This window comes from Marinobacter sp. R17 (assembly GCF_003789045.1).
Lineage (GTDB): Bacteria > Pseudomonadota > Gammaproteobacteria > Pseudomonadales > Oleiphilaceae > Marinobacter_A > Marinobacter_A mangrovi.
This window is the reverse complement of the sequence record NZ_RHGZ01000005.1, coordinates 112,707-170,377: the sequence shown is the minus strand read 5'-3', so window position 1 is coordinate 170,377 and position 57,671 is coordinate 112,707. Positions and strand designations below refer to the sequence as shown.

General features: G+C 61.2%; 46 protein-coding genes, 1 tRNA gene and 1 riboswitch (2 of these 48 cut by a window edge). Of the genes, 38 read left to right on the top strand and 9 right to left on the bottom strand.

The features are described from left to right. From fmt to EB809_RS05875, 9 genes are all read left to right on the top strand, one after another. A protein-coding gene (gene fmt / locus EB809_RS05915; protein WP_123633891.1) for a methionyl-tRNA formyltransferase crosses the window boundary here: on the top strand, positions 1–819 show its 3' portion. Its footprint begins 117 nt before the window's first position; the window shows 819 of its 936 coding nt (coding positions 118–936); its start codon lies beyond the left edge, outside the window; the stop codon is at positions 817–819. 1 nt (position 820) lies between these two features. Next, complete coding sequence (gene rsmB, locus EB809_RS05910) at positions 821–2,149, top strand: 16S rRNA (cytosine(967)-C(5))-methyltransferase RsmB (protein ID WP_123633890.1); 1,329 nt, start codon at positions 821–823, stop codon at positions 2,147–2,149. After that, positions 2,146–3,519 (top strand): Trk system potassium transporter TrkA, encoded by a 1,374-nt coding sequence (gene trkA, locus EB809_RS05905; protein WP_123633889.1) that lies wholly within the window; start codon positions 2,146–2,148, stop codon positions 3,517–3,519. Before rsmB ends, trkA begins: the two co-directional genes overlap by 4 nt. A 19-nt stretch (positions 3,520–3,538) precedes the next feature. Further along, complete coding sequence (locus tag EB809_RS05900) at positions 3,539–4,987, top strand: TrkH family potassium uptake protein (RefSeq protein ID WP_123633888.1); 1,449 nt, start codon at positions 3,539–3,541, stop codon at positions 4,985–4,987. Positions 4,988–5,174: 187 nt separating this feature from the next. Next, a complete protein-coding gene (gene glyQ, locus EB809_RS05895; RefSeq protein ID WP_123633921.1) occupies positions 5,175–6,119 on the top strand; it encodes a glycine--tRNA ligase subunit alpha in 945 nt (314 codons plus the stop codon). Positions 6,120–6,121: 2 nt separating this feature from the next. After that, positions 6,122–8,200 (top strand): glycine--tRNA ligase subunit beta, encoded by a 2,079-nt coding sequence (gene glyS, locus EB809_RS05890; protein ID WP_123633887.1) that lies wholly within the window; start codon positions 6,122–6,124, stop codon positions 8,198–8,200. A 9-nt stretch (positions 8,201–8,209) separates the two neighbouring features. Continuing rightward, positions 8,210–8,764 (top strand): D-glycero-beta-D-manno-heptose 1,7-bisphosphate 7-phosphatase, encoded by a 555-nt coding sequence (gmhB, locus tag EB809_RS05885; protein ID WP_123633886.1) that lies wholly within the window; start codon positions 8,210–8,212, stop codon positions 8,762–8,764. Positions 8,765–8,844: 80 nt separating this feature from the next. Then, a tRNA-Pro gene (locus tag EB809_RS05880) sits at positions 8,845–8,921 on the top strand. 178 nt (positions 8,922–9,099) lie between these two features. Then, positions 9,100–9,861, top strand: coding sequence for a VC0807 family protein (locus EB809_RS05875; RefSeq protein WP_123633885.1), 762 nt, complete (start codon positions 9,100–9,102; stop codon positions 9,859–9,861). Between the two features lie 119 nt (positions 9,862–9,980). On the opposite strand, the gene gyrB is transcribed toward EB809_RS05875, so the two are convergent. The 5 genes from gyrB to dnaA all read right to left on the bottom strand — a co-directional run bounded on the left by gyrB (position 9,981) and on the right by dnaA (position 18,164). After that, a complete protein-coding gene (gyrB, locus tag EB809_RS05870) occupies positions 9,981–12,395 on the bottom strand; it encodes a DNA topoisomerase (ATP-hydrolyzing) subunit B (protein WP_123633884.1) in 2,415 nt (804 codons plus the stop codon). 24 nt (positions 12,396–12,419) lie between these two features. Beyond that, positions 12,420–13,541 (bottom strand): DNA replication/repair protein RecF, encoded by a 1,122-nt coding sequence (recF, locus tag EB809_RS05865; RefSeq protein ID WP_123633920.1) that lies wholly within the window; start codon positions 13,539–13,541, stop codon positions 12,420–12,422. 643 nt (positions 13,542–14,184) lie between these two features. Further along, positions 14,185–15,447, bottom strand: coding sequence for an ABC1 kinase family protein (locus tag EB809_RS05860; RefSeq protein ID WP_123633883.1), 1,263 nt, complete (start codon positions 15,445–15,447; stop codon positions 14,185–14,187). 69 nt (positions 15,448–15,516) lie between these two features. Next, on the bottom strand, positions 15,517–16,620 hold the full coding sequence (gene dnaN, locus EB809_RS05855) for a DNA polymerase III subunit beta (protein ID WP_123633882.1): 1,104 nt from the start codon (positions 16,618–16,620) through the stop codon (positions 15,517–15,519). Positions 16,621–16,670: 50 nt separating this feature from the next. Then, entirely contained in the window at positions 16,671–18,164 is a 1,494-nt protein-coding gene (gene dnaA, locus EB809_RS05850; protein WP_123633881.1) for a chromosomal replication initiator protein DnaA, read from the bottom strand. Between the two features lie 880 nt (positions 18,165–19,044). Between dnaA and rpmH the strand changes: the two genes are divergently transcribed. The 7 genes from rpmH (at position 19,045) to EB809_RS05815 (ending at position 24,954) form a co-directional block, all read left to right on the top strand. After that, positions 19,045–19,179 (top strand): 50S ribosomal protein L34, encoded by a 135-nt coding sequence (rpmH, locus tag EB809_RS05845; protein ID WP_004579611.1) that lies wholly within the window; start codon positions 19,045–19,047, stop codon positions 19,177–19,179. A 19-nt stretch (positions 19,180–19,198) separates the two neighbouring features. Then, positions 19,199–19,573 (top strand): ribonuclease P protein component, encoded by a 375-nt coding sequence (gene rnpA, locus EB809_RS05840; RefSeq protein WP_123633880.1) that lies wholly within the window; start codon positions 19,199–19,201, stop codon positions 19,571–19,573. A gap of 21 nt (positions 19,574–19,594) precedes the next feature. Beyond that, entirely contained in the window at positions 19,595–19,879 is a 285-nt protein-coding gene (gene yidD, locus EB809_RS05835; RefSeq protein WP_123633919.1) for a membrane protein insertion efficiency factor YidD, read from the top strand. A 3-nt stretch (positions 19,880–19,882) separates the two neighbouring features. Further along, the gene (yidC, locus tag EB809_RS05830) at positions 19,883–21,592 is read left to right on the top strand and encodes a membrane protein insertase YidC (RefSeq protein ID WP_123633879.1); all 1,710 of its coding nucleotides are present in this window, start codon (positions 19,883–19,885) and stop codon (positions 21,590–21,592) included. A gap of 96 nt (positions 21,593–21,688) precedes the next feature. Beyond that, positions 21,689–23,050 carry a tRNA uridine-5-carboxymethylaminomethyl(34) synthesis GTPase MnmE gene (mnmE, locus tag EB809_RS05825; protein WP_123633878.1) on the top strand — a complete coding sequence of 454 codons (1,362 nt, stop codon included), beginning with the start codon at positions 21,689–21,691 and terminating at the stop codon, positions 23,048–23,050. Between the two features lie 189 nt (positions 23,051–23,239). Further along, positions 23,240–24,001 carry a substrate-binding periplasmic protein gene (locus EB809_RS05820; protein WP_123633877.1) on the top strand — a complete coding sequence of 254 codons (762 nt, stop codon included), beginning with the start codon at positions 23,240–23,242 and terminating at the stop codon, positions 23,999–24,001. 200 nt (positions 24,002–24,201) lie between these two features. Then, positions 24,202–24,954 (top strand): substrate-binding periplasmic protein, encoded by a 753-nt coding sequence (locus EB809_RS05815; RefSeq protein ID WP_123633876.1) that lies wholly within the window; start codon positions 24,202–24,204, stop codon positions 24,952–24,954. A 183-nt stretch (positions 24,955–25,137) separates the two neighbouring features. Here the strand turns inward: EB809_RS05815 and EB809_RS05810 are convergent, their stop codons facing one another. The 3 genes from EB809_RS05810 to EB809_RS05800 form a co-directional block, all read right to left on the bottom strand. Continuing rightward, complete coding sequence (locus tag EB809_RS05810) at positions 25,138–25,674, bottom strand: hypothetical protein (protein WP_223807831.1); 537 nt, start codon at positions 25,672–25,674, stop codon at positions 25,138–25,140. A gap of 4 nt (positions 25,675–25,678) precedes the next feature. Beyond that, on the bottom strand, positions 25,679–26,323 hold the full coding sequence (locus EB809_RS05805; protein WP_123633875.1) for a hypothetical protein: 645 nt from the start codon (positions 26,321–26,323) through the stop codon (positions 25,679–25,681). Positions 26,324–26,765: 442 nt separating this feature from the next. Further along, positions 26,766–28,586 carry an acyl-CoA dehydrogenase C-terminal domain-containing protein gene (locus EB809_RS05800; protein ID WP_123633874.1) on the bottom strand — a complete coding sequence of 607 codons (1,821 nt, stop codon included), beginning with the start codon at positions 28,584–28,586 and terminating at the stop codon, positions 26,766–26,768. A 377-nt stretch (positions 28,587–28,963) separates the two neighbouring features. Here EB809_RS05800 and EB809_RS05795 point away from each other — a divergent pair, with 377 nt between their 5' ends. From EB809_RS05795 to EB809_RS05785, 3 genes are read left to right on the top strand one after another with little or no spacing between them, the layout of a single operon-like run. Beyond that, positions 28,964–29,476, top strand: a complete 513-nt coding sequence (locus EB809_RS05795) for a DUF3833 domain-containing protein (protein WP_223807830.1) — start codon at positions 28,964–28,966, stop codon at positions 29,474–29,476. 54 nt (positions 29,477–29,530) lie between these two features. After that, positions 29,531–30,628: an efflux RND transporter periplasmic adaptor subunit gene (locus EB809_RS05790; protein ID WP_123633872.1), complete on the top strand. Its 1,098-nt coding sequence runs from the start codon at positions 29,531–29,533 to the stop codon at positions 30,626–30,628. 10 nt (positions 30,629–30,638) lie between these two features. Further along, the gene (locus tag EB809_RS05785) at positions 30,639–33,788 is read left to right on the top strand and encodes an efflux RND transporter permease subunit (protein WP_123633871.1); all 3,150 of its coding nucleotides are present in this window, start codon (positions 30,639–30,641) and stop codon (positions 33,786–33,788) included. 5 nt (positions 33,789–33,793) lie between these two features. Here the strand turns inward: EB809_RS05785 and EB809_RS05780 are convergent, their stop codons facing one another. Then, the gene (locus EB809_RS05780; RefSeq protein WP_123633870.1) at positions 33,794–35,050 is read right to left on the bottom strand and encodes an EAL domain-containing protein; all 1,257 of its coding nucleotides are present in this window, start codon (positions 35,048–35,050) and stop codon (positions 33,794–33,796) included. 441 nt (positions 35,051–35,491) lie between these two features. Between EB809_RS05780 and EB809_RS05775 the strand changes: the two genes are divergently transcribed. The 19 genes from EB809_RS05775 to EB809_RS05685 all read left to right on the top strand — a co-directional run. Then, entirely contained in the window at positions 35,492–37,372 is a 1,881-nt protein-coding gene (locus EB809_RS05775; protein WP_123633869.1) for an MFS transporter, read from the top strand. Between the two features lie 340 nt (positions 37,373–37,712). Continuing rightward, on the top strand, positions 37,713–39,596 hold the full coding sequence (gene mnmG / locus EB809_RS05770) for a tRNA uridine-5-carboxymethylaminomethyl(34) synthesis enzyme MnmG (protein WP_123633868.1): 1,884 nt from the start codon (positions 37,713–37,715) through the stop codon (positions 39,594–39,596). After that, positions 39,593–40,249: a 16S rRNA (guanine(527)-N(7))-methyltransferase RsmG gene (rsmG, locus tag EB809_RS05765; protein WP_123633867.1), complete on the top strand. Its 657-nt coding sequence runs from the start codon at positions 39,593–39,595 to the stop codon at positions 40,247–40,249. The genes mnmG and rsmG overlap by 4 nt, the downstream gene beginning before the upstream one ends. Positions 40,250–40,251: 2 nt before the next feature. Beyond that, a complete protein-coding gene (locus EB809_RS05760) occupies positions 40,252–41,046 on the top strand; it encodes a ParA family protein (protein ID WP_123633866.1) in 795 nt (264 codons plus the stop codon). Between the two features lie 50 nt (positions 41,047–41,096). After that, the gene (locus EB809_RS05755) at positions 41,097–41,975 is read left to right on the top strand and encodes a ParB/RepB/Spo0J family partition protein (protein WP_123633865.1); all 879 of its coding nucleotides are present in this window, start codon (positions 41,097–41,099) and stop codon (positions 41,973–41,975) included. Between the two features lie 325 nt (positions 41,976–42,300). After that, positions 42,301–42,726 (top strand): ATP synthase subunit I, encoded by a 426-nt coding sequence (locus EB809_RS05750; RefSeq protein ID WP_123633864.1) that lies wholly within the window; start codon positions 42,301–42,303, stop codon positions 42,724–42,726. A 10-nt stretch (positions 42,727–42,736) separates the two neighbouring features. Beyond that, complete coding sequence (atpB, locus tag EB809_RS05745; protein ID WP_123633863.1) at positions 42,737–43,663, top strand: F0F1 ATP synthase subunit A; 927 nt, start codon at positions 42,737–42,739, stop codon at positions 43,661–43,663. 46 nt (positions 43,664–43,709) lie between these two features. Then, positions 43,710–43,949, top strand: coding sequence for a F0F1 ATP synthase subunit C (gene atpE / locus EB809_RS05740; protein WP_008940031.1), 240 nt, complete (start codon positions 43,710–43,712; stop codon positions 43,947–43,949). A gap of 47 nt (positions 43,950–43,996) precedes the next feature. Further along, complete coding sequence (locus tag EB809_RS05735; protein ID WP_123633862.1) at positions 43,997–44,467, top strand: F0F1 ATP synthase subunit B; 471 nt, start codon at positions 43,997–43,999, stop codon at positions 44,465–44,467. 12 nt (positions 44,468–44,479) lie between these two features. Beyond that, complete coding sequence (locus EB809_RS05730; protein ID WP_123633861.1) at positions 44,480–45,016, top strand: F0F1 ATP synthase subunit delta; 537 nt, start codon at positions 44,480–44,482, stop codon at positions 45,014–45,016. A 28-nt stretch (positions 45,017–45,044) separates the two neighbouring features. Further along, entirely contained in the window at positions 45,045–46,589 is a 1,545-nt protein-coding gene (gene atpA, locus EB809_RS05725; protein WP_123633860.1) for a F0F1 ATP synthase subunit alpha, read from the top strand. 75 nt (positions 46,590–46,664) lie between these two features. Next, a complete protein-coding gene (atpG, locus tag EB809_RS05720) occupies positions 46,665–47,531 on the top strand; it encodes a F0F1 ATP synthase subunit gamma (RefSeq protein ID WP_123633859.1) in 867 nt (288 codons plus the stop codon). A gap of 54 nt (positions 47,532–47,585) precedes the next feature. Continuing rightward, on the top strand, positions 47,586–48,977 hold the full coding sequence (atpD, locus tag EB809_RS05715; RefSeq protein ID WP_123633858.1) for a F0F1 ATP synthase subunit beta: 1,392 nt from the start codon (positions 47,586–47,588) through the stop codon (positions 48,975–48,977). A gap of 38 nt (positions 48,978–49,015) precedes the next feature. Further along, positions 49,016–49,435 carry a F0F1 ATP synthase subunit epsilon gene (locus tag EB809_RS05710; protein WP_123633857.1) on the top strand — a complete coding sequence of 140 codons (420 nt, stop codon included), beginning with the start codon at positions 49,016–49,018 and terminating at the stop codon, positions 49,433–49,435. Positions 49,436–49,592: 157 nt separating this feature from the next. Continuing rightward, a complete protein-coding gene (gene glmU / locus EB809_RS05705) occupies positions 49,593–50,960 on the top strand; it encodes a bifunctional UDP-N-acetylglucosamine diphosphorylase/glucosamine-1-phosphate N-acetyltransferase GlmU (protein WP_123633856.1) in 1,368 nt (455 codons plus the stop codon). A gap of 24 nt (positions 50,961–50,984) precedes the next feature. Then, positions 50,985–52,817: a glutamine--fructose-6-phosphate transaminase (isomerizing) gene (gene glmS / locus EB809_RS05700; RefSeq protein WP_123633855.1), complete on the top strand. Its 1,833-nt coding sequence runs from the start codon at positions 50,985–50,987 to the stop codon at positions 52,815–52,817. Positions 52,818–52,912: 95 nt separating this feature from the next. Further along, positions 52,913–53,006: riboswitch (glycine riboswitch) on the top strand. A 169-nt stretch (positions 53,007–53,175) separates the two neighbouring features. Beyond that, entirely contained in the window at positions 53,176–54,420 is a 1,245-nt protein-coding gene (locus tag EB809_RS05695) for a D-amino acid dehydrogenase (protein WP_123633854.1), read from the top strand. A gap of 483 nt (positions 54,421–54,903) precedes the next feature. Next, positions 54,904–56,409, top strand: a complete 1,506-nt coding sequence (gene nhaB, locus EB809_RS05690) for a sodium/proton antiporter NhaB (RefSeq protein WP_123633853.1) — start codon at positions 54,904–54,906, stop codon at positions 56,407–56,409. 103 nt (positions 56,410–56,512) lie between these two features. After that, positions 56,513–57,671 carry the 5' portion of a SulP family inorganic anion transporter gene (locus tag EB809_RS05685; protein ID WP_123633852.1) on the top strand. 329 nt of this gene lie beyond the right edge of the window, so the window shows 1,159 of its 1,488 coding nt (coding positions 1–1,159); its start codon is at positions 56,513–56,515; its stop codon lies off the right edge, out of view.

Below are 57,671 nucleotides of genomic sequence, written 5' to 3'. Positions count from 1 at the left end.
GGTCGCAAGCTCACACCCAGCCCGGTCAAACAGGTGGCCCTGGACGCGGATCTGCCCGTAAGCCAGCCCGAATCCCTGAAATCCGCCGACGCCCAGGCCGAGCTGGCCGCCTTCCAGCCGGACGTCATGATCGTCGCCGCCTATGGCCTGATCCTACCCCAGGCGGTGCTGGATATCCCGGCCCGCGGCTGCCTCAACATCCACGCCTCCCTGCTGCCGCGCTGGCGCGGTGCGGCACCGATCCAGCGGGCCATCGCCGCCGGCGATGAGGAAACCGGCATCACCATCATGCAGATGGACGCGGGCCTCGACACCGGTGCCATGCTGCTCAAGTTGAGCACCCCGATTACCGGCGACGACACCGGTGGCAGCCTGCACGACCGGCTGGCCGATCTAGGCGGCCAGGCGATCCTGACCGCACTGAAGGAACTGGCCGACGGTGGGTTACAGGCCGAGACGCAGGACGACAGCCAGGCCTGTTACGCCCATAAACTGAACAAGCAGGAAGGACACCTGGATTGGCAACAGCCGGCCATCGCACTGGAACGGCTGGTCCGGGCCTTCAATCCCTGGCCGGGCACGTTCGTCGATACCGACAGCGACCGGGTGCGCATCCACGCGGCCGAAGCATTGGCCGAAATCAGCGACCAGGCCCCCGGCACCCTCATCGCCCGGGGACGGGACGGCATCGATGTGGCCTGCGCCGAGGGTGTGCTGCGTCTGCATCGCGTACAGCTGCCCGGCAGCCGCGCCCAGTCCATCTCTGATCTGATCAACGGCGGCCGCGACGTGCTGGCCCTCGGCGAGGTCCTGCACTGACATGGCGCGACAGCATCTTCCCCTTCGCGCCGTCGTCGCCCGCGTCATCCATGCGGTGAGCGAGGGCCAGTCCTTGTCCGATGCGCTGCCGCCGGCGCTGGCCCAGGTCAGCGATGAGGAACGCAGCCAACTGCAGGCGTTCTGCTTTGGCACCTGCCGCTGGTATCACCGACTCCAGGCCGAGCTACAGACCCGGCTGCACAAACCGCTGCGCAAAGGCGACCGCATCGTGGTGCCGTTATTGCTGGTGGCGCTGTTCCAGCTGCGTCACAGCGGTCAGGCGGATTACGCCATCGTCAACGAAACCGTCGAGGCCTGCCGCTCACTCGGCAAACCCCATCTTGCAGGACTGGTGAACGCCATCCTGCGCGCGGCCCAGCGGGACGGGGAGCCAGAACCCGCGTCGGCCGCCGCGGCCCTGAGCCACCCGGAATGGATGGTGGAAAAGCTGCGCCACAACTGGCCGGACCACTGGCAGGCGGCGCTGGAAGCCAATAACGTGCAGGGGCCGATGACCCTGCGGGTGAACCGGCGCCAGATCAGCCGGGACGACTATCTGCAACAGCTCGCCGAAGCCGGTATCCAGGCTCAAGCCACTCGCTTTGCGACACAGGGCATCCAGCTGGAAAAGCCCTGCGGCGTCGACCAGTTGCCCGGGTTTGCCGAGGGCCGGGTGAGCGTTCAGGACGAAGCCGCCCAGCTGTGTACCCAGTTGCTGGATCTCGCCCCCGGACAGCGGGTGCTGGACGCCTGTGCCGCACCGGGCGGTAAGACCTGCGCAATGCTGGAAGCGGTCGAGGGCCTGGAGATGGTCGCGCTGGATCAATCCGATCACCGGCTGAATCGCGTGCGGGAAAACCTCGACCGTCTGGGCCTGAACGCCCAGTTGGCCGCCGCCGACGCGGCCGATCTCGACAACTGGTGGGACGGCCAGCCGTTCGATCACATCCTGCTGGATGTGCCCTGCAGCGGCAGCGGCGTGATCCGACGGCATCCCGACATCAAGCTGTTGCGCCGCGAACAGGACATTGCCGGGCTGGCACAGGTCCAGCTCAACCTGCTGGAGCGCCTGTGGTCTACGCTGAAACCGGGCGGGCGGTTGGTATACGCCACCTGTTCCGTGTTCCCGCAGGAAAATCACCGTATAATCCAGCGTTTTATGAAAGCGCATGAGGAAGCCGCCCTGACCCTGCCGGAAGACCTGGCCTGGGGACTGGATACCGGGGCGGGGCGTCAGTTATTCCCGGAGACCGGATCACACGACGGGTTTTTCTATGCCTGCCTGACCCGGATGGACGACCAAGCAGCCAATCGGACTCCTACGTCATGAAGATCATTATCCTGGGCGCCGGTCAGGTCGGTGGCACACTCGCCGAAAACCTGGCCAACGAAGCCAACGATATCACCATCATCGACGCCGACGGCTCCCGCCTGCGGGAACTCCAGGACCGGCTCGACATCCGCACGGTCCAGGGGCATGGTTCCTATCCCAGCGTCCTGCGCCAGGCCGGTGCCGAGGATGCGGACATGCTGATCGCCGTCACCAACAGCGACGAGACCAACATGGTGGCCTGTCAGGTGGCTTACTCGCTGTTCAAGACGCCCACCAAGATCAGCCGGGTGCGCGCCAACGCCTATCTCGCCCGCAAGGAACTGTTCAGCGCCGAAGGCTTTCCCATCGACGTGCTGATCAGTCCGGAGCAGGTGGTCACCCGCCACATCACGCGGCTGATCGAATATCCCGGCGCCCTGCAGGTGCTGGAATTCTCCAAGGGCCTGGCGCGACTGGTGGCGATCCAGGCCACCGCCGGCGGGCCGCTGGTGGGGCATGAGCTGTCCTACCTGCGTACCCACATGCCCAAGATCGATACCCGCGTGGCCGCCATTTTCCGCAAGGACCGGCCCATCATCCCGCAGGGGGATACGGTGATCGAGGACGGCGACGAGGTGTTCTTCATCGCCGGCACCGACCACATCCGTTCGGTCATGAGCGAGCTCCAGCCGCTGGAAAAACCCTACAAGCGCATCTTCATCTGCGGCGGCGGTAACATCGGCCAACGCCTGGCCCACAACCTGGAAAACCGCTATCAGGTGAAGCTGATCGAGCGCAACCGGGACCGCTGCGTGATGCTGTCGGAAAACCTGCGCAAGACCATCGTGCTGCAGGGCAACGCCGCCAACAAGGACCTGCTGCTGGAAGAGAACATCGAGAGCACCGACGTGTTCTGTGCGGTGACCAACGACGACGAAGCCAACATCATGGCCTCGCTGCTGGCCAAACGGCTGGGCGTGCGCAAAGTGCTGACCCTGATCAACAACCCGGACTACGTGGACCTGATCCAGGGCGGTGAAATTGACGTGGCGATTTCGCCACAGCAGACCACCATCGGCAGCCTGCTGACGCACGTTCGCCGGGGTGACGTCGTCAACGTTCACTCACTGCGCCGGGGCGCTGCTGAGGCGATCGAGGCGATCGCGCACGGAGATCACCGCTCCTCCAAGGTGGTCGGCAAACGCCTCGATGAAATCACGCTGCCCGAAGGCACCACCATCGGCGCCATCGTGCGCCACAACGAGGTCCTGATCGCCCACGACCACCTGCGGGTGCAGCCGGACGACCACGTGATCCTGTTCCTGGTGGACAAGTCGCGCATCCGCGACGTGGAACGCCTGTTCCAGGTGGGTCTGACCTTCTTCTGAATCGGACGGATCCGATCCTATGCGACTGCCGGTCATCCTGAAGATCCTCGGCATCCTGATGATGCTGTTCAGCTTCACCATGCTGCCGCCACTGGCGATTTCCCTGGCCTACGACGACGGGCAGTGGAACCGCTTTGCGGATGCCATGGCCATCGTGTTTGTGGGCGGCCTGTTCGTCTGGGCCCCGTTTCATTCCGAGCATGGCGACCTGCGGGTGCGCGACGGCTTCCTGGTGACCACGCTGTTCTGGGTGGTGCTGAGCGTCGCCGGTTCCATCCCGTTCTACCTCAGTAACGACGCCCCGCACACCTACATCGATGCGCTCTTTGAAGCCGTCTCCGGCCTGACCACCACCGGCGCCACGGTCATCACCGGCATTGACCAGCTGCCGCATTCGATCCTCTGGTATCGCCAGCAGCTGCAGTGGCTGGGCGGTATGGGGATCATCGTCCTGGCGGTGGCCATCCTGCCCATGCTGGGCATCGGGGGCATGCAGCTGTATCGGGCGGAAGTGCCCGGACCGGTGAAAGACAACAAACTGACCCCCCGCATCGCCGAGACGGCCAAGGCGCTCTGGTACATCTACGTGTCGCTGACCATCGCCTGTGCGGTGGCCTACTGGATCGCCGGCATGAACTGGTTCGACGCCATCGGACACAGCTTCTCCACCGTCGCCATCGGCGGGTTTTCCACCCACGATGCCAGCATCGGCTATTTCAACAGCCCGGCCATCGAACTGATCGCCGTGGTCTTCATGGTGCTCTCCGGCGCCAACTTTGCGCTGCACTTCATGGCCTGGCGCCAGCGCAATGTGTTGCTCTACTGGGGCGACTCTGAATTCAAGCTCTATATCGGCGCCCTGGCGGGGGTGAGCCTGGTAACCATCCTGGTGCTGATTTTCACCAACACGCTGCCGCCGCTGGAAGCCGTAACGCAGGGCATGTTCCAGGTCGTCTCGATGGCCACCACCACCGGCTTTGCCACGGCCGACTTCTCCGTCTGGCCGCTGATGCTGCCGTTCCTGTTGTTCGTGATGTCCTTCATGGGGGGCTGCGCGGCATCCACCGGCGGCGGTATCAAGGTGGTGCGGATGCTGCTGATTTTTCGTCAGGGCTCGCGGGAGATGAAACGTCTGCTGCACCCTAACGCCGTCATGCCGGTAAAGCTGGGCAACCGACCGGTCTCTGATCGTGTCCTGCAAGCCGTCTGGGGTTTCTTCTCGGTTTACATGTTCATGTTCCTGGTGCTGCTGGTCATTCTCCAGGCCACCGGATTGGACCAGGTCACCGCCTGGACTGCCGTGGGCGCCACCATGAACAACCTCGGCCCCGGACTGGGCGAGGTCACCTACCATTACGGCACCCTCAACGATGTGGCCAAGTGGGTGCTGTGCTTCGCCATGCTTTTGGGGCGCCTCGAAGTGTTCACCTTGCTGGTGTTGTTTACTCCCGCGTTTTGGCGTCGCTAGGCCGCCGCACCAGGCACCTGTCAGTAATTTGTACAATCCGCGAACAGGTTTCGAAATAGCGTGACGAGAAGCGTATAATGCCGGTCTTCGTGCGCCAGCCCGGGTTGTTTCCCCACCGGAAAACCCCATTTTTCGAACGCAGTGGCGCCACACCCAAACGGATCAACAGGCAATTGTCGTGACTGAAATGGCAAACACGGACATCAAGACTTTCCAGGGCCTTATCCTGGCCCTGCAGCAATTCTGGGCACGGCACGGCTGTGTCGTTCAGCAGCCGCTGGATATGGAAGTCGGGGCCGGTACTTTCCACCCGTCCACCTTCCTGCGGGCAATCGGCCCCGAAACCTGGAACGCGGCTTACGTACAGCCCAGCCGACGCCCCACCGATGGCCGTTACGGCGAAAACCCCAACCGCCTGCAGCATTACTACCAGTTCCAGGTGGTGCTCAAACCATCGCCGGACAACATCCAGGAACTCTACCTCGATTCCCTGCGGGCCTTGGGCCTGGATCCGCTGGTCCACGATATCCGTTTCGTTGAAGACAACTGGGAATCGCCGACGCTGGGTGCCTGGGGCCTGGGTTGGGAAATCTGGCTCAATGGCATGGAAGTGACCCAGTTCACCTACTTCCAGCAGGTGGGTGGCCTGGAATGCTATCCGGTCACCGGTGAGCTGACTTACGGTCTGGAACGCATCGCCATGTACCTGCAGGGCGTGGACAGCGTCTACGACCTGGTCTGGACCAACGGCCCGGATGGCGTCGTCACCTACGGCGACGTGTTCCACCAGAACGAGGTGGAGATGTCCACCTACAACTTCGAGCACGCCGATACCGAGTTCCTGTTCCACTGCTTCGACGTCCACGAGCGTGAGAGCCAGCGACTGATTGAAGTGGGTCTGGCCCTGCCGGCCTACGAGCAGGTCCTCAAGGCCTCGCACACGTTTAACCTGCTGGATGCCCGTCACGCAATTTCCGTTACCGAGCGCCAGCGCTACATCCTTCGCGTCCGGACCCTGGCCCGGGCCGTGGCCAAGGCCTATTTCGACAGCCGCCAGGCCCTGGGCTTCCCCATGGCACCGGAATCGCTGCGTAACGAAATGCTGGGCAACGCGGAAAAAGGGGACGCATGATCATGGCAAAACAGGATTTTCTGGTCGAAATCGGCACCGAGGAGCTGCCGCCCAAGGCCCTCAAGACACTGTCCGACGCGTTCACGTCCGGCTTCTGCAAGGGGCTGGATGATGCCGGCCTGAGCTACGGCAAGGTGGAGTCGTTTGCCGCTCCCCGGCGCCTGGCCATTCGCGTCCACGGGCTGGCCGATGCGCAGCCGGACAAAGCGGTGGAAAAACGCGGTCCTGCCGTCAAGGCCGCTTTTGACGACGCCGGCAACCCGACCCGTGCGCTCACCGGTTTTGCCAACTCCGCAGGCGTCACCCCGGACCAGTTGGACAGGCTGGAAACCGAGAAGGGTGCCTGGGTGGTGTATCGTACGGTTGAACAGGGCCGTGCTACCGCCGAGCTGATCCCGGAGTTGGTGGAGCAATCGCTGGCCGGCCTGCCCATTCCCAAGCGGATGCGCTGGGGTGCCCACAAGGCGGAATTCGTGCGCCCGGTACACTGGATCGTACTGCTGCTGGGCAACAAGATCATCGACGCCAACATCATGGGTCTGCCCACCGGCAACGAAACCCGCGGGCACCGTTTCCACTGCCCGAAAGAGCTGATCATTCCTACACCGGACGCCTACGAGGTGGTCCTGTGTGAGGAAGGCTACGTGCTGGCCAGCTTCGAAGAGCGCCGTGACAAGATCCGCGCCGGCGTCGAAGCCCTGGCCCGTGAGCAGGGCGACGCCCAGGCCGTGATCGACGACGATCTGCTGGACGAGGTCACCGCCCTCAACGAATGGCCGGTCCCGTTGCTGGGCCATTTTGAGGAACGCTTCCTGGATGTGCCCGCCGAGGCGCTGATTTCCTCCATGAAGGAACACCAGAAGTATTTCCACGTGGTCAACAAGGACGGCCGCATGCTGCCGCTGTTCATTACCGTGGCCAATCTGGAGAGCAAGGATCCGTCGCAGGTCGTCTCCGGTAACGAGAAGGTGATCCGGCCGCGCCTGGCGGACGCCGCCTTCTTCTACGACACCGACCGCAAGCACACGCTGGAAAGCCGCATCGACGCGCTCAAGCCAATCGTGTTCCAGGAAAAACTGGGCAGTCTGCACGACAAGTCCGTGCGGGTGGCGGCGCTGGCCAAAAAGATTGCCGAAGCCATCGACGGCAAACCGGAGAACGCCGAACGCGCCGCCATGCTGGCCAAGACCGACCTGGTCAGCGAGATGGTGCTTGAGTTCACCGACCTGCAGGGCATCATGGGTGAGTACTACGCTCGCAACGACGGCGAACCGGGCGATGTCGCCGCCGCCCTGAACGAGCAGTACATGCCGCGCTTCGCCGGCGACGACCTGCCGCAGACGCTGACCGGCTGTGCCGTGGCCCTGGCGGATCGTCTGGATTCCCTGGTGGGTCTGTTCGGCATCGACCAGCCGCCCTCAGGCACGCGTGATCCGTTCGGCCTGCGCCGTTCAGCCCTGGGTGTGCTGCGCATCATTGTCGAGCGGGAACTGCCGCTGGACCTGCAGACCTGCTGCGAGTGGGCCGCCGCGAACTTCACCAGCCTGACCGTGGCCGATCCGGTCACGCCGGTGGTGGATTACATGCTCGACCGGTTCCGCGCGCATTACGAAGAGCAGGGCATCGGGGCCGAAGTCTACCTGGCTGTGCATGCCCGTCGCCCGACCCGGCCACTGGACTTTGAACAGCGTATCCGCGCGGTAGAAGCCTTCCGTCAGTTGCCGGCCGCCCAGGCCCTGGCTGCCGCCAACAAGCGGGTGTCCAACATCCTGGTGAAGCAGGGTGGTGAAGGCATCTCCGAGCAGGTGGACAGCAGCCTGCTGCAGGACGCTGCGGAAAAAGCCCTGGCCGAGGCCGTTGACGCCCAGGCGGACAAGGTCACGCCGCTGTTTGCCCGCGGTGACTACGGCGCGGCGCTTACGTCCCTGGCGGACCTGCGGGAAACCGTCGACCGCTTCTTCGACGACGTGATGGTCATGGCCGACGATACCGCCATCCGCAACAACCGCCTGGCGCTGCTCAACCGTCTGCGCAACCTGTTCCTGCAGGTGGCGGACATTTCATTGCTGCCCACAGGCTAGGCACGCACGGTGCTGATCATCCTCGACCGTGACGGTGTAATAAACCGTTACCACGGAGAATACATCTGCTCGGTCGAGGAGTGGTTGCCCATTGCCAGCAGTATCGACGCCATCGCGCGACTGACCCGGGCAGGGCATCAGGTGGCGGTGGCCACCAACCAGTCCGGCATCGCCCGGGGTTTCTACGATCACCTCATTCTCGAGGCCATGCACGCACAGCTGGAACGGTTGGTGGAAGCGCTCGGGGGCCGGGTGGACTGCATCGTCTACTGCCCCCATCACCCCGACGAAGACTGCCGCTGCCGCAAACCCCGTACCGGTCTGCTGGAGGATATCCGCGATCAACTGGGCCTGGCCGACCTTCACGACGCCATCATGGTCGGGGACAGCCGCAAGGACCTGGAGGCGGGCCTGGCAGCCGGTTGTCAGGCTGCGGCGCTGGTTCGTACGGGTAACGGGCGGCGTACCGAAAAAGAGCTCCAGACGGCGCCTCTGGGGCCGGTAACGGTCTGGAAGAATCTGTCCGCGTTTGTGGATCATTTCCTGGAAGGGGCGGGTCACTGACCTTCGGGAAACCGAAAGACGAAAAGTCATCCCAGGGGGCTGGCAATCCTCCGAATCATCAGTATAATACCGCCCAAATTCGGCGTGTGGCGCAGTCTGGTAGCGCACTTCGTTCGGGACGAAGGGGTCGCAGGTTCAAGTCCTGCCACGCCGACCATTTTCCCGCTTTTCCCTTCCTGATCAATCAGTTAGCTCGTTCATACGATAACCTCACCCGTATCACCTTACGGCTTGCATGCGTGCGCCTCTCGGGCCATTCTTCGTTATACTGCTTATAGCCAAACCGGGTTCCAACGACCTGTCGATTCCCTTCCAGAAATCAGGCCCGAAGCACTATGAACCAGAAGTCCACGTCGACCGCCGCACCAGCGCCCCAGCAACAACAGCGCCCCTGGGCCGACCTGCTGATCAGTATTGTCATTCCCTCCGTCATCCTGATGAAGTTCAGCGGTGAGCAGGATCTGGGATCCGCCAACGCACTCCTGGTCGCGCTGGCGTTTCCACTGGGTTGGGGGTTGTATGAACTGATCCGGTTCGGCAAGAAGAACTTTATCGCGGTGCTGGGTTTGATCAGCATCCTGCTGACCGGTGGTATCGGTCTGCTGCACCTGGATGCCCAGTGGCTCGCCATCAAGGAAGCTGCTGTGCCTCTGATCATCGGCCTGGCGGTACTGATATCCACCAAGACACGCTACCCCCTGGTTCGCACCCTGCTCTATAACCGCACCGTCCTGGATGTGGACAAGATCCACGATGCCCTGGTGGAGAAGGGCAACGAAGGCGTCTTCGAATCCCGACTGATGCGGGCCAGCTACTACTTTGCCGGCACGTTCCTGTTTTCCTCGATCATGAACTACGTACTGGCCAAATGGATCGTCACCAGTCCGTCCGGCACCCCCGCCTTCAACGAAGAGCTGGGCCAGATGACGCTGGTCAGCTATCCGATGATCGCCATCCCCTCCATGCTGATGATGATCGCCATCTTCTATTACCTCTGGCGAGTGATCCGCAATCTTACGGGATTCAAGCTGGACGAGGTGCTGTCACCGGCGCTGGTGGCGGCCCATGAGGAAAAGGAATCGAAAAACCGCCAGTAGCCCCACAGTGATCGGGTGAGTGGCAGCAGCCCAGACCGATCGCCAGACACAAAAAAGCCCGGGACAACCCGGGCTTTTTTATGGGACCGAAAAGCAGGTCCGCGTGGCGCGGTGACGAATCAGACGTCGAGGTTGGTCACCGCCAGGGCGTTGGTCTGGATGAAATCGCGACGCGGTTCCACTTCGTCGCCCATCAGGGTCGTGAAGATCTGGTCTGCCGCGATGGCGTCCTCAATGGTGACCTTCATCATCCGACGGGTTTCCGGATCCATGGTGGTTTCCCACAGCTGTTCCGGGTTCATCTCGCCCAGTCCCTTATAGCGCTGGATGCTCAGGCCCCGCTGCGCTTCCTTCATCAGCCACTGCAGGCCGCCTTCGAAGCTCAACACCGCCTGTTTGCGCTCACCCCGCTGGATGTAGGCCCCATCCTCAATCAGACCGTCCAGCTTCTCGCCCAGCTTGGCAATCGCCGCGTAGGAGGCCGACTCAAAGAACTCGTGATTGAACACGTGGCTTTGAGGAATGCCGTGGACGTACACATCCACCTTGGGCAGGAACAGTTTGCGCTCGGTGTCCTCATGCACGGAGAACACGTACTTGGTGCCGGTGCGGGTATCCAGCTCCAGGCTCGCGCCCAGGCGACCGACCCATTGGGTGACCGCGTCCTGGCTGTGCAGGTCGTCGGCTGTCAGGGTGCTGTTGTAGATCATCTGCTCCAGAACCTTGGCCGGGTAGGCGCGGGCCAGACGGTCGACCATGGTCATCACGGTCTGGTATTCCTTGACCAGGGATTCGAGCGCGGACTCGGCTATCGGCGGCGCATCCGGGTTCACATAGAACTGGGCGCCTTCCAGAGCGGTCTGCGTGAGGTAGGCTTCCTTCGCCTTCTCGTCCTTGATGTACTGCTCCTGTTTGCCCCGTTTGATCTTGTACAGTGGCGGCATGGCGATGAAGACGTGGCCACGCTCGATGATTTCCCGCATCTGACGGAACAGGAAGGTCAGCAGCAGCGTGCGGATGTGCGAGCCGTCAACGTCGGCGTCCGTCATGATGATGATCGAGTGATAGCGCAGCTTGTCCGGATCGAACTCCTCGCGACCGATACCACAGCCCAGCGCGGTGATCAGCGTGCCGACTTCGGCTGAGGACAGCATCTTGTCGAAACGGGCTTTCTCCACGTTCAGGATCTTACCTTTCAGCGGCAGGATGGCCTGGGTCTTCCGGTCGCGACCCTGCTTGGCGCTGCCACCCGCAGAATCACCCTCCACAATGTAGAGTTCAGACAGGGCAGGGTCCTTTTCCTGGCAGTCCGCCAGTTTGCCCGGCAGGCCAGCGATATCCAACGCGCCTTTGCGGCGGGTCATTTCCCGCGCCTTGCGCGCGGCTTCACGGGCCCGGGCCGCTTCGAGCATCTTATTGACGATCATCTTGGCTTCGTTGGGCTGCTCGACCAGATACGCTGCCAGATTCTGGTACATCTCCTGTTCCACCGCGGTCTTCACTTCGGAGGAAACCAGCTTGTCTTTGGTCTGGGAGGAGAATTTGGGATCCGGCACCTTCACCGAAATAATCGCCGTCAGGCCTTCACGGGCGTCGTCGCCGGAGGTGGAGACCTTGGCTTTCTTACCCAGGCCTTCCTGCTCGATGTAGTTGTTCAGGGAGCGGGTCAGCGCGGCGCGGAAGCCCGCCAGGTGGGTACCGCCATCGCGCTGGGGAATGTTGTTGGTGAAGCAGAAGATGTTTTCCTGGAAGGCGTCGTTCCACTGCATCGCCACTTCCACCGCGATGCCGTCTTCACGCTCGTGGAGGAAATGGAAGACCCGGTTGATCGGGGTCTTGTTGTTGTTCAGATGCTCCACAAAGGCCCGCAGACCACCCTCGTATTCGAACAGGTCTTCCTTGCCGGTACGCTCGTCCTGCAGGCGGATACGGACGCCGCTGTTCAGGAAGGCCAGCTCGCGCAGGCGCTTGGCCAGGATATCGTAATGGAAAACGATGTTGGTAAAGGTCTCGGGCGAGGGGATGAAATGGACCTCGGTGCCGCTCTTGTCGGTTTCGCCCTTGGCTGACAGCGGCGCGTCGGGGACGCCGTCATGGTAGGTCTGCTCCCAGACGGTACCGTCCCGACGGATCGTCAGGCGCAGCTGGGAGGAGAGGGCGTTAACCACAGAAACCCCGACGCCGTGAAGACCACCGGAGACCTTGTAGGTGTTGTCGTCGAACTTACCGCCGGCGTGAAGGACGGTCATGATGACCTCGGCGGCAGATACCCCTTCTTCCTCGTGCATGTCGACCGGGATACCCCGGCCGTTATCCCGGACGGTCACGGACTCGTCGGCGTGGATGACAATACCGATTTCACTGCAGAAACCGGCCAGGGCCTCATCGATGGAGTTATCCACGATCTCGAAGACCATGTGATGCAGGCCCGTGCCGTCGTCCGTGTCGCCGATGTACATACCGGGACGCTTGCGGACGGCATCCAGCCCTTTGAGGACCTTGATGCTGGAGGAATTATAAGTCGACGTAGTCATTCGGACGCTCCTAAAGCGCAGATCTTATTCTTCCGTAAAGTCGCCATGTTCCACGTGGAACACTTTGAAATCGGGCATGGGATCCCGCCACAGTAAATCCGGGCGGGGCGGCTCGATCGAGGTGATGAACACCTGGCTGCCGAGGTCGCGGAGCTTGCCGGCCAGCATCTGTCGATGGGCCTCGTCGAGCTCCGCGTTGATATCGTCCAGTAAAAAAGTGCACTGCCGGGCGTGCTCTCTAAGGAGCTGGCCCTGCGCGATCTTCATCAAAATAACCAGGGTTTTTTGCTGGCCTCGAGACAGGGTTTCCGCCACCGGGCGGCCCTGAAACTTCACTCGCACATCCGCCCGGTTTGGCCCGTACAGGGTATGGCCCATCTTGGCTTCCTGCTCGCGATGGTTGATCAGCACTTCCGCGAGATCCGCCTTCCGGTCCCAACCGGGGAAAAACTCAAACTTGAGCTCGTCGCTCCAGGCCACCTCCACATCGCTGATGACCGCTTGCAGCAATGGCTGGAACTGCTCAAACACTCGGCGCCGGGCTTCAGTCACCTGGTTCGCCAACGCAACGTATTGGCTGTCCCAGATCCTGAGCAGCGATTCGTCAATTCTACCATTTCTGAGAATTTTATTCCGATGGGAAACCGCTCTCTGGAACTGCTGCCACAGCGACGCAAAGCCATGTTCCACGTGGAACACCGACCAGTCCAAAAACTGGCGCCGCTTACCGGGTCCGCCGGTCACAATGTCAAATGTGCCCGGATCGATCACCGATACCGGGAGGTGACGGGCAATGGCGGATAGATTCCTCACCCTCTCTCCATCGACCTTAAGCCGGGTCTCCTTGGTGGTCAGATCCCGGGACAGACCAATCCGGTGGATGTCCGACGAGCCCCCAGGCAACGTACTGGTCGGCGTTTCGAGAATTTCCCCGAATACGGTCAAGCTCTCCGATCCATGGTGTACAACGGCCTCGTGCCGGTTCACCCGAAACGATCGGCCTAAGCCGAGGTACGCGATCGCCTCCAAAAGACTGCTCTTACCGCTGCCGTTGGCGCCGTAAATCAAGTTGACGGACGGGGAAAAGGACAGGGCGACGGGCGCGAGGTTTCGGAATTGCTGGGTTTGTAATTTAAGAAGCGCCATGCACCACAGGGATCCGTTGAGGATGAGATAAGTGTCCGGCTGAGCCATTCATAAATCGGCGAGTCCGATCCTTGCGCTGAAACCGTAGACCGTTTTAGCCGTTGTCATCATGCCATCCAGACGACCGAGCAACACCGATCAAGGACATTCAGGATCAACACATTCAGAAGATCGGCCAACTGATCAATGAGCCAGACAGAAGAGTAGTCTACCGGTTACGGCCCGCTTAGGGCAGGGGGGCAGGGGGGCAGGGCGTTAACTCGGCGCCCGCCACCAAACCTACTAAGGGAGGTCGGATCGACGTGCTTGCCTTGGCAATCTATCTCCAAGGCCTCACGCATAGAGGTTGGATTGCCCTCACAATCAACATCAAACAACTGAACTGAACGCGAGTCCGAATCCCTAACGATCTCCCCACCAACACTGCCTTCGAATACGACGACCTCTCGCATGCGTTTGGATTTGGCAGCAGCATCGCCTCGGTTAAGAGAACCCACCGACAGCAAGCCGAAGAAACACGGGGAGAGCTCGGCTGCTGCCTGACCATCACCAGCTGTTCTTCACCCCATAAAAAAAGGTTCCACGTGGAACCTTTTAATCAATCAATCCAGATTGTGTACCTCTGGAGTTCGGGGCACCGACGTCAATGCAACATATTCAGTCGTTCGTCCATAAACATATCCATCTCGGGCGCCAGGATATGAACGTAGCGATCAAAATAGAGGAACTGCTTGATCAGCAGTGCAAATTCCCGCGGGAAATGAAGACCGTGGGATTCGCCGATCTTCACCATGTCCATCAGGATGTTATTCACTTCGTCCTCGGCTTCTTCAGCCGCGTACGGCGTATCCGGCACCATCCGGTCCATCTGGTTGTACAACCGGCGCAGATCGTCGGCCAGCTGATTCACATCGATGGTTTCGTGAGTGACGCCGATTCGCACCATGGCATCGGCCATCCCTTCAAACTGTCCCACCATGACCGCCGATATGAAATCAGACACCGCCTGCCAGGTATCCGGACGAATGCGCCCGACGATACCGAAATCAATAAAACCGACACGTCCGTCTTTCAGGACCATCAGGTTGCCAGCGTGCACATCCGCGTGGAAGAACTCGCACTGGGTCAGGCTGGAGAACCAGGTGTTCATTGCCGTGATCAATGTGCGTTCCGGATCCGATGTCACGGTACGGATGGTTTCCAGGTCCGTCAGCGGCACGCCGTAGAAACGCTCCATGGTCAGGACCCGGCGAGTACTCCACTGTTCATAAACTTGGGGTACCGTCGCATCGGTATTGTGGGTGTCCAACAGAAACTGACGGAACGTCTTGAGGTTGTTGGCTTCCTTGATGAAGTCGCATTCCTCCATCATGGTGCGCTGGATTTCTTCAACGATCCCGGACAGGGACGTCCAGGACAGCTTCGGCGCAATGGTTTCCAGGATCCGCGCCGACGCGTAGAGGAAGTTGAGATCCGTCAGCAGGATGTTTTCCACACCCGGTTTCTGGATCTTGATCACCACCTGCTCACCGGAAACGAGCGTCGCCGCATGCACCTGGGCTATGGACGCCGACGCCAGCGGCACAGGGCCGATCTCGGCATAGATGGATTCCAGAGGCACCTTGAGTTCGTCTTGCAGGATCCGGCGCATCACGCTGAAGGGAAGGGCCGGTGTGCGATCCAGACACTGCTGGAACTCTTCCACATAGCTGGCAGGAAAGAAGGTGGGGGAGCTGGCGATGAACTGGCCGAGCTTGATGTAGGTGGCGCCCAGATTCTCGAACGTCTGGCGCAGCAGGCGAGGCGTAGGCGGTCGATCCCCTCGCAACCAGTTAATGCCTGTGCGACTCAGCACCGTCAGCGTCTGACCGATGCGCAGCGCACCCTTGATGCCGTTCACCACCATAGCAGACTGCCTCCTTTAATAAGCTAAGGGGATCGCGGCTGCAATCCCCCGGTGTGCCCAGCCTCTACTTTACAGCCTCATGGGCATGACCACATACAGACAGCTGGGGTCATTTTGGGCCTCGATCAGGGCACTGCTGTTGGGATTGGAAAGGGTGATCTTGACCTGCTCTTCGTCCAGTGCGTTCAGAACGTCCACCAGGTAGCCGACATTAAAGCCGATCTGCAAACCTTCACCCTGGTAGTCCACCGACATGGCGTCTTCGGCCTGTTCCTGGTCCGGGTTATTGGCGAAGATCTGCAGTTCACCCGGGGCCAGACTCAGCCGGATACCGCGAATGTTCTCGTGAGACAGGATACCGGCCCGCTGCAGCGTATTCTTCAGAGTGGTGCGATCGGCCATGACGGTCTTGTCGCCGCCCCGCGGAATCACGCGATTGTAGTCCGGGAACTTGCCTTCGATCAGCTTGGAGGTAAAGGTGTAAGCGCCAACCGTCGCCCGCAGGTGATTGTCACCGAAGACCAGCGCTACCGGCGTCTGCACATCGTCCAGCAGTCGTGCCAGTTCCAGTACGCCCTTGCGCGGCACGATCACCTGCCGCGGCTCGCTGATGCCGGTGGCCACACCCAGCCCGGACAGCGCCAGACGGTGCCCGTCCGTCGCCACCGCCCGCAGGTGCTCCGGATCCACCTCCAGCAGCAGGCCATTGAGGTAGTAGCGCACATCCTGCTGAGCCATGGCGAACGCGGTAGCGTCCAGCATGTTGCGCAGATCCGCCTGGGCCAACTCCAGCCGGAAGCTTTCCTCATCGTCTTCCACGTTGGGGAAGTGCTCGGCCGGCAAGGTGGACAGGGTGAAGTGACTGGCCCCGGCGCGCAGGTGCAGCCGATCCCCTTCCAGGTTCAGCTCGATCGGGGCTTCGTCACCCAATGCCCGGCAGATGTCCGAGAGCTTGCGGGCGGGTACGGTGATACGCCCCGGCTGATCCACATGCACGGGCGTAATCCGCGCAACCAGCTCCACTTCCATGTTGGTACCGGTCAGGGTCAGCGTGTTGTCCTCGGCTACCAGCAGCACGTTGGACAGGACCGGCATTGTCTGTTTGCGTTCCACCACGCCGGCAATGGATTGCAGCGGGGTAAGAAGGGATTCTCGGCTGATCGTCAGTTTCATGGCACTCGGATTCTGCTTGTCGGTTGAGAGTTATAGGATACGCAATGGGATCAGGTTGTCAGTAACCGCATGAAATTCTGGTAGTCTTCCCGGATATTGGCGTCCGATTCCTGCAATTCAACGATCTTCTTGCAGGCATGCAGTACCGTGGTGTGATCGCGCCCGCCAAAGGCATCGCCGATTTCCGGCAGGCTGTGGTTGGTCAGTTCCTTGGCCAGGGACATCGCCACCTGACGGGGACGGGTGACCGAGCGGGTGCGCCGCTTGGACAGGAGATCTGCCACCTTGATCTTGTAGTACTCTGCCACGGTGCGCTGAATATTGTCGATGCTGACCTGCTTCTCATGCAGTGCCAACAGGTCCTTCAGGCTTTCGCGAATAAACGGCGGGGTGATCTCCTGCCCGGTGAAGTGAGCATTCGCTATCACCAAACGCAACGCCCCTTCAAGCTCCCGCACGTTTGATCGAATTTTCTGCGCAATAAAGAAGGCGGCTTCGCTACTGAGGCGAACGTTCGCCTGTTCCGCCTTTTTCATCAGGATCGCCACCCGGGTTTCCAGCTCCGGCGGCTCGACCATCACCGTCAGGCCCCAGCCAAACCGCGACTTGAGCCGTTCCTCCATATCGGAAATTTCCTTGGGGAACCGGTCACAGGTGACGATGACCTGTTGCCCGCCTTCAAGCAGCGCGTTAAAGGTGTGGAAAAACTCCTCCTGGGACCGCTCCTTGCGGGCAAAGAACTGGATATCGTCGATCAGCAGCGCATCCACCGACCGGTAGTAGCGCTTGAACTCATTGATGGCGTTCAGCTGAAGCGCCTTGACCATATCGGCCACAAACCGCTCGGAACGCAGGTAAGCCACCTTGGCCCGCGGGTTACGACGCACGATCTCGTTCCCCACCGCATGCATCAGGTGGGTTTTACCGAGGCCCACGCCACCATAAAGAAACAGCGGGTTGTAGGCACCACCGGGGTTCTCCGCCACCTGCATCGACGCCGCCCGCGCCAGCTGGTTGGACTTACCCTCGACAAACGTCTCGAAGGTGAAGCTCTCGTTCAGGAAGCTCTGGTGCTTGATATCGCCTTCGACCTGCACCCGGCGACGTTCGGGGGCGGCCGGTGTCGGGGTTGGCGCGGCGGCCGGTCTGGTCCTGTTGCTGGCCGGCGACGACAGCGACGGACGATCCACCACGGTCGCCGCGACACCTTTCTCTTCTTCACTGACCGGACCGGCATTCTCGTCGTGACCGTTAACAGGTGGCGGAGAAGCGGCTCGCTTGACCGGTTCACTCTGTACCGGCGCCGAACCCACCTTCATATTGATACGTGGCGCCTGACCGCCCTGCAGGTCCTTGAGCACCTCCTCGATCCGACGCAGGTACTTCTCATTGACCCAGTCCATCACGAACCGGTTTGGGGCGAACAGCAACAGCTGGTCCTCCCGGTGATCAGACTGCAGGGGACGAAGCCAGGTATTGAACTGTTGTGCGGGAAACTCGTCCCTCAGCACGTCAAGACACTGATGCCAGATACTCTGCGGCACGAAAGCCTGCCTCCAATGCGTATCCAATCCCTGATTCAAGGACGATAAAAAAACGGACCGCTTTCTTCTTATCGCGTCATCACGTTGCCGGACGGAACCTGGAGCATCTTGTTATGCACAAAACGATCCCTGACAACATCGCACGAGCGCGAGTTATCCAGAGGCAACAGCAATGGACGCGTATGGAAAGCCTGAATAGCCGCTCATTTTACGCGCTGAAGGCCACCAAAAAAAGACCTTCCAACCAGGCCATAAACACCCTGTGAATATCTTTTAATTTAAATATCAACAAACTAACAACTTACACACTGGCTTGTGTACAGAAATTCCCTAAAAAAAGTTTTCCACAAGAGTCTGTGGTTATCCCGTCAACAACGCTGTGAGTAACCTGAGTCCGAATCCATGAACAACTCCATGCCGGAGAGCAACCACTACTTATCCCCATTTCAACGACCGGTTTTCCCCAGAGCTCAGGGTGGGTTACACCCAGGCTTCTAAAGCTGACAGTTGACTGATGTAAAAGGATATTTATTGGTTTTCCACAGAAAAGCGGGTGACTAACAGTAACAGTAACTGTCTTAAATTCTTTTAAATAAGGAAAAGACTTTATGAAGTTATTGTTGGTGACGCCTGTGATCACACCGGAATCTCTCCGCTTAACCGTCTCCTCGAGACCCAGCTCAGTAAATCCCGCATCCTGGAACCATAACGATTGAATTCCCGGACCCATTTGTCTAAAATCCCGCTCCTATTTTGGCTGTTCATTTTTTGACAGGTTTCCAGGGATCGAACGATTCCCGGAACCGGTGCTGGCCACCGGTAATTGGCAGCCAGAACCCGGATTCCGTTTTACATACATCACCAGTGTGAGATCGACATCATGAAAAGAACGTTTCAACCCAGCGTCCTGAAGCGTAAGCGCGTTCACGGCTTCCGTGCCCGTATGGCCACTGCCAACGGCCGCAAGGTTATTGCCCGTCGTCGTGCGAAAGGTCGTGCCCGCCTGTCTGCCTGATTCAGACTGACAGGTACCGATGCCGGACCGGCGATTTACCAAGCAGGACCGTCTGCTCAAACCCCGTGATTACAGCGGGGTGTTCAGTCAGGTCACTGTCCGAGTGCCTCACCGGCATTTCCTGATCCTGGCGACGCCCAACACTCTCGGGCACGCCAGGATTGGTTTGATTTTTTCCAAGAAAAACCTGAAGCTGGCCGTCCAGCGCAACCGCATCAAGCGGCTGGTGCGCGAAACGTTTCGCCAGCAAACGGATTTGCCCGCCATGGACATCGTGGTCCTCGGGCGGCAGGGATTGGCTGAACTCGACAACCCGGCCACTCATCGAATTCTCAATGAGCTGTGGCAGCGCTTGCGGCGCAAGGCCCAACGAGCGGATACTGCCTCCGGCTGACCAGGGGTACCGGATCTCATGATACGACAGCTCGTCCTCCTCCCGGTCCGGCTCTACCGGTATGCCATCAGTCCCCTTATGGCATCACACTGCCGCCACTACCCCACCTGCTCCGCTTACGCACTGGAAGCGATTGAAAGACATGGTATTCTGCGCGGCGGCTACCTGACGATTCGACGGCTCTTGCGCTGTCATCCGTGGACCGAGGGAGGATATGATCCGGTACCGTCGGTGTGCGGCCACGATCACGGCCAGGACGAGCACCACACACATTGTTCTTACCAAACAAAACAGCCGACACATTAACCTATGGATATTCAGCGCACGATCCTCTGGGTAGGCCTTGCCATTGTCAGTTACATGATGGTGCTCGCCTGGAACGAAGATTATCACCAGACGCCCACTGAGCCGGTGGCACAAAGCCAACAGGCGACCGACGGGTCGACCCCCTCGCTGTCCTCGGATTCCGGGCAGCAGCAGGCCAACAGCCAGGCAGCGGACAACGAGTTCGCCACCCCTGAAGATCAGGGCCAGACCCAGGTTGAAGGCTCCGCCGTCAAGGCCGCCGATAACGGCCAGAAGATCGATATCCGGACCGATGTCCTGGATCTGAGCATCAACCTCCAGGGCGGTAACATCACCCGTGCGTCCCTGCTCAAGTACAAGGAATCCCTGGACAAGCCCAATCCCCTGGAGCTGCTGCAGAACAACGCGACCCGCACCTATGTGATGGAAAGCAGCCTGATTGGTCGCGACGGGATTGATTCCCCCAGCAACGGGTCGGTACCCACCTACTCGGCCGCGCAGACCCAATACACGCTGGCCGACGGGACGGACACCCTCACCGTTGACCTGACCTACAGCGGCGACAAAGGCGTCAAGATCACCAAGCGCTACACCCTGAAGCGCGACAGCTATGAGATCGACGTCCGGTACCTGGTCGACAACCAGTCCGACAAGCCCTGGCAGGCGAACTTTGCCGGCAAGATCGTGCGGGACAGCAGCCCGGATCCCACGGCTCAGAAGAGCGTTGGCATCCGCTCGTTCCTGGGTATGGTGCTGAGCTCTAACGAAGACCCTTACGAGAAGTACAGCCTGGACGATCTCAAGGAGACGCCCATCAGCCAGACCGCGGAAGGCGGCTGGGTCGCTTTCCTGCAGCATTACTTCCTCAGCGCTTGGATTCCGGATCCGGACACCAAGCACAAGTACCAGACCACTCAGCGTAACAACCTGAATGTGATGGGCTTTGTCAGCAGCGCCACAACGGTCGCTCCGGGCGAGCAGGCAAAAATCGGAGCGCGCGCCTACGTCGGCCCCAAGATCATCGATCGCCTGGAAAACGTGGCCCCGAACCTGGACCGCACGGTCGACTTCGGCTGGCTGTTCTTCATCGCCACACCGCTGTTCGTCGTTCTGAACTGGTTCCACAGCATCTTCGGCAACTGGGGTATTGCGATCATCCTGCTGACCTGCACCGTCAAGGCGTTGTTCTTCAAGCTGTCTGCCACCAGCTACCGGTCCATGGCGCGCATGCGTGCGGTCGGTCCCCAGTTGCAGCGGCTCAAGGAAACCTACGGCGACGACCGGCAGCGCATGTCCCAGGAAATGATGGCGCTGTACAAACGCGAGAAGATCAATCCGTTGGGCGGCTGTCTGCCGATCCTGGTACAGATGCCGGTGTTTATCTCGCTGTACTGGGTTCTGTTTGAAAGTGTGCAGCTGCGCCACGCGCCGTTCTTCCTGTGGATCCACGACCTGTCTGTGATGGACCCGTACTTCGTGCTGCCGATCCTGATGGGTATCAGCATGTTCGTACAGATGAGCCTCAACCCGACGCCGCCGGATCCGATGCAGGCCAAGGTGATGAAGGCGATGCCGTTCGTCTTTACCATCTTCTTCCTGTGGTTCCCGGCCGGTCTGGTCCTGTACTGGCTGGTGAACAACGTACTGTCGATTACCCAGCAGTATTACATCACTCGCAAGATCCAGGCGGAAGGGATCGGCAACAAGTCCTGATCCTTCACCACTGAACCGAGACAGGGCTCCGCACGGAGCCCTGTTTTCGTTTAGGATGCTGAAAACGGTTTCCCTGTTCCAGCCGAAAGAGCACCGATGACTGTAAACGACACCATAGCTGCAATCGCCACCGCACCCGGCCGGGCCGGTGTGGGGATCATCCGGGTCTCCGGACCGTTGGCCGGGCCCATTGCCCGTCAACTGCTGGGCCTGGATCCAAAACCCCGCTATGCCCACTACGGACCCTTTCTCGGCGGCGACGGTCAGGTGATCGACGAAGGCATCGGCCTGTTTTTCCCCAACCCGCATTCGTTTACCGGTGAAGACGTGCTGGAACTGCAGGGGCATGGGGGCACCGTTATTCTCGATCTGCTGTTGCGGGAAGTCTGTGAGCGGGGCGCGCGGCTGGCCCGGCCGGGTGAATTCTCGGAACGGGCTTTCCTCAACGACAAGATGGACCTGACCCAGGCCGAGGCCATCGCCGACCTGATCGAAAGCAGCTCGGAGCAGGCGGCGCGCTGCGCCATGCGATCGTTGCAGGGGGCGTTCTCCCAGCGGATCGACGTCCTGGTCGAGGCCCTCACCCACCTGCGGATCTATGTGGAAGCCGCGATCGACTTCCCCGAGGAGGAGATCGATTTCCTGGCCGACGGCAAGGTGGCTGGCGACCTGCAGACCATCATGGACGATCTCGACCGCATCCTGGTCGAGGCCCAGCAGGGTACGATCCTGCGGGATGGTATGCGGGTGGTGATTGCCGGGCGCCCCAATGCCGGCAAATCCAGCCTGCTGAATACCCTCGCCGGCCGTGAAGCCGCCATCGTCACCGCCATCGAAGGCACCACGCGGGATGTCCTGCGCGAACATATCCACATCGACGGGATGCCCTTGCACGTCATCGATACGGCGGGTTTGCGGGACAGCCCCGACGAAGTGGAGAAAATCGGCATCGCCCGCGCCTGGGAGGAGATCGAGCAGGCCGACCGTATCCTGTTGATGGTGGACGCAACCACCACCGATGCTGTGGATCCGGAGGCCATTTGGCCCGACTTTATCCACAGGTTACCCACTGGCGCACCCCTGACCGTGATTCGCAACAAAGTGGACCTGTCCGGGGAAGCGGCGGGCCTGGATGAAAACGGCCCGGTGCCGGTGGTCCGGATTGCGGCCAAGTCCGGTGACGGCATCGAGGCCCTGCGTGACCACCTGAAAGCGTGCATGGGCTACGCCACCACCACTGAAGGCGGTTTCCTGGCCCGGCGCCGTCACCTGGTGGCGCTGGAGCAGGCCCAGGCGTCCCTGCAGCAGGGCCAGGCCCAACTGGAGGGCTATGGTGCCGGCGAGCTGCTGGCCGAGGATTTGCGCCAGGCCCAGGATGCGCTCGGCGAAATCACCGGCGCCATGACACCGGACGATCTGCTGGGCAAGATTTTCAGCAGCTTCTGCATCGGCAAGTGACCCCTAATCCGGTGCCCCCAAATGGCTCGGGTGGCACCAGGATTGCCCATAAATTCAATATGTTATCTTGTGTAACCGGCCCTGTGTCCGGAAAAAGCCTGTGGCCGGGCGGGGTTACGTCAATCCACTGAAAGTGGCTTGGTCTGTGCAAAGCGTTTGTGAATGTGATGCACCCTGGAGAACCACGTCATGGGCAAGATACTCGCTTTCTGCTCGCTACTGCTTTCCCTGGTCCTGCCAATGGCCGGCCTGCAGGCCGCCGACAAGGATCCGGTCAAGCTGTACCTCTACACTGAAAATTTCCCGCCCTACAACATGAGCGGGTCCGGACGGGCCTTCGAACACGATCGGGACCATATCGACGGCCTGTGTACCGAAATGGTCAAGGCGATCATGGCGCACACCGACCTGGAATACCGCATGAAGCTGAGAACCTGGGACTACGGCTACAAGCGGGTGCTCGACCACAAGAATCACGGCCTGTTCTGCACCACCCTCACCGATGACCGCAAGCCGCTGTTCAAGTGGGTTGGACCGCTGACCAACAACCTGTGGACCATTTTCACCGCGGCCAATTCGAAGCTGAAGATCAACCGTCTGGACGACATCCGCGGGCTGACCATCGGCGGTTACCGCAACGACGTCAAAACCGTCTACCTGGAAAAGCACGGCTTCAAAGTGTCGCAGCTGGACAGCGACGACCTGAATCCCAAGCGCCTGGAGCTGGGGCAGATCGATGTCTGGATCGGAGACCGTCTGGCGGGTCCGTACGTGGCCTCCCAGCAGGATGTGGAGGGGCTCATTCCGGCCTATTCCTTCAACAAGACGGAACTCTACCTGGCGATGAATCCGGACACCTCCGATGCCGTCGTCCAGAAATTGCAGGACGGCCTGAAAGCCATCCACGAGAACGGCATGTACCAGGCCATCGAAGACAAGTACGGACTGTAGCGACGGCACTGCCTGCTGGTTCATTCGTGAAACGGAATTAACTTATTGATTCAGCGGGTTATTTTCTGTTTGCTTTACAAAAACGAACAGCGTAACCAACGAAGAGCAACCCCAGAGTAAGGTAGACTTTCCGCCGATTTATAATCCGGACGGACCGGGAGCGGTTCGCCAAAAAACACAATCGACGGAGAGGTTCCCCGATGCGCAACGTGCTCGCCCTGTGCCTGTTCGCCCTGACTCTGGTGTCATCCGCCGGCGTCCAGGCGGCAGATCCCGACAAGCTGTATTTCTACACCGAGAACTTCCCTCCCTATAACATGAGCGCCTCGGGTCGTGCGTTCGAGCATAAGCGTGAGGACATCGACGGTATTTGTGCCGAAATGGTCAAGGCCCTGATGGCCCAGACGGATCTGAAATACCGTATGAAGCTGCGGAACTGGGACTATGGTTATAACCGCGTCCTGGAGAAGAAGAACCACGGTATTTTCTGCACCACCTACACCGAGGATCGTGCGCCCCTGTTCAAGTGGGTCGGACCGCTCACCCATAACTTGTGGACGATCTTTGCCCGCGCCGACAGCAACATCAAGATGGACAGCCTGGAAGACGCCAAAGGCAAAACCATCGGCGGCTACCGGGGTGACGTCATGACCGAGTACCTGCTCAAGCGTGGTTACACCGTGTCCCAGTTGGACAGCGACGACCTGAACCCGAAACGCCTCGAGCTGGGCCAGATCGACCTGTGGATTGCCGACCGCCTGGCCGGCCCCTACTTCGCATCCCAGCAGGATGTGGAAGGTCTGAAGCCGGTGTACTCCTTCAACAAGACCGACCTGTACCTGGCGATCAACAAATCCACGCCGGACGCGGTCGTCGAAAAGATGAAGGAAGGGCTGAAGAAGATTCACGAGAACGGCATGTACGAGGCCATCGAGGACAAGTACGGTCTCTGATCAGCCGGCGCTATAGTTGATAAAGGCACCCGGGGCGATTCGGGTGCCTTTTTTGTGTGTGCGTTGAGGTGTCGGTTACGGCACGCAACCGGTCGATTGGCCCTGTGAATAACCCTATGAACGCCTTTCCAGGGGCGGGTTTGCTTCACTTTTCCACAAGCTTCGCCAAGTTTGGAGACTGACTTATTGCGTCAGTTCATTAACCCGGGCGGGGCTGCCGACGTAGAGGCTGGTGGAGAGGCGATCCCGTGGGCCGCCTTTGCGGACAATGCTGTGGATGGAAATGACCGCTGGCGTCCCGTCGCGGGTGTAGCGCACCAGGTGACCGGCGGCGTCTTCGTCACGGGTACGTGCCTGCTCCTGGCGCTGCCAGCTGTCTCCCAGGCACTGACTCACCGCGCGATCGGCTTTCTCCCAGCGGGCGTCGGCCACTTCGACGTTGGGCGCGTTGGCGGTACACACATAGGCGGCATCGGCCTGGTTCCAGGCCCAGATTTCGCAATGGCCTTCGATGAGCTCCCGCTTGGCGGCATAGATCGTGAGCAGGTTGAATTGATTGGCTTTGCCACGAAAATCGGAGAAGCCGCTGGAGTAATCCGCCACCACCGCTTTCAGATCCGTACAGGGATCGTTGCTGCCCAGGGTCAGGGACTGGCTGGAACAGCCGGCCAGGGTGCCGGCAACCAGCATTGAAAGAACGCCGTTACGCAGGTTGATCATCGGTTCACTCGCTGTGACTGATATCTTGGTTGAGGACTTCCGCCACCGCCACGGCATAGTCCCGGGCGGCCTGTTGCAGCGAGCCCGGGTTGACGGTGTTGGAGTAGAGTTCCCAGACCGGTTCGCCGGTGTCCACGTCGAACAGGGTGGTCTTCAGGACGTAGACCTTGCGCTCCTGGTAGTAGCCCGGTGCGACCGTAGTATCCATGTAAGTCTGGGCATGGGCGCCGACGCCGACCACCATGGGTTTCTGGATCACCTGCGTCGGCACGTAGTTCTTTTCTTCGTCCTTGCGCACCAACGTGGTCACCAGGATACCGTCGGCCCCCGCCCGGGACGCCAGGTCCGTGACAGTTGCCGTCAACTTATCCACATCCCCCCAGGGCAGGTCGTCGTCGGCCAGGCGAGAGACCTGAAACCCCCGATCGATCAATTTTTCCGCCAGGGTGCGCTCGATGGTGACCCGGTATTCCTGATTGGCCGTGACGGCCAGGGTGATGAGGTCCTCGTACCGACCTTCGGGATGAGCTTCGGTTTTTTTCTGGGTGACGGATGTGGTGGATGGAGGCGGAGAGGATGCACAGCCGATCAGGGCAACGGTTGCCCAGAGAGTCACTAACGCGGCTGCGACAGAGCGGAGTCTGGTCATGGTCTGTATCCCTACATGCACGATAACGGACCGGCCAAACCGATCCTGTGATTTGCCTTGTGCCGGCCTGCCGGGTCACTGCCCATCCCTCTCGGCACTGTATGAGGGGCTGGTGTGGCAAAGCCCTCGTCAACATCACTACAGGATCATTATGGCGATTCGCCGATGTCCATCGTGACCACCGGTCACATTTTCGAGCATAGCAGGGAAGGACGGGGTGCGCGCGTGGGGAGGGGCTGACCACCCTGGCTTTATTCGAGGGGGCGAACGCTGGCTGTGGATAACCGGAGTGCGTCGGTCGAACCACCGCAGAGGGCGCTCCAGGCAGGTGGGCTAAAAGGGCTGAGTGAGCCGGCGGTCGCAGGAACAGGTTTCACCTCTCGATTTCACAACGAAAAATCCCGGCCGGAGCCGGGATCAAAAGGCCTGAAGAGCCGATAAATCAGTCGGTAAACGCCATGTGCTCGGCATCCAGCTGCATCAGGTTGCGGGTGGGCGAGAGCATGCTGGTGGCATGGGCCTGCGCCCGCGGCAGCAGACGGTCGTAGTAGAACTCCGCGGTGGCCAGCTTGGCCTCGTAGAAGGCCTCGGATTCCTCGCCGCCGTTCTCCAGCTTGTCCGCCGCCACGACCGCCATGCGGGCCCACATGTAGGCCATGGTGACGTAGCCGCTGAACATCAGGAAGTCGTGGGCGGCGGCGCTGATCATGTCACGGTCCTTGCGGGCGTTGAGCATCAGACGCACCGTCAGCACGTTCCACTGGGCGGCCAGCTTCAGCAGTTCCCAGGCGTAGGGGCGCAGCTTCTTGTTGGTGACGTGCTTGCGCGCGAAGTTGGAGATGCGCAGGGTGAACTCGCGCACGGCCCCGCCCTGGGTCATCAACATCACCTTGCGGCCCAGCAGGTCGAGGGCCTGGATGCCGGTGGTGCCCTCGTAGAGGGTGGCGATCTTGGTGTCGCGCACGATCTGCTCCATGCCGTGCTCGCGAATGTAACCGTGGCCACCGAAGACCTGCACGCCCAGGTTGGCCGCCTCGTAGCCCATCTCCGTCAGGAAGCCCTTGAGGATCGGGGTCAGGAAGCCGAGCTTGTCGTCGTAGGTCTCTGCTTTCTTATCGTCCCCTTCCAGGTGACCCTCGACCATATGGTCGGCCAGGCGCGCCGAGTAATAGAGCATGGCGCGGCCGCCCTCGGCGATCGCCTTCTGGGTCAGCAGCATGCGCCGCACGTCGGCATGGTGGATCAGGCTGTCCGCCACCTGATCCGGTTCCTTCTTGCCGGACAACGCGCGCATGGAGCGCCGCTCTTTGGCGTACTCAAGCGCCCATTGATAGGACAGCTCGGCCGGACCGACGCCCTGGATGGCGGTGCCGATGCGGGCGGTGTTCATGAAGGTGAACATGCAGTTCAGGCCTTCGTTTTCCGGACCGATCAGGAAGCCTTTGGCGTCGTCGAAGTTCATGACGCAGGTGGCCGAGGCCTTGATCCCCATCTTCTTCTCAAGGCTGCCGCAGGTGACGCCGTTACGCTCACCCACGCCGCCGCTGGCGTCCGGCAGGAACTTGGGCACGATGAACAGGGAAATGCCCCGGGTGCCTTTCGGCGCGTCCGGCAGGCGGGCGAGGACCACGTGGACGATATTCTCGGTCAGGTCGTGGTCGCCGGAGGAAATGAAGATCTTGGTGCCGGTGACCTTGTAGGAGCCGTCCGCCTGGGGCTCGGCTTTGGTCTTCACCTGGCCCAGGTCGGTACCGCACTGGGGCTCTGTCAGGCACATGGTGCCGCCCCAGCGGCCTTCGGTCAGCGGTACCAGGTAGGTTGCCTTCTGCTCATCGCTGCCGTGCAGCTGGATGGTGTTCATCGCGCCGAGAGATAGGCCCGGGTACATGCTGAACGGCCAGTTGGCGGTGCCCATCATTTCCTGCTTGAGCAGGCCCATGGAAGCAGGCAGGCCCTGGCCACCCAGTTCTTCCGGTGCGGACAGACCCTGCCAGCCGCCCATCATGTACTGCTGGTAGGCCTCCTTGTAGCCGCTGGGCGTGGTGACGTCTCCATCCTCCAGCTTGCAGCCTTCCTCGTCGCCGCTCTGGTACAGCGGGCTCAGCACTTCCTCACAGAACTTGCCGCACTCGGTCAGGACGGCGTCGACAATGTCCGGCGTGGCGTTCTCTCCCGCCTTCAGGGACGCGTAGTGCTTCGGGTAGTCGAACACGTCGTTGAGCAGAAACTTCATGTCGCGCAGGGGCGCCTTGTACGTCGGCATAGCATCACCTCTGAAATCGGTACAGCTCGAAAGCTCGGCGCGGTCAGGATGACCGGCAGTTGCTGCACGTTGTACGACAATCGCCAGAGGCTGCCATTGACGAAAAGCGCCTGGGGGTCTGTCGGATTAGCCAATTGGCTGAAATGACGGAAGGGTGTCAGGAGCCGCCGCCTCCGGGTCATGTGGGGCATGGCGGCCAATCGTTGACCTCAATCTCTTGGCCTTGAATGACAATTTCTGCGCGCTGGTCCGTCTGTGGCGACGGGGCGTATGAGCCTGGTAACCCGTTTTAACCGACAACAGGTAGGAAGATCATGCAAAGTAGGTGGAAGTTGCGTTCCCACAGTAGCCTCCCGGGTCTGATCGGCGTAATTTTGATGGGAGTCATCCTGGCGGGTTGCGCCGGTCCGTCCCTGACCGATTACAGCGATCGCACGCCGACCCTGGAGCCGCGCACGTTCTTCGACGGCACCCTGTCGGCCCGAGGCATCGTCAAGGATTTCGGCGGCGAAGTGATCCGCACCTTCGATGCGGACATCCAGGCCAGCTGGAACGGGCAGGGCGTGGGCACGCTGGATGAGACCTTCCGGTTTGATGACGGCGAAATCCAGACCCGCACCTGGACGTTGACGCCGGTGGAGGGTGGCTATCGAGCGACCGCCGGCGATGTGGTGGAGCCGGGGCTGATGCAGTGGCAGGGCAATGCGATTCACATGAATTACGTGCTGCGGGTGCCCTATGACGACGATACCATCGACGTGCGCCTGGATGACTGGATGTACGCGGTGACGGACGACACCGTCATCAACCAGACGCGGATGAGTAAGTGGGGCGTCAAAGTGGGGGAACTGGTCCTGGTGATTCGCCGCGAGCCGGCAAGTAACCAGTAGCCGACGATTTCGACAACGCGGGGCACCGACCCCGATCAGGGCATGGAGAGAACCATGGGGAAGCAGGTGGCGATTGCCCTGCTGGTGCTGATTCTGGCCGGTGGGGCGACCGGCGGTTTCATGTGGATGCAGCAACAGAAGGCGGCAACCGCGATGGACCAGCCCCGGCCGGCCACTAAGGTCAACGTGGTCCATCCGCGCATGGCGGAAGTGCAGGACGTGGTGGAGGCGGTGGGCACGCTCCAGGCCCGCGAGGACATCATGATCACCGCCGAGGTCAGTGGCCGCATCGTAGAGCTGAACTTCGACCCGGGCAAACCGGTCCGCAAGGGGCAGTTGCTGGTGCAGCTGGACGATCGTCAGGCCCGGGCCGATTTGCAGGTGGCCCAGGCCCAGCTGCAGGACGCCCGCACCAAGTTCAACCGGGCGTCGCGGTTGCAGTCCAACAACAGCATCTCCCAGTCCCAGGTGGATGAGCTGCGCACCGCCCTGAGCGTGGCCGAAGCCCAGAAGGCGGCGGCGGAAGTGCGGCTGGAGAATCACCGCATCGAAGCGCCGTTTGCCGGCGTGGTTGGTCTGCGCAACATCAGCGTGGGCGCCTACCTGGAAGCGGGTGACAGCATCGCGACCCTGGATGCGGTGGATCCGATGGAACTCGCGTTTTCCATTCCCGAGCGTTACCTGGGCCAGATCAGTCTGGGCCAGCCCCTGCAGTCCAGCACCGCGGCCTATCAGGGCAAGTCCTTCGACGGTCGCCTGGCGGAGCTGGATTCCCGCCTCAATCCGCTGAGTCGCGCACTGCCGGTCAAAGCGCTGATCAGCAACCCCGACGGCCTGCTGCGGCCGGGCCTGTTCATGGCGGTGTCGCTGACGCTGGACACCCGGCGCGCGCTGGTGATTCCCGAGCAGGCGATCATGACCCGCGGCGACACCCAGTATGTGTTTACAGCGGTGGACGGCACGGCGCGACGCCAGATCCTCAATCTGGGTACCCGATCACCGGGCCGGGTCGAGGTCATCAGCGGCCTGGCCGAAGACGACGCCGTGGTGATCACCGGCCAGGACCGGCTCAGCAGCGGCGATGCCCTGGACGTGCTGGAAGGCGGCGCCAACCTGATCGGCGGCGACTGGCCCGACCGACGGGAAGGATGAGTAGCCATCCATGATCCTGTCCGACGTCTCCATCAAACGGCCGGTTTTTGCGACGGTCATCAGCTTGCTGATCCTGGTCTTCGGCCTGGCGGCATTGCGGGGTCTGCCGGTGCGCGAGTATCCGGACATCGACCCGCCCGAAGTCTCCATTTCCACCGACTACACCGGGGCTGCCGCGGAAGTGGTCGATACCCAGATCACCCAGGTGATCGAGGGCGCCATCAGCGGCGTTGAGGGGATCCGTTCGATCGAGTCCAGTACCGAGCAGGGGGAATCCCGCACCTCCATTGAGTTCACCACCTCGCGGGACATCGATGTCGCCGCCAACGACGTGCGCGATGCAGTGGCCCGGGTGGTAGACGAACTGCCGGAAGAGGCCCACGCGCCGGTTATCCGCAAGGCGGATTCCGACGCCCGGCCGATGATGTGGGTGACCCTGCAGAGTGACGAATGGGACTCCGCCCAGCTTACCGACTTTGCCGAACGGGTGCTGGTGGACCGGTTGTCCGTACTCGACGGTGTGGCGGACGTGCGCATCGGCGGGGAGCGCCGCTACGCCATCCGCGTCTGGCTCGACCGGGAGAAACTGGCTTCGCGCAACATTACCGTGGCGGAGGTGGAAGCGGCCCTGCGGGCCAACAACGTGGAGCTGCCGGCGGGCTCGATCGAATCCAACACCCGGGATTTCACCGTGCGGGCCGAGGGGCGTTTATCCACGGTGGGCGAATTCCGCAATATGGTGATCCGCCGGGACGGCAACGACCTGCTGCGCCTGGGTGAGGTGGCCAATGTGGTGATGGGCGTGGAATCGGACACCAGCCGACTGCGGGCCAACGGTCGCACCGCAATCGGCATGGGCATCATCCGCCAGTCCAAGGCCAATACCGTGGCCGTATCGGATCGGGTGCGGGCCGAGATGGAGAAAATCCGCGAGACCCTGCCGCCGGAAGTCAGTATTCGCCAGAGCTACGACGAATCCATCTTCATCCGCGCCTCCATCAAGGAGGTGATGTTCACCCTGGGCATTGCCATTGCACTGGTGATCCTGGTGATCTTCCTGTTCCTGCGCTCCTGGCGCGCGACCCTGATTCCGGCGGTGACCATCCCGGTCGCCGTGATCGGTGCCTTTATCGGGCTGGGGATCATGGGCTTTTCCATCAACGTCCTGACGCTGCTGGCGATCATCCTGGCGATCGGCCTGGTGGTGGACGATGCCATCGTCATGCTGGAGAACATCCAGCGCCGTATCGATCTGGGCGAGCCGCCCCTGCTGGCTGCGTATTTTGGTGCCCGTCAGGTGGCCTTTGCGGTCATCGCCACGACGCTGACGCTGGTGGCGGTGTTTGTGCCCATTTCCTTCATGGGCGGCAACATCGGTCGCCTGTTCAGCGAATTCGGGTTTACCCTCGCCAGCGCGGTGATCGTCTCCAGCATCGTGGCGCTGACCCTGACGCCCATGCTCTGTTCCAAGTGGCTCAAGCACAGCCCGGTCAGTGCCGAGGGGCATCGCCTCTGGGCGGCGTCGGAGAAGGTATTCGGCGGGTTGAACCGGGGCTACGAACGGCTGCTGCGCTTTTCGCTGCGCCAACCCGGCCTGCTGCTGGGGCTGGGTTTGGCGGGTATCCTGCTGTCGGCGGTGATCTTCCCCAGCCTGCCGCAGGAGCTGGCACCGACCGAGGACCGGGGCGTTATCATCATGCCCACCAAGGCGCCGCGGGGGTCGACGGTGGAATACACCGATCAGCAGGTGAAGCAGATCGAGCAGCGCCTGCTGCCCTACATTGACGAGGGCGCGGCGGACCGGCTGCTGTCCATCACCGGCTTTCGCGATGAAGCGGACAACGCCTTCCTGATCATGGGCCTGACCCCCTGGGATCAGCGAGACATCAAACAGCAGGCGCTGACGGCTGAAATCGGACCCAAGCTGAAAGAGGTACCCGGTGTGCGGTCCGTGGCCGTGAATCCGCCCGGTCTGGGTCAGCGGGGCTTCAATCAGCCGATCGAGTTCGTCATCGGCGGGCCGGATTACGACACGGTGCAGCGCTGGAGCGAGGAAATCCTGGAACGGGCCAAGGAGAATCCCAGCCTGCAGAACCTGGAAACGGATTTCGAACTGACCCGGCCGGAGCTACGGGTGACCCTGGACCGGGAGCGGGCGGCGGACCTGGACGTGACCGTGCAGGACGTGGGCTCCACCCTGCAGACCATGCTGGCCTCGCGGCAGGTGACCACCTACCTGGATCGCGGTCGCGAATACGACGTGATCCTGCAGGCCGCCGACGCCGACCGGGCCACGCCCACCGACCTGAGCAACATCTTCCTGCGGCCCCGGGCCGGCGGTGACCTGATCCCGCTCGGCGCGCTGGTGAACCTGCAGGAGATCGGCGCCAACCCCGACCTGCGGCGCATCGACCGGCTGCCGGCGGTGGTGATCAGCGGCTCCCTGGCACCGGGGTATGACCTGGGCTCGGCGCTGAGCTACATGAACCAGCTGGCTGTGAATAACCTGCCGCCGGAAGCCCGCATCAGTTACAAGGGGCTGAGCCGGGAGTTTGTGGACTCGTCCAATGCGATCTACGTCACCTTCATCCTGGCGTTCGTCATCGTCTTCCTGGTGCTGGCGGCCCAGTTCGAAAGCTGGATCCATCCGCTGATCATCATGCTGTCGGTGCCCCTGGCCGTGACCGGTGCGCTGATTGCACTGGCCCTCTCGGGGATCAGCCTGAACATCTACAGTCAGATCGGGATCATCATGCTATTAGGGTTGATGGCGAAAAATGGCATCCTGATCGTGGAATTTGCCAACCAGTTGCGGGATGAAGGCTACAGTGTCCACGACGCCATCGTGGAAGGCGCGATCCTGCGCTTCCGCCCGGTGCTGATGACGACCATTTCCACGATTTTCGGGGCCGTTCCCCTGGTGATTGCCACCGGAGCCGGGGCCGAGAGTCGGGCGGCCATCGGTGTGGTGGTGCTGGGTGGCCTGATCTTCGCCACCACGCTGACGCTGTTCATTATCCCGGTGCTCTACAGCCTGATTGCCCGCTTCGCCAAATCCGCCAATACGGTGGATCGGGAGCTGCAGGACGAACTCAACCGACTGGGCCGCTCCGGTGCGGTGGCCGGTGGCGCCGAAGCCCCGCGCCGGGATAAGGCCTGAGCGCGTCAGAGGCTGTCGGGGAAGGCCAGCTGACCGTCAAACAGGGCGTCCGGATGGATGTCGACGCAGAACACCTGGGTGCCGCCGCCGCGTGAGATGCAGGCCGATAGGGTCACGGTGCGTATGGCGTCGGGCAGGGCCACGTAGGGGCGACAGACGTTGATCCGGTGCGGCCGTTCCAGGGCCTGGCGGAAATAGTCCCGATGGGACCAGCAGGCACCGCTGGACTGGTAGAGCGGGTTGAAATAGACGTCTCGGCGGACGTGATTCTTGCTCGCCAACCCACCCTGCTGGATGCCCGCCTGGTCCAGCAGGAAACAGCGTTGCACGCCGTCCTGGGCCAGCAGTTGTCCGCATGCCGCCGCCAGGTCTCCGCCGTGGGACAATCCGTGGCAGGCATCCAGCAGTGACGCCCGCAATTGACGCAGATAATCGCCGTGCTGGTCGCTGTTGCGCCGGCTGTGCTGGCGATAACTGGCCAGGTGGCGGCTAAAATCCAGTTCCGGCGCATTTCTTGGCTTGCCCAACACCTCCGGGCGGCCGAACAGGAACCCCTGCAACAGATCCGCCTCGGTGGCCAGGGCAATCCGCGCCTGGGCGGGCGTTTCGATGCCCTCGATCAGCACCAGGCTGCCGCTTTCCCGAATCATGCTGACCAGACCATTGAGAAGCTGGCGCGCCCGGAGGTGGCTCTCCGCGTTCACCAGCAGGCTGCGGTCGATCTTGATGATCAGCGGCTCCAGCTGCCACACCCGCTCGAAGTTGGAATCGCCGATGCCGAAGTCGTCGATGGCGATCTGGAACCCCCGTTCCCGGGCCAGGTGGATAAAGTCCAGCAAGCGGGCCTGATCGTCGGTGGCCGTCTCCACCACCTCCAGCACCACCTGCTCCGGGTGCAGCCCCTGGCTCTGGCAGACGCGGTCGAGATGGGCCATGGCTTGCGCCGGTTGCACGCAGGTGGTGGGCGTGATGTTCAGGAACAGCCAGGTGGATGGCGCATGGCGGGCGAACTGCCGCAGGTGAAGGGACTGCAGCTGACGGTCGAGGGAGGCCACGGCATCGGCCTTTTCGGCCAGCTTGAACACCTCAGGGGGCGACACGGGCTGTTCGTCGTAGCGACCCCGCATCAGCGCCTCGTAGCCCACCAACCGTTGATGGGTCGGACTGAAGATGGGCTGGAACGCTGAGCTGAACTCAATGTCCGCAAGCCGATGGGGGCGGCGTCCACATTGGGCTCTGTTGAAAGATGCGATGTTCGGCATGGGGCCTCTTGTCTGGGCTGAATGGTGTCGTGCTGGGGCACGACCGCCCGGCCGGACACGGACCGGCAGTGGCACTCCATCGCGTTGATAACGGGTCGCTCGCAACCGTCCCTGGTGGGGTGCCATAACCCCTTTACGCAAGCCACCGGTGATTGATCTGCCATGGAATGAATGCGAATCCTGTGCCATTTCGTTAATAAACTGACGCATACTTCATTATTGGCGCGTCAAATAAGGATCGATCTCCCGGATCCTGTGCGACTGGACAGATATTGTGAGCAGAGATGGTGCAATTGCCCCGAATCAGGGCGTTTTGATGAAAGCCGTATCGCCGTATCTTGCGCAGGGTCGGGGCTTGGCGCAGACTTTTCCGTTGATCGACAAAATGGACTTTCCCGGCCGGCGAAAGAGAACGATAACCGAATAAGGACGAATTCGACGATGGCAGACCAGAGCCAGTTCCGGTTACTGGGACAGCGGCGTTATTTGCCGTTTTTCCTGGTGCAGTTCCTGGGGGCGCTCAACGACAACTTCTTCAAGAATGCCCTGCTGTTCATGATCACCTATGGGTTGGCGCGGGGGCTGCTGGGGTTGCCGACCGATGTGGCGGTCAATCTCGCCGCCCTGCTGTTTATCCTGCCCTTCGTCCTGTTCTCCGGCATCGCCGGCGAAATTGCGGACAAGTACGATAAGGCGTTGGTGATCCGCCGGGTCAAGCTGGCGGAGATCGCCATCATGCTGGTCGCGGCTGTTGGCCTTTGGCTGGGCTGGTATGCGTTGATGCTGGGGCTGCTGTTCCTGATGGGCGCGCAGTCCACCTTCTTCGGACCGGTGAAGTACGCCATCCTGCCGCAGGTGCTGGCGGACGACGAACTGGTTGGCGGCAACGCGCTGGTGGAGATGGGCACGTTCGTGGCCATACTGCTGGGCATGCTGGCGGCCGGGGTCGTCATGGGTCTGGGCGCTGCCGAGCATTGGGTGGCGCTGGGTGTTCTGGTGATGGCAGTGCTTGGCTATCTGGCGGCCCGGAAAGTGCCGTCGGCCCCGTCGGCGGTGCCGGAGATGCCTCTCAAGTGGCAGCCGCTACGCCAGACCTGGGCGCTGATCCGCATCGCCCGGGAAAACCACGCGGTGTTCCAGAGCGTGCTGGCCATTTCCTGGTTCTGGTTCCTGGGGGCCGCCTACCTGACCCAGTTCCCCAATTTCGCCAAAGTGGTCCTGTTGGGGGACGAGTCCGTGGTCACCCTGTTGCTGGCGGTGTTCATCGTCGGGATCGCCCTGGGCTCCATGCTCTGCGAAAAGCTGTCCGGCCATCGGGTGGAGCTGGGCATCGTGCCGATCGGTTCGCTGGGCCTGAGCCTGTTCGGCGTGGATCTCTATTTCAGCGTGCCGGCGGCGCCGGTCCAGTCGGACTGGTGGGTCCTCCTGACCCATCACGAAGGCCTGCGGGTGCTGGTCGACCTGCTCGGTGTGGGCCTGTTTGGCGGCTTCTTCATTGTGCCGCTGTACGCGTTCGTGCAACAGGAATCGGAGCCGGGCAAGCGGGCCCGGGTCATCGCCGCCCTGAACGTCATCAACGCGCTGTTCATGGTGGTAAGTGCGCTGGTCGGGGCGTTGATGCTGGGCCCGCTGGGCCTGTCGATTCCCGAATTCCTGCTGGTCCTGTCGATCGCCAATCTGGTGGTGGCGGGGTACGTCTACAGCCAGGTGCCGGAGTTTGCCCTGCGTTTCATCATCTGGTGCCTGTCCCACACGATTTACCGGGTTCGCCATGAGGGGCTGGAGCATATTCCGGAAGAAGGACCGGCCGTCCTCGTCTGTAATCACGTGTCCTACATGGACGCGCTGGTGATTGCCGGGGCGGTCAAGCGTCCGGTGCGTTTCGTAATGGATGACCGGATTTTCAACCTGCCGTTGATCGGCGGGTTTTTCCGCTTGGCTCAGACAATTCCGATCGCCCCGCGCAGCAAGAAGCCGGAGGTGTATCACGCGGCCATGGACAAGGTGGCGGAGGAGCTGGCGGCGGGTCATCTGGTGTGCATCTTCCCGGAAGGCAAGCTGACCACCGATGGCGAGATCGACCAGTTCCGCCAAGGCATCGAGACGCTGGTGGAACGCTCGCCCGTCCCGGTGGTGCCCATGGCGTTGCAGGGCCTCTGGGGTAGCGTATTCAGCCACAAGGGCGGCGCGGCCGGAACGCACCCGCCCAAACGCTTCTGGTCCCGGATCGGACTGGTGGCCGGTCCCATCTGGTCGCCGGAGCAGGTGAGCGCCGAAGGATTGGAAGCGACTGTCCGTGACCTGCGGGGCGGTCAGGCATGACCGGTTGCGGAAAATCCCTAGAACCTGTGGATAAGTTTATGAATAACCCGGGGGTAGCTTTGGGATACCTTTTCACAGGTTCTTTTAAATCAATCGGTTAAGTGGTTTAAGATGCATTTTAGGACTTGACCGCAATGTGGATAAGTGTTTTGAAAACTTTTCTGAGGAGTGCCATCCAAACGGCTGACGGATAAGAATTTTTCTCAAAAAGTGGAACAAGCTCGGTGCCAACAATCAGGGCACTGCCAGGGGTGGTTAAAAATTATTCATCGCCCCTGCAAATTTTTCCCTGTAACCGGTATACTTCTGCCCCATTTTTCTATGTCGCTTGAGGTGTACTGTGGAATTCCCGGATCGTTTCGATGTCATCGTAATCGGCGGCGGCCATGCCGGTACCGAGGCTGCCCTGGCGGCGGCGCGGATGGGATCCCGTACGCTGCTGCTGACCCACAATATTGAAACCCTGGGTCAGATGTCCTGCAACCCCGCCATCGGCGGGATTGGCAAGAGCCATCTGGTCAAGGAAATCGATGCCCTGGGCGGCGCCATGGCGCAGGCCACCGACCGCGCCGGCATCCAGTTCCGGGTGCTCAACTCCCGTAAAGGCCCGGCCGTCAGGGCGACCCGGGCGCAGGCTGACCGCGTCCTGTACAAGGCGGCCATTCGCGAAGTGCTTGAGAACCAGCCCAACCTGACCATCTTCCAGCAGGCCGCCGATGACCTGATCGTCGAGGGCGATCAGGTGCGCGGCGTCGTGACCCAGACCGGGATCCGCTTTAACGCAGCCAACGTGGTGCTGACCACGGGTACTTTCCTGGGCGGCGTTATCCACATGGGCCTGAAGAACCACGCCGGTGGTCGCGCCGGGGATCCGCCCGCGATTGCCCTGGCCCAGCGTCTGCGCGAGCTGCCGTTCAACGTGGGTCGCCTGAAGACCGGCACACCGCCGCGCATCGACAGCCGCTCTGTGGACTTCTCCGTCATGCAGGAGCAGTGGGGCGACGACCCGACGCCGGTCATGTCCTTCATGGGCTCCCGCGACCAGCACCCGCAGCAGGTGTGCTGCTACGTCACGCGCACCACCGAGGAAACCCACGACATCATCCGCAGTGGCTTTGACCGCTCGCCGATGTTTGCGGGTGATATCGAAGGTGTGGGGCCGCGCTACTGCCCGTCCATCGAGGACAAGGTGAACCGGTTCGCGGACAAGGACTCGCACCAGATCTTCGTCGAGCCGGAAGGCCTGACCGTCAACGAGTTGTACCCCAACGGCATCTCCACCAGTCTGCCGTTCGACATCCAGCTCAAGGCGGTGCGTTCGATTCCGGGCTTCGAGAACGCCCACATCACGCGGCCGGGTTACGCCATCGAGTACGATTACCTGAACCCGCAGGACCTGCGCCACACGCTGGAAACCAAGTTCATTGGCGGGCTCTACTTTGCCGGTCAGATCAACGGCACCACCGGCTACGAAGAAGCGGGCGCCCAGGGACTGCTGGCGGGCATCAACGCCGCGCTGCGCGCGCAGGAGAAAGACGCCTGGTACCCGCGCCGGGACGAGGCTTACCTCGGCGTTCTGGTGGATGACCTGATCACCATGGGCACCTCCGAGCCGTACCGGATGTTCACCAGCCGGGCGGAATACCGCCTGATCCTGCGCGAGGACAACGCCGACCTGCGCCTGACCGAAACCGGCCACAAGCTGGGCCTGGTGGACGAGGCGCGCTGGCAACAGTTCAACGCCAAGCGCGATGCGATCGGGGTTGAGCGTCAGCGTCTGGACAAGACCCACGTGCATCCGAATACGCCGGAAGCCGAGCGGGCCAACCGGTACCTGAACAAGCCGCTGCAGAAAGAGCATACCCTGGCCGATCTGCTGCGTCGGCCGGAAATCGTCTATTCGCACATTGCCGAGATCAGCGGCGAGCAGGCCGAGGAAATCGTGGCCGGTCAGGTCGAGATCGAAGTGAAGTACGAAGGCTACATCTCGCGCCAGGAAGCGGAGATCGATCGCCTGCGTCGTAACGAGAACCTGCCGCTGCCGGTGGATCTGGACTACGATGCGGTGGGCGGCCTGTCCAACGAGATCAAGCAGAAGCTCAAGGACGTGCGGCCGGAAACGGTAGCCCAGGCGTCGCGGATCCAGGGCGTGACCCCGGCGGCGATTTCCCAGTTGCTGGTGCACCTCAAGAAGCGTGACCTGCTGCGCAAGCAATCCGCATGAGTCAGGGTATTCCGGCCAACTGGCCGTCCCAGCTGGATAGCGGCCTGGCGGCCCTGGCGCTGGACCTGTCCGATGCCACCCGGGAACGCCTGCTGGCGTTTCTGGGTCTGTTGCAGAAATGGAACCGGGCCTACAATCTGACGGCCGTCCGCGAGCCGGATCAGATGGTGTCCCGACAACTGCTCGACAGCCTGGCGATCCTGCCTTACGTACAGGCCTCTTCTATCCTGGACGTGGGCGCCGGCGGGGGCCTGCCGGGCATTCCGATGGCCATCGCCTGTCCGGATCGCCACATCACCCTGCTGGACAGCAACAGCAAGAAGACGCGATTCCTGACACAATGCGTGCTGGAACTCGGGCTGGACAACGTCGAGGTCGTGCATGCGCGGGCCGAAGATTACCAACCGGACCAGCCTTTCCAGCAGATCACCTCGCGGGCGTTTACGGCCCTGGCGAACCTGGTGACCTGGTGCGGTCATCTGCTGGCGGATGAGGGGCAGTTCCTGGCCATGAAGGGCCAGTTCCCGGAAGATGAGCTGGCGGCTTTGCCCTCCGACTGGCGACTGCGCGAGGATGTTGCGCTGTCGATTCCAGGTTGTGATGGGGCACGTCACTTGCTTATCATTGATCGCGTTCGGACGACAGGAGGCTAACCATGGCGCGCATTATCGCGGTGACCAACCAGAAGGGCGGTGTGGGCAAGACCACCACCTGCGTCAATCTGGCCGCCTCCCTCAGCGCCACCAAGCGCCGCGTCCTGCTGGTGGACATGGATCCGCAGGGGAACGCCACCATGGGCAGCGGCGTGGACAAGAACGCGCTGGCCCTGTCCGGCTACGACGTGCTTACCAAGCGTCAGTCGGCGGCGGACGTGATCATCCTCGCCGAAGCCTCCGGTTTCGACATCCTGCCAGCCAACGGTGACCTGACCGCGGCGGAAGTCGAGCTGATGAACGAGATCGGCCGCGAGCACCGGCTGCGCCTGCAGCTCAATAGCGTCCGCGATCGCTACGACTACATTCTGGTGGATTGCCCGCCGTCGCTGAACCTGCTGACCGTCAACGCCCTGTCGGCCGCGGACAGCGTGCTGATTCCCATGCAGTGCGAGTACTACGCGCTGGAAGGGCTGGCCGCGCTGATGAACACCGTGGAGCAGATCCAGGAAACGGTGAATCCGGACCTCGTTCTCGAAGGCATCCTGCGGACCATGTACGATCCACGCAACAGCCTGACGCTGGATGTTTCGGCCCAGCTCAACGAATATTTCGGCGACAAGGTCTACAAGGCGGTCATCCCGCGGAACGTACGCCTGGCCGAAGCGCCCAGTTACGGGGTACCGGCGCTCAAGTACGACCGGGCCTCCAAGGGGGCGATTGCCTACCTGGCCCTGGCCGGTGAAATGGTCCGGCGTAACGGACAGCAGCGTCAGAGCCAGCCGGTGGCGGTCTGACACTTCCCGGCACACAGTTTCGATAACACTCATAAAGAATGACGGATACGATGGCGGCGAAAAAGCGAGGATTGGGTGAGCGCGGACTGGGAGCGCTGCTGGCAGGCTCCAAGGTCAATCTCGACCGGGAAGAGCTGAGCGAGCACGACGGTGAACTGCGGGAAATTCCCGTGGACCTCATCCAGCGCAGCCGCTATCAGCCGCGCCGAGACATGGACCAGGCGGCCCTGCAGGAACTGGCAGACTCCATTCGCCAGCAGGGCGTGATGCAGCCGGTTGTGGTGCGCCCGTTGTCGGAAGGCCGCTTCGAGCTGATCGCCGGTGAACGCCGTTGGCGGGCGGCGCAGCTGGCCGAGCTGGACCAGATCCCGGCCATCATCCGCGATGTGCCGGACGAAGCCGCCATCGCCATGGCGCTGATCGAGAACATCCAGCGCGAAAACCTCAACCCCATCGAGGAAGCCTTTGCCCTGCAGCGTCTGCAGGACGAATTCGGCCTGACCCAGGCCCAGGTGGCCGAAGCCGTCGGCAAGTCCCGCACCACCATCACCAACCTGCTGCGCCTGATCGGCCTGACCGAAGACGTACGCGTGATGCTGGAACACGGGGATCTGGAAATGGGGCACGGCCGGGCCATGCTGACCCTGCCGCCGGAGCTGCAATTGCAGGCGGCCCGCCACGTGGTGGCCAAATCCCTCTCCGTCCGTCAGACCGAAGCGCTGGTCCGCCGCCTCCAGCAGGAGGCCGAATCACCGAGCCGCGACAAAAAGTCGCAGGTGGATCCCAACATCCGTCGTCTGCAGGACGATCTCGCCGAGCGTTTAGGCGCTCGGGTGGCCATCAATCACGGCCAGAAAGGCAAAGGCAAACTCGTCATCGAGTACAGCAGCCTGGATGAGCTGGATGGCATCCTGGGTCATATCAAGTAACGCCTGATTCCGACGGGCATTTTCCTCCTCTTTTTTGTGATCGCCTGACCGCACGCAGTCATCGGCGTGGGTCTCGCTGTGCGTGTTTTTCGGTCAGCATCGGCGACGGTTACATCGAAAATATTGCACTAAAAAATGAATTTTAATGATGGATCACAATGGTTCGGAAAGGCGCCAGAACCAAGGAATTAGTGCCAAAGAAGGGCATTTTCCCTGCCCGATAACAGGGCGGGTTGTGTTGAACCCGGTTGAGTTAACACATATAATCCCGCTGCCTTGACAATAGAGGTTTATCAGCACCCGGCAGCGGCAGGTGGCGCGGAACATGAAAAACTGTTCTAACAACATTCCGGGTCGCCGGATGGACGCGACTCGACCACCGGTCCACCGATTGACATGGATACAGCTGTCCTTCACTGTCGCCATAGCCGGAGTTGGGTACCTGATCGCGGGACAAGTAGCCGGGTACTCCGGGCTGTTGGGCGGTTTGATCTATACGATTCCCAACGCCTTTTTTACAAAACAGGTTTTTGCCTATCGGCCGGCAAGGGCGATGGGCCACATTGTGCGCGCATTTTACTGGGGTGAAGTCGTCAAGTTGGCGCTCACGGCGCTTTTGTTTGCCGCCGTTTTCAAGTGGGTCCAGCCCCTGAATGCCGGGGTGTTGTTTCTGGCCTTTATCCTGGTACTGACAACGAATACATTGGCCCCGGCGCTGTGGGGCTCTAAATCTTTGAAAAATAGGGCTTGAGAGACTGAACATGGCAGGCGAAAGCGAAAACCTCACTGCGTCCAGTTATATCGATCACCACCTGACGAACCTGACATTCGGCCAGCTGCCGGCGGGCACGCGTCCCGGTCAGGACCAGGCTATCTGGACAATGGCGCACAACGGTGCAGAGGCCCAGCAGATGGGCTTTATGGCGATCCACGTCGATATGATGGGCTGGTCGCTGGTTCTGGGACTGATCTTCTTCCTGATGTTCCGCAAGGTCGCCAAGACGATGACCTCCGACACCCCGAGCGGATTCCAGAACTTCGTGGAAATGGTCGTGGACTTCGTCCAGGACAACGTCAAGAGCATGTTCCCCTACAAGAACCCGCTGGTCGCCCCGATGGCGCTGACCATTCTCGTGTGGGTTTTCCTGATGAACTTCATGGACTTGATCGCCGTCGACCTGCTGCCGTTTGTGGCGCAGCTGTTCGGTGAGCACGTCCTGGGTGCGGATCCGCACCACGTCTTCTTCAAGGTGGTGCCGTCCACCGACCCGAACGTGACCCTGGGTATGGCGTTCGACGTCTTCCTGCTGATCCTGTTCTTCAGCATTCGTGAGAAAGGCCTGGGCGGCTTTATTGGTGAGCTGACCCTGCATCCGTTCAGCAACAAGAACCCGATCGTTCAGGCGATTTTCATCCCGATCAACTTCGTCCTCGAATTCGTCAACATGATTGCCAAGCCGGTCTCACTGGGCCTGCGGTTGTTCGGCAACATGTACGCCGGCGAAATGATCTTTATCCTGATTGCCCTGATGTACAGTGCCGGTCCGGTTCTGGGCATCTTCGGTGGCGGCCTTCAGATTGTATGGGCTATGTTCCATATCCTGATCATCTCGCTGCAGGCGTTCATCTTCATGGTTCTGACCATCGTCTACATGTCGCAGTCTTTCGAGACCAGCGAGAGTCACTAAAAGTTTAAACCTAACCCAAGCTCAACCATTAACGGGAGATAAAAAAGTGAGTGAAGCACAAGCTCTGATCATACTGGCAAGCGGTATTCTGATGGGTCTGGCAGCTGTTGGCGCCGCCATCGGTGTAGGTATCCTGGGTTCCAAGTTCCTGGAAGGCGGCGCACGTCAGCCGGAACTGATCCCGATGCTCCGTACCCAGTTCTTCGTTGTTATGGGTCTTGTTGACGCGGTTCCGATGATCGGCGTTGGTCTGGGGCTCTACATCCTGTTCGTTGTTGCAGGCTAAGCACCGAAGTTGACCACCTAATTCATTCCATTTAGTGGAGAAGCGGTGTGAGTTTTAACCTTACATTTATCGGTCAAATGATCGCGTTTGCCGTATTTGTATGGCTCACCATGCGGTACGTGTGGACTCCGATCACGAAGGCCATGGAAGAACGGCAGAAGAAAATTGCCGATGGCCTGAGCGCGGCTGACCGCGCCAATCGTGATCTGGAGCTGGCGCAGGAAAAAGCGGCCCAGGAACTGCGTGAAGCCAAGCAAAAGGCAGCCGAGATCATCGATCAAGCGAACAAGCGGTCGGCCCGTCTGGTCGACGAGGCCAAGGAAAACGCACGCGTCGAAGGCGAGCGGATTCTGGCCCAGGCCAGTGCCGAGATCGAACGGGAACAGAACCGTGCGAAAGAAGCACTGCGCGCGGAACTGGCTTCGTTGGTCATCACCGGTGCAGAGAAGATCCTGGAAACCTCTGTCGACGCCAAAGCTCACAGCGAGATGCTGGACAAGCTGTCTGCGCAACTGTAAACGGGGTTTGACATGGCAGAGTTGATAACGCTAGCCCGGCCGTACGCGAACGCCGCGTTTGCGATTGCGCAGGATACCGGCACGCTCGAAGAGTGGTCGGACATGCTGGCTTTCGCGAGTGCGGTGGCGAATGACCCACAGGCGAAAGCCATGATGGCGCATCCGACCCTTCCGGACGAGCAAAAAGCATCGGCATTTGCCGATTTCTGCGAGGGTAAATTGTCAGAGCAGGGGCGCAACTTCATCGCGCTGCTGGCTGAAAACAAGCGATTGCCCCTCTTGCCGGAAATCAATGCCTTGTTTGAAGGACTGCGGGCGCAACTGGAGAGTTCCGTCAGCGTTGAAATGGCGTCTCCGTTCGAGGTATCGAGCGATGAAGAAGCCAAACTGGTGGAAGCACTCTCCCGTAAGCTAGGCCGCAAAGTGAACCTGTCTACCACTACGGATAAGTCGCTGATTGGTGGAGTTTTGATTCGCGCGGGCGACGTCGTCATCGATGCCTCTGTACGAGGCAGGCTCGAGAAGCTGGCGGACGCGATAGGTTCCTGATTGCAGATAACGGTTTGAGGATAAAGGCATGCAGCAACTGAATCCATCCGAGATCAGTGACATCATCAAGAAGAGAATCGAAAAGCTCGATATCTCTTCCGAAGCACGTAATGAAGGCACCATCCTGTCGGTTTCCGACGGTATCGTGCTGATCCACGGTCTCGCCGACGTTATGTACGGTGAGATGATTGAATTCGACAACGGCATTTTCGGGATGGCGCTCAACCTCGAGCGTGATTCCGTCGGTGCGGTTGTCCTGGGTGACTACGAAGGGCTGGCCGAAGGCCAGAAGGTGCGTTGCACCGGTCGTATCCTGGAAGTTCCGGTTGGCGAACAGCTGCTGGGCCGGGTTGTCGACGCCCTGGGTAACCCGATCGACGGCAACGGCGATCTGAACGCCGAGCTGACCGCTCCGATCGAGAAGGTCGCGCCGGGTGTTATCGCCCGTCAATCCGTCGACCAGCCGGTCCAGACCGGTCTGAAAGCCATCGACACCATGGTGCCGATCGGTCGCGGCCAGCGTGAGCTGATCATCGGTGACCGCCAGATCGGTAAGACCGCGGTGGCGATCGACGCGATCATCAACCAGAAAGACAGCGGCATCAAGTGTATCTACGTTGCCGTTGGCCAGAAGCAGTCTTCCATTGCTGCCGTCGTGCGCAAGCTGGAAGAGCACGGTGCCATGGACCACACCATCGTGGTCGCTGCCGGTGCCGCCGATCCGGCCGCCATGCAGTTCCTGGCGCCGTACGCCGGTACTTCTATGGGTGAGTACTTCCGTGACCGCGGTGAAGACGCGCTGATCGTGTTTGACGATCTGTCCAAGCAGGCTGTGGCGTATCGCCAGATCTCCCTGCTGCTGCGTCGTCCGCCGGGCCGTGAAGCCTACCCGGGTGACGTTTTCTACCTGCACTCACGTCTGCTGGAGCGGGCTTCCCGCGTCAATGCCGATTACGTGGAGCAGAAGACCAACGGTGAAGTGAAAGGCCAGACCGGTTCCCTGACCGCGCTGCCGATCATCGAAACCCAGGCCGGTGACGTGTCTGCATTCGTACCGACCAACGTGATCTCGATTACCGACGGTCAGATCTTCCTGGAAACCAACCTGTTCAACTCCGGCATCCGTCCGGCGATGAACGCGGGTATCTCGGTTTCCCGGGTCGGTGGTTCGGCCCAGACCAAGATCATGAAGAAGCTGGGTGGCGGTATTCGTCTGGCCCTGGCTCAGTACCGCGAACTGGCGGCGTTTGCCCAGTTTGCGTCTGACCTGGACGACGCGACCCGCAAGCAGCTCGAGCATGGTCAGCGTGTCACCGAACTGATGAAGCAGAACCAGTACAGCCCGATGTCCGTGGCTGAGATGGGCACGGTTCTGTACGCAGCGAACGAAGGTTTCCTGGACGACGTTGATGTCGACAAGGTCGTGGCTTTTGAAGCGGCCCTGATGGACTGGATGCGCACCGAACAGGGTGAGCTCCTGGCCAAGATCAACGAAAAAGGCGATTACAACGACGAGATCGCCTCAGGCCTGAAAGCTGCACTCGAGAAATTCAAGACCACTCAGACCTGGTAACAACAGACGGCCCGCCCACCCGGCGGGCTCTGTTGGTTTCGGGCTCGAGTGTCTAACTTGAAAAGGCAGTGAGTTATGGCCGTCGGAAAAGAAATACGTAACCAGATCTCCAGCATCAAGAGCACGCAGAAGATCACCAGCGCCATGGAAATGGTGGCGGCGAGCAAGATGCGTAAGGCTCAGGAGCGTATGCAGGCGACTCGCCCGTACGCGGAAAAGATGCGGCAGGTTATCAGGCACATTGCCAAGGCCAATGCCGAGTATACGCACCCGTTCATGATCGAGCGCGACGTCAAGCGCGTGGCGTACATCGTGGTGTCCTCGGACCGTGGTCTGTGTGGTGGCCTGAACATCAACGTGTTCAAGACACTGGTCCGCGAAATGCGGCAATGGAAGGAAAAGGGCGTTGAGACTGATCTTTGCGCCATTGGCCAGAAAGGCGCGTCCTTCTTCCGGAACTACGGCGGCAACGTCGTCTCCGCACTGACCCAGTTGGGCGATACGCCCAGCGCCGACAAGCTGATCGGCTCCGTCAAGGTCATGCTGGATGCGTTCCAGGACGAAAAGATCGATCGCCTGTACCTGGTCAGCAACGAGTTTGTGAACACCATGACCCAGAGTCCTACGGTGGAACAGCTCCTGCCCTTGCCCAGGGACACTGATGAAGAAGACGTCAAAAAGAGCCAGTGGGATTACATCTACGAGCCGGATGCACGGCCGATTCTCGATGGTCTTCTGACACGTTACATCGAATCTCAGGTTTATCAGGGTGTGATGGAAAACCTGGCCTGCGAGCAGGCTGCACGGATGATTGCCATGAAGAGCGCGACCGATAACGCGGGCAACATCATCGACGATCTGCAGCTGGCCTATAACAAGGCTCGTCAGGCCGCGATCACCCAAGAGATTTCGGAAATCGTGAGCGGCGCAGCCTCGGTCTGATGACCCCACGATCCAACTGGTTTTATTGACTTTAAAGATAACGAGGAACTGAGCATGAGTAGCGGACACATCGTTCAGATCATTGGTGCGGTTATCGACGTGGAGTTTCCGCGCGATTCCGTCCCCAAAGTGTATGACGCGCTGCTGCTTGAAGGTGGTGAAACAACTCTGGAAGTCCAGCAGCAGCTGGGCGACGGCGTTGTACGGACCATTGCCATGGGCAGCACCGAAGGTCTCAAGCGGGGCCTGAAGGCAGAAAACACCAACGCCCCGATCTCCGTCCCGGTCGGTACCCAGACTCTGGGTCGGATCATGGACGTGCTGGGTCGCCCGATCGACGAAGCCGGCGAAATCGGCGAAGAAGAGCGCATGCCGATTCACCGCAAGGCGCCGGGTTACGCGGATCAGGCTGCTTCTGCGGACCTGCTGGAAACCGGCATCAAGGTCATCGACCTGATCTGCCCGTTTGCCAAGGGCGGTAAGGTTGGCCTGTTCGGCGGTGCCGGTGTTGGTAAGACCGTCAACATGATGGAGCTGATCAACAACATCGCCAAAGAGCACTCCGGTCTGTCTGTTTTCGCCGGTGTTGGTGAGCGTACCCGTGAGGGTAACGACTTCTACTACGAAATGAAGGACTCCAACGTTCTCGACAAGGTGGCAATGGTCTATGGCCAGATGAACGAGCCCCCCGGGAACCGTCTGCGTGTGGCACTGACCGGCCTGACCATGGCCGAGAAGTTCCGTGACGAAGGCCGTGACGTCCTGCTGTTCGTTGACAACATCTACCGTTACACCCTGGCCGGCACCGAGGTGTCTGCACTGCTGGGCCGTATGCCGTCCGCGGTGGGTTACCAGCCGACCCTGGCCGAAGAGATGGGCCAGCTGCAGGAGCGGATCACTTCCACCAAAGACGGCTCCATCACGTCTGTCCAGGCGGTCTACGTACCGGCGGATGACTTGACCGACCCGTCTCCGGCAACCACCTTCTCGCACCTGGATGCGACCGTGGTACTGAGCCGTGACATCGCTTCCAAGGGTATCTACCCGGCGATCGACCCGCTGGATTCCACCTCTCGTCAGCTGGATCCGCTGGTGATCGGTCACGAGCACTATGACGTGGCCCGTGGTGTGCAGACGGTTCTGCAGCGCTTCAAGGAGCTCAAGGACATCATCGCGATCCTGGGTATGGACGAACTGTCAGAAGAAGACAAGCTGACCGTTGCCCGCGCCCGTAAGATCGAGCGTTTCCTGTCCCAGCCGTTCCACGTTGCTGAAGTCTTCACCGGCGCACCGGGTAAATACGTGCCGCTGAAAGAAACCATCAGCAGCTTCAAGGGAATCCTGAACGGTGACTATGACGACATGCCCGAGCAGGCGTTCTACATGGTCGGTTCCATTGAAGAAGCCGTTGAGAAAGCGAAGGAAATGAAGGCCAAAGAGAAGTAAGAGGCCCCCTTTTCCTGACTGATCAAAGAGGCTAAGAAATGGCTATGACCGTACATTGTGATGTCGTCAGTGCTGAACAGAAGATCTTCTCCGGACTGGTTGAGCTGCTGATTGCCGCCGGTTCGGAAGGGGATCTCGGTATCGCACCGGGACACGCGCCACTGCTGACGGCACTCAAGCCGGGTCCGGTTCGCCTGATCAAGCAGGGTGGCGAGGAGGAAATCCTCTACGTGTCCGGGGGCTACCTGGAGGTTCAGTCTTCGGTCATCACGCTGCTGGCCGACACCGCCATCCGCGCCAAAGACGTGGATGAAGCGGCCGCCCAGGAAGCTCAGCGTGAAGCCGAGAAAGCACTGGCGAACCAGACCAGTGAGTTCGAGTACAGTCGTGCTGCCACCGAGCTGGCCGAAGCGGCCGCCAAGCTGAGAACCATCCAGCAGCTGCGGAAGAAACGCTAAGCCGCCACCGGCGCTACCGTACAGGCAACTCTGAAAGCCGCCTCCCGACATAACGACCGATCCGGCCCGTTATCGAGGGATGCGGCTTTTTTAATTCAGACCCATCAGGCCGTGGCCGACGGATCGCCGCCACGACACCCAAGGAACCGATCGTCCTATGACCCATCCCCTTCACGTCGTCATTCTCGCCGCCGGCCAGGGCTCGCGCATGAAATCGCGGCTGCCCAAGGTGCTGCATGCCGTGGCCGGCAAACCGATGTTGCACCACGTCATCGAGACCGCCCGGGCACTGGGCGCCAGTGGCATCCATACCGTGATCGGGCATGGGGCCGAGCAGGTCAGGGCGGCGACGCCGGCTGACGACATCCAGTGGGTGCTGCAGGAAGAGCAACTGGGTACCGGTCACGCCGTGGCCCAGGCCCTGCCCAATGTGCCGGATGACGCCCGGGTGCTGGTGCTGTATGGCGACGTGCCCCTGCTGGATGCCGCCACCCTGGGCCACCTGGCGGATCAGGTCAGTGATTCGGCGATCAGCCTGCTGACGGTGGCGTTGGACAATCCGGACGGTTACGGTCGGATCCTGCGGGACAGCGGCGGCAACGTTCAGGCGATCGTCGAGCAGAAGGACGCCAGCAGCGAGCAGCTGCGCATCCAGGAAGTGAACACGGGCATCATGGGGCTGTCGGCCCGGCACCTGAAAGACTGGCTGCCGCGTCTGTCCAACAGCAACGCCCAGGGGGAGTATTATCTGACGGACGTTATTGCCATGGCCGTGGCCCACGACGTGGCGGTGAAAGTGGCGCATCCGGCGACGGCGTTTGAAGTGCAGGGCGTCAACAACCGGATTCAGCTGGCCGAATTGGAGCGCTGGTACCAGGCCGAGCAGGCGCGACAGCTGATGACCGCCGGTGCCACCCTGCTGGATCCGGCGCGTCTGGACGTCCGCGGCACCCTGCAGACGGGCCAGGATGTGGTGATCGACGTCAATGCGGTGTTTGAAGGACGCGTAGTGCTGGAAGACGATGTCCACATCGGCCCCAACTGCTTTATCCGTGACGCGGTGATTCGCAGCGGCGCGCGCATCGATGCCAACACGGTGATCGATGGTGCCGATGTGGGCGCGCATGCCCAGATCGGGCCGTTCGCCCGCCTGCGCCCGGGTACGGAACTGGCCGAAAACACCAAGGTGGGCAATTTCGTCGAGACCAAGAAGGCCAGGGTCGGCCAGGGCTCCAAGATCAACCACCTGAGTTATGTCGGCGATGCCGTTCTGGGCCGGCACGTGAATGTGGGTGCAGGGACCATCACCTGCAATTATGATGGGGTGAACAAACACCTGACGCAGTTGGGCGACGGCGTATTCGTGGGCTCCAACACGGCGCTGGTGGCGCCGGTCTCGGTCGCGGATAATGCCACCATCGGTGCTGGCTCGACCATCACCCGGGACGTTGAAGCGGACGAGCTGGCCGTGGCCCGGGGACGTCAGCGTAATATCCAGAACTGGCCCCGGCCCGAGAAGAAGTAACTCCAGGAACGACAGGACAAGATTATGTGCGGAATTGTAGGTGCGGTGTCACAACGGGATGTGCCGGCCATCTTGCTGGAAGGACTGCGGCGACTGGAATACCGCGGCTACGACTCGGCCGGTATGGCCATCCTCGGCGAGGACGGGGCCCTGCAACGGGAACGGGAAGTCGGCAAGGTCCAGGCCCTGGCCGAAGCGCTGGAAAAGTCCGAGCCCCAGGGTGTGGTCGGCATCGCTCATACCCGTTGGGCCACTCACGGTATCCCGTCCCAGCTGAACGCCCATCCGCACATGTCCGGCGAACGCCTGGCGATTGTCCACAACGGCATCATCGAGAACTACCAGATCCTGCGCGACCGACTGAAGGACGAGGGCTTCTCTTTCAGCTCCCAGACCGACACCGAAGTCGTCGCCCACCTGATCGAATCCTATTTCCGCCAGTCGAAGGACCTGTTGTCCGCCGTCAAGACGGCCGTGGCCGAACTGCATGGCGCCTTCGCCCTGGCGGTCATGCACGCTGACGATCCCGACCGTATCGTGGTCACCCGCCGCGGCAGCCCGCTGGTCGTCGGTGTTGGCATCGGTGAGAACTTTATCGCGTCGGACCAGTTGGCCCTGCTGCCGGTGACCGACAGGTTCATGTTCCTGGAAGAGGGCGACATCGCCGAGATCCGCCGGGATGCCGTGCGCATCTGGGACGCGGATGAGCAGGAGGCCGAGCGGCCGGTGTCGCGTTTCGAGCATTCGATCGATTCCGCCGACAAGGGCGAGTATCGCCACTTCATGCTCAAGGAAATCCACGAGCAGCCGCGGGTGATCCAGGCCACCATGGAAGGCCGGTTAACCGATTCCCGCGTGCTGGAACAGGCTCTGGGCACCGAGGCCGGCAACCTGCTGGCCGGTATCCGTCACGTCCAGATCATCGCCTGCGGCACCAGTTACCACGCCGGTATGGTGGCCCGCTACTGGATCGAGGAACTGGCGGGGATTCCCTGCTCCGTGGAAGTGGCATCCGAGTATCGCTACCGCCACCATGTGGTCCAGCCCGACACCCTGTTCCTGACCATTTCCCAGTCCGGCGAAACCGCCGACACCCTGGCGGCCCTGCGCCAGGCCAAGGCGGCGGGCTTCCGTGCTGCGCTGGCAGTCTGCAACGTCCCCGGCAGTTCCCTGGTGCGGGAATCCGACCTGGTCATCATGACCCAGGCGGGGCCGGAAATCGGGGTCGCCTCCACCAAGGCCTTCACCACCCAACTTACCGCGCTGCTGATCTTCACCCTGGCGCTGGCCCGGCATAACGGCCTGGACAGCGAGAAGGAAGCCGACATTGTCCGGGCACTGCGCGAGGTGCCGCGGCAGGTGGATCAGGTGCTGTCCCTGGATGGCCGGATCGCCGATATGAGCCGGGCCTTCATGGAAAAGAGCCACAGCCTGTTCCTCGGCCGGGGCGCCATGTTCCCGGTGGCCCTGGAAGGGGCCCTCAAGCTCAAGGAAATTTCCTACATCCACGCCGAGGCCTACCCGGCCGGCGAGTTGAAGCATGGCCCGCTGGCCCTGGTGGACAGCGAAATGCCGGTGGTCACGGTGGCGCCCAACAACGCCCTGATGGAAAAGCTCAAGTCCAACCTGGAAGAAGTCCGGGCCCGCGGTGGCGAGCTGTTCGTCTTTGCCGACGACCAGTCGGGACTGCATGAGGAAGACCACGTGCACGTCATGTCGATTCCGGAAGTGCACCCGATCACGGCCCCGATCGTCTACACGGTGCCGTTGCAGCTGCTGTCCTACCACGTGGCCGTGCTCAAGGGCACCGACGTGGACCAGCCGCGCAACCTGGCCAAGAGTGTGACGGTGGAATAGAGACCGGCTCTCCGGGCCACTGGCCCGGCCTGCAGTTTGTGGGCCGGGCGGTTTTTGCTATTATGAACGTGCGGTCATATGTAGACCGCATTGATAATGTGTGGGCGGGAGAGATCGATCCCCAGCGGGATCGGCGCCGAAGGAGCAACAGCCCCGGAAACTCTCAGGCAAATGGACCGCCCCCACAAACACTTTCCGAAGAGCTGCCGGTGACAGCGTCACCCGGCACACCGAAGGAGCAAGCGGCCGCTTGCACGATTGCGGCTCGTGAATCTCTCAGGTTCCGTGACGGAAGGGGTGCTTTCAACCACATTCAGGTTGAAAGGCGACCTCTGACGCCGGAAAACTGGAGAGTCTCATGAAAAGAGTAGCCGTTATTGGTGGTGGTATCACGGGCGTGACCACGGCGTATTCCCTGGCCAAACGTGGCCTCGACGTGACCCTGTACGAGAAAAACCGTTACGCGGCAATGGAAACTTCCTTTGCCAACGGTGGACAGTTGTCGGCGTCCAACGCCGAGGTCTGGAACAACTGGCAAACCATTATCAAGGGCCTGAAGTGGATGATGCGCAGCGATGCGCCGCTGCTGGTCAACCCCAAGCCGTCCTGGCACAAGATGAGCTGGTTCGCCGAGTTTATCGCTGCCATTCCGCAATACGCCCACAACACCACGGAAACCACCCGCATGGCGATCGCCGCCCGCGAGTACCTGTTCGACTGGGCGCGCAGCGAAGGCATCGACTTCGACCTGAAAAAGCGCGGCATCCTGCACATCTACCGCAATAAGTCCGGCTACGACCACGCGGCGGAAGTGTCCAAACTGCTGGCCGCCGGCGGCCTGGAACGTCGTGCCGTCACCCCGGACGAGATGCGTTCGATCGAACCGACCCTGGCCGGCGACTACTATGGCGGCTTCTTCACCGAGAGCGATGCCACCGGTGATATCCACAAGTTCACGTTTGGTCTGGCCCAGGCGATCGAACGGCTGGGCGTGACCACCCGCTATGGCTATGCGGTGGAGGATCTGGGAGCCGACGCCAACGCCGCCTGGGTCCGGTCCAGCGACGGCGAGCAGCAAGACCAGCAAAGCTATGACGGTGTGGTGATCTGCGCCGGCGTCGGCAGTCGGGCCCTCGCTGCCAAGCTGGGGGATCGGGTCAACATCTACCCGGTGAAAGGCTACTCCATCACCGTTCACCTGGACGATGCCGATTCCCAGGCCTCAGCGCCCGACGTCAGCCTACTGGACGACGAAACCAAGATCGTCACCAGCCGCCTGGGCGACGATCGCTTCCGGGTAGCGGGCACGGCGGAATTCAACGGCTACAACCGGGACATCCGCGCCGATCGCGTGCGCCCGCTGACCCGCTGGGTGGAAGAATGCTTCCCTGGCATCAGCACCCGCCGCGTCGTGCCTTGGGCTGGCCTGCGGCCCATGCTGCCTAACATGATGCCCAAAGTGGGCCAAGGGAATCTGCCCACGGTGTTCTACAACACCGGTCACGGCCACCTGGGCTGGACCCTGTCCGCGATCACGGCGGAAATGCTGGCCGACAGCGTCGAGGCGGCCGGCACCGCACATGCGGTGGGCGTTACCCACTAGCGCCTGTTTTACATCGCCGGAGGCCGTCCCGAATGGGCGGCCTGTCGGTGCGTGACGGCCCGGGTCATGGCACCCGTGGTCGTTATCTTGTCTTCTCGCGCCTGTGCCTTCAGCCGTCGCCATGCCTGGCAAAGCGACGAGGCCGAGCCGGCCATCCGGGTTGCGCACTCGCTCATAATCGTTCTCCAGTCACTGATCTGCCCTCCAGAGCATGGTCCAGAAAATGATTAAAGACAAATGAAAATCATTTACATTTGATTGATGTCAAGGTGCCCGCCCGCCACGTGGGTGGCTGAAGCCGCAAAAATCCCGTCTTTTCGGAGGATTGGGTCGTCGGAAACAGCGAAGGGCGCCCAGACTTTGCTACTATCGGGATAACCGGCGACGAGGCCGGTTGGTTCACGGCAGGGATGCGCGACCCGTCGCAGGCCAATGCGGCCACCTTCCCCTGTCACAAGAATCCACCGACGTAATGACAACCCTATGCCTTCCACTCTCTTTGCCGGCCTGCGCGCCAATTTCCTGGGCAACGCCCCGACCTGGTACAAGCAGGTCATCCTCCTGTTCCTGGTGATCAATCCGCCGATTTTCTGGTGGCTGGGTCCGGGGTTGGCCGGCTGGCTGCTGGTGGCCGAGTTCATTTTCACCCTGGCGATGGCGCTCAAGTGTTACCCGCTGCAGCCCGGCGGCCTGCTGGCCATCGAGGCGCTGGCGATCGGCATGACCACCGCCGATGACGTCTACCTGGAAATTCTGCACAACCTGCCGGTGATCATGCTGTTGATGTTCATGGTGGCGGGCATTTACTTCATGAAGGAGCTGCTGCTGGTGACCTTCACCCACATTCTCATCGGGGTACGGTCCAAGGTGCTTCTGGGCTTGCTGTTTTCGCTGGCGGCGGCGTTCCTGTCGGCGTTTCTCGATGCGTTGACCGTTACGGCGGTGATCATCAGCGTGGCGGTGGGCTTCTTCTCCGTGTACCACAAGGTGGCTTCCGGCAAGGGCTATCACCACGACGACCACAACACCGGCTCCGATGACGGGGTTATCGAGTTGCATCGGGAAGATCTGGAAGTCTTCCGCGCTTTCCTGCGCAGCTTGCTCATGCACGGCGCGATCGGCACCGCGTTAGGCGGCGTCGCCACCATGGTGGGCGAGCCGCAGAACCTGCTGATTGCCAAGGAAGTGGGCTGGAACTTCGTCGAGTTCTTCCAGCGCATGGCACCGGTCAGCATGCCGGTGCTGGTGGCGGGGCTGCTGACCTGCGCGTTGCTGGAGAAAACCCGCTGGTTCGGGTACGGCGCCCGACTGCCCAAACCGGTCCGTCAGGTGCTGGAGGAGTTTGCGGCTAACGAGCAGGCGCGCCGTACCCCGGCGGATCGGGCCCGGCTCTGGGTACAGGCGGTCGCGGCGGTGATCCTGGTGCTCGGCCTGGCTTTCCATGTGGCCGAAGTGGGGCTGATCGGCCTGCTGGTGATCATCCTGATTACCGCGTTTACCGGGATCACCGAGGAGCACCAGATCGGCCGGGCGTTTGAGGAGGCGCTGCCGTTCACCGCCTTGCTGGTGGTTTTTTTCGCGGTGGTCGCGGTCATCCACGAGCAGCACCTGTTTACACCTGTGATAAACTACGTGCTCGCTTTGCCGGTGTCCCAGCAGCCGGGCATGTTCTTCGTCGCCAACGGCCTGCTGTCCATGATCAGTGACAACGTGTTCGTGGCGACGGTATACATCAGCGAAATCAAGCAGGCCCTGGAAGCCGGCGATATCTCCCAGCCCCATTTTGAGCAGCTGGCGATCGCCATCAACAGCGGGACCAATCTTCCCAGTGTGGCAACGCCCAACGGCCAGGCGGCTTTCCTGTTTCTGTTGACGTCCGCGATCGCCCCACTGGTGCGACTGTCCTACGGGCGCATGGTGCTGATGGCGTTGCCGTATACCCTGGTGCTGGGCGGCGTGGGCCTGCTGTGCGTCGTGTACCTGGTCTGACGCGGCCGAGGCTCCCAAATATTGGTTGACTGACACGGCTCTCGAACGAGAGCCGTGTTTTTTTGTCGGCCTGCAACAACGCTGAATTCAAAGGTCTTCCTCAATGCTCTCTTCCATCAAGAAGCACTGGTTTTCCAACACCCGGGCGGATGTCCTCGCCGGTATCGTGGTGGCGCTGGCGCTGATTCCCGAGGCGATTGCCTTCTCCATCATCGCCGGTGTCGATCCCCGGGTCGGGCTCTATGCCTCGTTCTGTATCGCGGTGGTGATCGCCTTTGCCGGTGGTCGGCCCGGCATGATTTCAGCCGCCACCGGGGCCATGGCCCTGTTGATGGTGACACTGGTGAAGGATTACGGCTTGCAGTACCTGCTGGCCGCGACGCTGCTAACCGGCGTCTTCCAGATCCTGTTCGGCTTCCTGCGGCTGGGCTCGCTGATGCGGTTCGTCTCCCGCTCGGTGGTGACCGGCTTCGTCAACGCGCTGGCGATCCTGATTTTCATGGCCCAGCTGCCGGAGCTGACCAACGTGACCTGGCACGTCTACGCCATGACCGCGGCCGGTCTGGGCATCATCTACCTGTTCCCGCTGGTGCCCAAGGTGGGCAAGGTGATTCCCTCGCCCCTGGTGTGCATCATCCTGCTGACCATCGTGTCGATGGTGTTGGGCCTGGACGTGCGCACGGTAGGCGATATGGGCGACCTGCCCGACACCCTGCCGGTGTTCCTGTGGCCAGACGTGCCACTGAACCTGGAGACCCTGTGGATCATCCTGCCGTACTCGCTGCCCATGGCGGTGGTGGGGCTGCTGGAGTCGCTGATGACCGCGACCATCGTGGACGACCTGACCGACACCTCCAGCGACCGCAACCGGGAGTGCAAAGGGCAGGGCGTGGCCAACATCTTCTCCGGACTGCTCGGCGGCATGGCCGGTTGCGCCATGATCGGCCAGACCGTGATCAACGTGAAATCCGGCGGCCGCACCCGGCTATCGACGCTGGTGGCCGGCACCTTCCTGCTGTTCATGGTGCTGGTGCTGCAGGACTGGCTGGTGCAGATCCCGATGGCGGCGCTGGTGGCGGTCATGATCATGGTCTCTATCGGGACGTTCAGCTGGGATTCGGTGCGCAACCTGCGCCGGCATCCGCTGTCCACCAACCTGGTGATGCTGGTCACCGTGTGTGTGGTGGTGGCCACCCACAACCTGGCGTTGGGCGTGTTCGCCGGCGTGTTGCTGGCCTCGCTGTTCTTTGCCAACAAGATCG

Bases quoted from the DNA above. Each gene is read 5' to 3' on its own strand.
- glyS (WP_123633887.1), top strand. From the start codon at position 6,122: ATGGCAAAACAGGATTTTCTGGTCGAAATCGGCACCGAGGAGCTGCCG.
- EB809_RS05775 (WP_123633869.1), top strand. From the start codon at position 35,492: ATGGCAGACCAGAGCCAGTTCCGGTTACTGGGACAGCGGCGTTATTTG.
- gyrB (WP_123633884.1), bottom strand. From the start codon at position 12,395: ATGACTACGTCGACTTATAATTCCTCCAGCATCAAGGTCCTCAAAGGG.
- atpD (WP_123633858.1), top strand. From the start codon at position 47,586: ATGAGTAGCGGACACATCGTTCAGATCATTGGTGCGGTTATCGACGTG.
- mnmE (WP_123633878.1), top strand. From the start codon at position 21,689: ATGACTGTAAACGACACCATAGCTGCAATCGCCACCGCACCCGGCCGG.
- glmU (WP_123633856.1), top strand. From the start codon at position 49,593: ATGACCCATCCCCTTCACGTCGTCATTCTCGCCGCCGGCCAGGGCTCG.
- EB809_RS05710 (WP_123633857.1), top strand. From the start codon at position 49,016: ATGGCTATGACCGTACATTGTGATGTCGTCAGTGCTGAACAGAAGATC.
- EB809_RS05760 (WP_123633866.1), top strand. From the start codon at position 40,252: ATGGCGCGCATTATCGCGGTGACCAACCAGAAGGGCGGTGTGGGCAAG.
- atpA (WP_123633860.1), top strand. From the start codon at position 45,045: ATGCAGCAACTGAATCCATCCGAGATCAGTGACATCATCAAGAAGAGA.
- rsmB (WP_123633890.1), top strand. From the start codon at position 821: ATGGCGCGACAGCATCTTCCCCTTCGCGCCGTCGTCGCCCGCGTCATC.
- glmS (WP_123633855.1), top strand. From the start codon at position 50,985: ATGTGCGGAATTGTAGGTGCGGTGTCACAACGGGATGTGCCGGCCATC.
- EB809_RS05785 (WP_123633871.1), top strand. From the start codon at position 30,639: ATGATCCTGTCCGACGTCTCCATCAAACGGCCGGTTTTTGCGACGGTC.
- EB809_RS05695 (WP_123633854.1), top strand. From the start codon at position 53,176: ATGAAAAGAGTAGCCGTTATTGGTGGTGGTATCACGGGCGTGACCACG.
- EB809_RS05875 (WP_123633885.1), top strand. From the start codon at position 9,100: ATGAACCAGAAGTCCACGTCGACCGCCGCACCAGCGCCCCAGCAACAA.
- EB809_RS05860 (WP_123633883.1), bottom strand. From the start codon at position 15,447: ATGGTGGTGAACGGCATCAAGGGTGCGCTGCGCATCGGTCAGACGCTG.
- recF (WP_123633920.1), bottom strand. From the start codon at position 13,541: ATGGCGCTTCTTAAATTACAAACCCAGCAATTCCGAAACCTCGCGCCC.
- dnaN (WP_123633882.1), bottom strand. From the start codon at position 16,620: ATGAAACTGACGATCAGCCGAGAATCCCTTCTTACCCCGCTGCAATCC.
- atpG (WP_123633859.1), top strand. From the start codon at position 46,665: ATGGCCGTCGGAAAAGAAATACGTAACCAGATCTCCAGCATCAAGAGC.
- EB809_RS05790 (WP_123633872.1), top strand. From the start codon at position 29,531: ATGGGGAAGCAGGTGGCGATTGCCCTGCTGGTGCTGATTCTGGCCGGT.
- atpB (WP_123633863.1), top strand. From the start codon at position 42,737: ATGGCAGGCGAAAGCGAAAACCTCACTGCGTCCAGTTATATCGATCAC.
- EB809_RS05800 (WP_123633874.1), bottom strand. From the start codon at position 28,586: ATGCCGACGTACAAGGCGCCCCTGCGCGACATGAAGTTTCTGCTCAAC.
- yidC (WP_123633879.1), top strand. From the start codon at position 19,883: ATGGATATTCAGCGCACGATCCTCTGGGTAGGCCTTGCCATTGTCAGT.
- EB809_RS05795 (WP_223807830.1), top strand. From the start codon at position 28,964: ATGGGAGTCATCCTGGCGGGTTGCGCCGGTCCGTCCCTGACCGATTAC.
- EB809_RS05780 (WP_123633870.1), bottom strand. From the start codon at position 35,050: ATGCCGAACATCGCATCTTTCAACAGAGCCCAATGTGGACGCCGCCCC.
- EB809_RS05815 (WP_123633876.1), top strand. From the start codon at position 24,202: ATGCGCAACGTGCTCGCCCTGTGCCTGTTCGCCCTGACTCTGGTGTCA.
- trkA (WP_123633889.1), top strand. From the start codon at position 2,146: ATGAAGATCATTATCCTGGGCGCCGGTCAGGTCGGTGGCACACTCGCC.
- EB809_RS05810 (WP_223807831.1), bottom strand. From the start codon at position 25,674: ATGATCAACCTGCGTAACGGCGTTCTTTCAATGCTGGTTGCCGGCACC.
- EB809_RS05730 (WP_123633861.1), top strand. From the start codon at position 44,480: ATGGCAGAGTTGATAACGCTAGCCCGGCCGTACGCGAACGCCGCGTTT.
- rsmG (WP_123633867.1), top strand. From the start codon at position 39,593: ATGAGTCAGGGTATTCCGGCCAACTGGCCGTCCCAGCTGGATAGCGGC.
- EB809_RS05805 (WP_123633875.1), bottom strand. From the start codon at position 26,323: ATGACCAGACTCCGCTCTGTCGCAGCCGCGTTAGTGACTCTCTGGGCA.
- rpmH (WP_004579611.1), top strand. From the start codon at position 19,045: ATGAAAAGAACGTTTCAACCCAGCGTCCTGAAGCGTAAGCGCGTTCAC.
- EB809_RS05750 (WP_123633864.1), top strand. From the start codon at position 42,301: ATGAAAAACTGTTCTAACAACATTCCGGGTCGCCGGATGGACGCGACT.
- glyQ (WP_123633921.1), top strand. From the start codon at position 5,175: ATGGCAAACACGGACATCAAGACTTTCCAGGGCCTTATCCTGGCCCTG.
- rnpA (WP_123633880.1), top strand. From the start codon at position 19,199: ATGCCGGACCGGCGATTTACCAAGCAGGACCGTCTGCTCAAACCCCGT.
- EB809_RS05900 (WP_123633888.1), top strand. From the start codon at position 3,539: ATGCGACTGCCGGTCATCCTGAAGATCCTCGGCATCCTGATGATGCTG.
- EB809_RS05755 (WP_123633865.1), top strand. From the start codon at position 41,097: ATGGCGGCGAAAAAGCGAGGATTGGGTGAGCGCGGACTGGGAGCGCTG.
- nhaB (WP_123633853.1), top strand. From the start codon at position 54,904: ATGCCTTCCACTCTCTTTGCCGGCCTGCGCGCCAATTTCCTGGGCAAC.
- EB809_RS05820 (WP_123633877.1), top strand. From the start codon at position 23,240: ATGGGCAAGATACTCGCTTTCTGCTCGCTACTGCTTTCCCTGGTCCTG.